The sequence below is a fragment of the Nocardia sp. BSTN01 genome, assembly GCF_015354405.1.
In the GTDB taxonomy this organism is placed as follows: Bacteria; Actinomycetota; Actinomycetes; order Mycobacteriales; family Mycobacteriaceae; genus Nocardia.
This window is the reverse complement of record NZ_JADKYP010000042.1, coordinates 1-57671: the sequence shown is the minus strand read 5'-3', so window position 1 is coordinate 57671 and position 57671 is coordinate 1. Positions and strand designations below refer to the sequence as shown.

Below are 57671 nucleotides of genomic sequence, written 5' to 3'. Positions count from 1 at the left end.
CGTGTGCGCCCCAGAGGTCTTCGGCTTGTTCGAGGACCTGGACGATGGTCAGCAGGATGACGCCGCATCCGGCGGCGTAGGTGTAGTAGCTGGGCAACTCGTCGATGAGTGCGCAGTTGGCGGCTTCATCGAGCACCGCCAGCAGTGGCACGGCGAGGCGCCCGTCGGGGCGTGCGCGGGCGAACGTCAGCGCCGATTCCAGGATTTGGCCGACCAGGGCGGCGGTGAGGGCACTGGCGGAGTCGGGTCCGGTCATCGACAACGCGTAGAGGGCGTCGTTGCTGGTGACGAAGTCGGCGGGATTGAATTCGGGCAGGTTGTGGGTCGCCGGTCCGAGCGCGGTGTCGATGATGATCGAGTCGCTGGTCTCGTAGACGCTGACGTGGGTGCGGGCGGGTGGGGTGATCATGGTGGCGTAGCCCTCGTCGGAGATTACGTTCAAGAACCTGCGTGCCATGTCGTACAACCCGTCCCTCTGGCGCGCGTACAGTCCTTGCGCGTCGAGGATCCGTTGCGCCGCGCGCCGATGGTTGTGGTGGCGCAGGATCAGTATCGGGGTTTGGTCTTGATCGCTGGACAGCCATTCGGCGACGTGGAGCAGGTCACCGTCGACACAGGCGGCCGCGAGAAGATATAAGGACAACAGTTCTTGAGCGCCGCCGTCGAAGTAGGAGTCGACACGGGCGTTGGCCCGCTCCGATGCCGACCCCGAGGCCCCGGAGACGAAGAAGGACGCCAGCTTTCGTGCGGCAGCGAGGGTGTGTACCCGGTCGAGTAGGTCGACCCAGAACCCGCACACCGCCTGCCCGGTCACCGCTTGCAAGTCACACAGCCAGACGCGGCCACGCTGTTCACGACCGAACGCGGTGTGCCGGTAGAGGTCTGGTTTGTTTGAGGTCGCCAGCACCGGCCCCCACGCGCTCAGCACGGCCGGGATCGCCCACGCCATCGTTTTGCCGGTGCGCTGACCGGCTGCGATGAACACTCCCATCTCGGCCGGCACGAACAACTCGACTCCCCCGACGACGGTGAGGCCCAGCGGCGGCCCCGGCCGTGTCCGGACGTCGGCTGGTGCGTCTTTGAGCAGCCGCTCGGCCGCGCTGGCGTTGTCTTGCTGGCGCGCCGTCGAAATCTGGCGTGGGGGCACCATCGTGCGTGCCGCGCGGTCGATGTCGCTGCCCCGCACCGATGCCCACCGTCTACGAAACATGACCGCGAGCGCCCCGACAGCCGCGAGCGCAATTGCCATGACCACGCTCGATTGCCACGGCCACCGATGTCTGCCCGCCATCACCTGCAGCAGTGCCGCGACCGGATGCGCGGTGATGGGCAGTCCGGCGCACCAGCTTCCGACCGACAGCGCCGCCCACGCGAGCAGCGCGAACGCGATGAGACCGAGGGTGATGAGCAGAAGCCAGGTTTCCTCGCCGAACCCGCCGGTCGTCCGGCGCCGCGTCTGCCGCGCCATCACACTGCCCCCGCCCAGGCTGGGGACAACGCTGTGAACACCTGTGCATAACTCTGGCCGCGGACCATCACAAGCCCATCTCCTGATCAAGCTGGGAGACGGCATCTTTCGATACCGCGCTGTCGACAGGTGGCGACCATTCGCCGAGGTCGGTGTCGGGAAGCGCGGTCTCGACCGCAGCGGTAATCGCCGCACCCGCACCGCCGCCGGTCTCGGAAAGCTCCCGAGCGGCGGCGCCCTCGATCGAGCTACTGTGAGCGGCCGTTAGGCCTGGGCCGGCGGCCCTCGCGGTAGCTCCGCTGAATTGGTTGCGGTAGGACTCTGCGGCGGCGCGGGCGAGGTCGCGGTGTTCGAGCAGCTGGGCAATCCGTCCCAAATTCGGATCGGATGGTTGTGTGGCCCAGTAGATTCCGTCGCGGCCGGTGGTGTACGCGGTCTGTATCTGGTCGTCGGTGAGTCCGATGGCGAGGGCGTCGCGTCGCGCGGCGCTCAGCGCGGCCCGCAGCCGGTCCAGGCGGGCGATGCGGGCTTGGTCGTCGGTGCCGTCGAGGTGATCGGCGAGGTTGCTGTGCTCGGCGGCGAGGTCTTGGACTTCACGCAGAGCCTCGACGTGAAGGCGTTCCCAGGTCTCGGTCTGGGTGTAGTCGGCCGAGATTCGTGCCTCACGAACCGTTCGGGGCAGCAGCAGTTTTCGTGCTTCGCGACCGTCGTCGAGATCAGCTGCCGATTCCTCGGCGTCGAGCAACGCATCTGTGTCGGCGATGACCGCGTCGACCTGCGCGAGGCTCGGCAGCGCCGCAGCAGCCTGGTTTCTGGGCGCGCCCAGGGTGCGCTCGACCGCAGTGCGGCGATCGACCTCCTCTACCGGCTGTGCCGGCGCGGTGGTGGCGCCCATGTCGGGTTGCAGGTAGGGGTAGCGGCGGGCGGCGTCTTGGCCTGAGCCGCTGATAGCGGCGGGGCCGTGCCCGGTGATCAGGCGCGCTTGTTGCAGGGTGCGCCAGATGTCGTCGTCGATCGCTACCTCGCCGGTGGCGCGGGCGCGCGCGATCTGGTCGAAGTTGCGGCGCGCGATCTCCGGTTGGGTTCGCCATCCGGCCACCACGCGCTGCAGCCCCGCCCAGGTGCCGCGCCAATGTTCGGACTCGTGGCGTGCCCACCGGATCGCCAGCTCGTCAGCGCGGGAGTTGAATTCGGCTCGCGCCTCGGCGGTGATGGCGGAGGGCGCGATCTCGCGCAGCTGGTAGTAGCGGGCGAAGTCGGCGCGCAGCTGCCGCTCGGTACGGGAGGCGGCGTCGGTGTAGTAGTCGGGGTTGGTGAAACCCAGTGGCTCGTCCAGCGCGGTCACGGCGTCACCTCCGGCCCGTGATCGGACGTGCCGGACGGTGGCCCGGTGTCGGGGTCGGTGGTGTCGGGCCAGTAGTCGGGCCGGCCTGGCAGTGCGGTGTCGATTGCTGTGCTGATCCCGCCGCTGGTGTCGAGCGATGTGGTGCGTTCGAGGGCGTCGATGTCGTTGGCCAAAGCCAACTCGGCGTTGGATTGAGCCAGCGCGCGGGCAGGCTGCGGGCTGGGTTCGGTGTTGTGGTGGCGGTGTCCGGTCAGCCACTCGGCGTCGATGATTTCTTCGGTCTGGCCGGTGATGGTGTTGCGGGCGTGGGCGAGGTCTTCGGACAGGGTTTCGATCCGGGTGTGGGCGTGGTCTCGCTCGTTTTCGAGTTCGCGGATGCGGGCGCGGTCGTTGCCGGCCCGGGCCTCGGCGAGGGTGAGTTCGTGGGCGAGGCGTTCGAGCCGGCCCAGCAGCGGGTGGGCGGGTTGCTGGTCCCATCCGACACCGGCTCGTCCGAGATCGTGGGCGGTGTCGATCTGACTGATCGGGACGCCGGCCTGGACTGCGTCGAGGTAGGCGCGGCGCAAATCGTCTTCAACGCCGTTGACCGCGGTCACTCGCCACTCGCCAGGACCGGCAGCAGCGCCGTCGGGGGGTTGATGGCGTTGCCAGTCGATGTAGCGCTTCATCGAGTCCTGCACCGCGCGGAGCGCGAGGGCATGCACAGCGTCGGGGTCGTCGGGGCCGAACCGGACCGCCAGCGCAGAAGCGACGGTGCGCGATCGAAACGCTGTCGGCGGCACCGCAGGATGCGCCGCTGCGGCGGGGGGAGTTGGGCTCGCTGTCAGGTCTGGGGTGCTGGCTTCGGGCGACCCTGTGGTGGGGAATGTGTTGTCGGACATCGGGTTCCGCCTTGTCGGGAAGCGGGCCGCGGCTGGTGGGCCGGGCGTGAGGGGATGTCCTCGCGGTGGTTCGGATCGGTCTGCGGTGATGGTCGGCGCCAGCGGCATCACCGGGAAGCGGGCGGGGATGGTCTCAGGGTTCGGGCCCGAGGTCCGGGCCTGTGGCGGTCGGCGGTGGTGCTGGGGCGTGGCCGGGTTGCCAGTCGCGGATGGTCGCCGCGGGCAAGGCGATATCGATGGCGGTTGCGTGGTGGATCGGGAGCCGGTCGGTGCGGTTGGGGTCTATACCGAGCGCGGCGGCGGCGCGCGCGATCAGTTCCTCAGGCGCCGGTGGCGGTGCTTGTGCCTGGCTGGTGGGCGCTCCGGTGGCTGGGTCGGTGGGGATGTAGGGCGGCAAAGCCGGGTCGGTGACGGGTTGGGTGTAGCGGCGCCACTCGAATTCCAGGTGCAGGTCGTCCCACCGGTTGATCTGCTGCGCGGCTTGGCGGCGCGCGGTGCGGACTTGGGGGCTGTCCCATAGTGCTGCGACCTCGGGGGCGGACAGTTGCGCGGCGTCGGACAGTCCCGCCGCGCGCTGATGATGCAGTGCCATGTTGCGGTGGAACTGCCTGTCGGCGATCGGATCGGCGCCCAACCCAAGACGCCCGGCATTGAGGCGGGAGTCGCGCGCTGCAGTCAACAACGCCATCCGGTGCACATGCCACACATCGACCACGGCCATATCGATGAACAGCTGCTTCGACGCCGAGGCAGCCCCGGATATATCGGCCTGGCTGGTCTGATCGACGACAGTGTTCGCGATTTCTGGTGCGGGAGGCGGCAGTTCGGCTGCTTCGGTGCCGTTGGTGCGGGCGTGTTCGACCCATTGGGGTGGGATGCCGAGTTCGATGGCCAGTTGTTCGGTGGTTTCGCGTTCGGCTTCCAACGCGTCCAGGTGCGAACGCCACTCCTGCTCGGGCGAGCCGTCGGTGCCGTCGTAGCCGGTGAAGCCGCGCGCCTGCACCATCGCGTACTCGCGCGCCAGCCGGTCGATGCGGGCCAGCAACTTCGCCTGCCACTGCTCGATCGAGCGTGCAGGGCCAGGGCCGGGGTCGGTCATGATCGATACCTCCTCGGTAGGTGAATGTTTGTGCGAGCCAGCCGGTTCGGCTGGGGGAATGCGCTGGTCATGGTTGGGCTCCGGTGTCGAGATCGCGGCCGGGAGGCTGGGGCGGGTCGGCGGGTGGGGCGGGCTCCCATCGGGTGTGGTCTGCTTCGGCGGGCAGGGCGCGGTCGATCGCGTCGGCGATGGCGTCGGCGCCGGACGAGGAGTCAGACAGGAACGCTGCTGCGGCGGTCTTCATCGCGTGCGGCGTGGGAATGCGCACCGGTTGCTCGGACAGGGCGACGTCCACGCGCAGGGTGATGGCTGTGGCATCGCGTATCACACTGGTTTCGATGCCCGGGCGGGCGTAGATGCGCCAGCGTTCCTCGACTGCTTCGTTGTCGTAGCTATGTGTCGTGGCGTCGAGGATTCGCTGCCAGTCACTGCTGGTCCGCGCCCACATTCCGGCGGATTCGTCGACGGTGAGGCCGATCGCGTCGGCGACGTTGCCGGCCCGTATCCACAACGCGCTCAGGTTGCGCTCGAACTGAGCGACCATCCACGGTTCGGGCTCGAACCGGGGTGCGTCGGTGACCGCACGCATCCGGTGGGCGACATCGATCGCGGCCATGTGCTGGATCTGCCATACGTCGCTGGCCACCCAGCCCATCACGTGCTCGCGCACCGCATCGGCGCCGGGCTCGGGGTTGAGGTCGGCTCGGCGTCCGCGGCTTCCTCCCGCTCGGGCGGCGGCGATTTCGGCGGGCGGGATGCCGATCGCGTGCGCGCGGGCTTCGATCTCGCTGCGGTCAGCCGCCAGCTGCAGCAGCTGAGTGCGCCATGCCAGCATGGACAACTCCCCCGCCCCGGGCGGAGTGTCGTAGCCCTCGCGCAGGAGCCGGCCGCGGTCGTCGGACAGGTCCTGGATCCGGTCGAGCAGTCTTTGCTGCCACATCGGTCTTCGCTGCACGCGCGGTGATTGCGGGTCGGTCATCGGTGGGCCTCCTGAATCGAATTTTGTTGCACTGCTGGTGTTTTGGTCTGCCGGGTTGCGGTCACGGTTGGGGTCCGGTGTCGAGCGCCGGGACAACACCACGGTGCGGGTCCGATGTGGGGATCTCGGGTGTGAATTCGCGGGCCATCTCCGGTAGCGCGGCGCCGATATTGGCGTCGATCGTGGCGCCACCACCGACCGTGTGCTGGGCGCGTAGTGCGGCGCTGACTTGGGTGATCAGCGATTGCGGTGGGGGCACGAGTTCGCGGTCGGGGTCCCAGGTGAGGTCGCCGTAGTCGGCCAGCGTCGCGTGTGCGGCCACGTCGGCGTCCGGGGCGGACAGGTGGGTATGCCATCGCTGTGCCAGGTCGCCGGGGTCGGTGTCGCGTACGGGGTCGGCGAAAGCCTCTATCCACACGGGGTCTTCGGCGGCGGGCCATATCTGTTCGCGTTCCGTGCCGACGGGTCGCAGGAGCGCTGCGACGGTAGCGATCCGGTCCCAGTGTTGGCCCAGCTTTTCAGCGAAGGCTTCCTGCGCTCGATCGAATTCGCCGGTGGTGTGGAGTTGGTAGGCAGCGTGCACGGCCGCGATCTGCCCGAACTCCCGCGCCTGCTCGGCCACGGCGCCGATCAGTTCCGCACGCGGCGGCGCACCGGTTTCCGGCCAACGGCCCGGTACCTGCGCGGTGCTGTGGCCGCGGGCGTAGCCGAGCCATTGTGCGGGGATACCGCCGGCACGTCCGAGCGCGGTCAGTGCGTCGGCGCGGTCGTGCATTTCGTCGAGGTAGTCGTGCCACAGTTCGGTGGGAAAGTGTCCGAATTCGCCTCCGAGACGGCCGGTTTCCTGCATCCGGTGCAGCCCGTCGGAGACCTCACGCAGCCGCCGCAGCAATGCCACTTGGGCGGCGTTCGGACCCCGGACACGGTCACTGCCCGACGAGACGGTCGACGTCTGCGCTCCGATGCGGACTGGACCGGGTGTCGGGTGGGGAGTCGTCATCCTTTTGCTCCTGGTCTCAAGCTCTGTGCTCCGCCGCCGGATAGCCAGCGGCTCACAACGGTCTGCCCGTGCTCGGTCACGGGCTGGGGCCGCCGTCGCGATGTATGAGTGCCGGGCCGGCGCCGGCGTGCTGCTCGTCGCCGGCAGTTGGCGCGGGGAATTCGACGCACCGGGGCTCGCCTAACGCGGCATTCACGGCGCTGTCTGTGGCTGCGCCGAGTGGCAGGCCGTGAACAGCCAGACCGGGTGGCAGCCGCAGAGCTGCGGCGATGTGCTCGACCATCACCGCGGGGACGGGCGCGATGGCGGAATCCGGAATGAAGTCGAGGTCGCCGTGGTCGGTCAGCAGCCGGTAGGCCGCCACCGATGTGGGTTCGTATTCGGCGTAGGCGCGCCATTGTTGTGCCAGCAGGTCGGGACCACGGTCTCGCACCGTGGCCGCCAGAGCGCGGGCCCAGATCGGATCCGAGGCGGGCCTGATCCGGTCCCGTTCGGGTCCGATCAGATCCAAGAGCGCCGCGATCGAGGTCAGACGCTCGTGGCGCAACGCTGTTGTGGCTTCGATCCGTGTGCACAGCGATTCGGGTTCATCGCTGCGGGCACGGGTGCGGTAGGCGGCATGGACGGCCATGACATCGCTGAGTTCGCGGGCTTCGGCCGCGAGGTCGTCGATGAGGCGGGCCCGGTGCACGGGATGCGGGACGGGCCATCGTTGCGGGGTCCGCCACCCCGTGCCGCGCTCGCCCTGCTGGCGAGCGAGATCGATCCACCGCTGCGGTATCCCACCGGCGTGGCCCAGCTCCACCAGCGCGGCGCTGCGCGCCATCAGGGCATCCAGGCGCGCGAACCAGGCAGGTTCTGCTAAAACCCCTGTCTCATAGTCGTTTCGGGCGGTATCGAGCAACACCCTCGTCTGGGCCGCCACCGCACACAACCGCCGCAGCAGTGCCTTCTGCGCCGCATTCGGCGCAACCGGACGCCGACCGGCCGCACCGACGGCGCGTTCCGGCCCGGTCATAGTTCGACCTCGACTCCGGTGCCGGGCTGTCGTGGCAGCGGCGGAAGATCCGCCACCAGGCCGTCATGGCCGCCACTGCCGATTCCCGCTGCGGCCAGCGCCCTATCGATGCCTTGCCCGGCCGGTGCGACCAGATCGGCTGCCGAACGCCGGTCTGAGGCCTCGGATAGAGGAACTGTGTTGTGTCCGAGCTCGTTTCGAAGGATCTGGAGGATCTGATCGGGTGGTGGGAGTGCGGCGCTGGTTGGTGCGGTGATTCCGGATTTGGTGAGGGCGCGGGCCTGCAGGACGATGCTGGTCTGGTCGCTGCGGGCGTGGGTGCGCCAGCGGGAGTCGAGTTCGTCGACACTCGCGTCGCGGGCCCCCTCGGCGGCGGCGGCCCAGTGCTGGGGCGAGTTCCACATTCGCTGGGCTTCGTCGTCGGTCACGGCGAGCAGGCGTGCGAGTTGGACCAGGCGGGTGCGGGATCTGCGCAGGTTGCGCATGACCCAGGTCGCGGTGCCGGGTTCGGCGTGCGCGCCGCGGTGCTCGTAGGCGACCGCCACCGCGGCGAGGTCCTGAATCCGGTGCGCCTCACCGGCCAGCCCGACCAGCAACCTGGTCCGGTCCGCCGGTTTCGGGATGCGCCAGTGCAGGTCACGTCGCCACGGCTGAGCCAGATGGGCGCGCGTGCGCGCCTGGTTCAGCCACTCGCGCGGCACCCCGGCGGCCAGTCCCGCTTTCTCGAGCTCTTGGCCGAGCAGGACCTCGGTGCGAAACGCCCGCGACCAGGACGGGGGCGGAAGTTCCCCGGTCGCCTCCCGCCCGGCTCGCGCCGCCGCGGCCATCTCCCGCGCCGCCGACGCATGCGAATACACACCCGCGAGCAGCTTCATCTGCCACCGATCGGGCACAGCCAGACCCGATTCGCGGACAAGAAAGGTGTTGCGCGCCATCATGGTTCGATCTCCGTCGACGGCGCGGGCCCGAGAGCTTTGACGGGTGGGAAAACCGATGGCGCGAAATCGACGCCCACATCGAGGTCACCGGTGACGCCGGTGACCTCGACTGCGACGTCGATGACCTCTCCGTCGAGCACTTCGAGCTCTTCGCCTGAATCGGCATCGGGCCCGCGGGCGGGTTCGGTGGCGCTGTGGGAGTTCATATCCCGCAGCTGGGATTCGCCATAGCTGGCAAGGGTGTACTCGGCGCTGAGCGCGCTCGTCTGGGTGTGGAGTTCATCGACCGCGTCGTCGAGGGATGCAGCCTCGGCACGCGCATCGGCCAATGTGGTACGGGGGTCCTTGCCGGTGTCCTCGCCGTAGCGTTCGGCCCACGCGTCGGCGGCGAAGCGCTGCTGGTCGGACAGATCCGCGGTGGCCTCGGCCGCCGCCCAGCCCGCGCTGGCAGCGTGAGCGCGGGCGGTGCCGGGGTCGGTGTCGGTGAGTGTTTCGGTGAGCCCGAGCGCGCGTTTGCGGGCCTCGATCAGCAGCTGCTGGTATTCGACCTTCAGATCGTGTAGCCGCTGGTCTTGTGCGATCTGTTTGTCGTAGCGGCGCAACTGCTGGGTGTGGATCGCGTCTTTGCGGTTGTACTCACCACGCAGGGCGCGCACCTGCAACCCGTGAGTCTTGTCGCGACGTTCCTCGGTGGCCTTGTCGCTATCGTTGGCGCGGTCGGCTTTGTCTTGATCGTGTTGCAGGCGCGCGTTTTTGACCTGCATTTCGAGCAGGTGCTCGCGGTAGCGGCCGGCCTTGATCGCCATGTCGGCCCAATGCTCGAGGCGGCCGTGCTGCGAGCGATCGATGTAGCCCTGCAGCTGCAAGCCGTGGATGTGGTTCTTGCGTTGCTGTTCGGCGATCCGGTCGTCTTGGCGTTGCGTGAACTCCTGCCGTGAGCGCGATTCGCTGCCGCGGCGCTGGAGCAGGTTCATCGTCATCGCCGCGGTTTGCATCGCTTGCACGAACCCGGCTTTGACCGCTTGCCCGCCCTCGTCGACAGGGTCGCCGTTGCCGCTGGTCATGACGCCACCTGCACGTTCGACAGCAGCCATCGCACGCCTTCATCGGTCTGCGTGTAACGCGCGACCGCGAACACCACCAGCCTCAGCGAGGGTGTGCTGTCGCTGGGTTGCATGCTCACGGTCACCACCCGCGCCGCCCGCGCCGCGGTGTCGGCGGGGTGATCATCGGCCGTGGCGCGAGCGGTCGCGGTGACCGTGACGTGCTGGTCGCGCCAGTGTTCCCACATGTCGGGTGTGACCGGCGCCAGGGCGATTGCCGCCGGTGCGCCGCTGCGTGCCAATTCGGGTTCCAGCAGCGGCGTCGCAGCGTCGAACGCGTGCCGTGGGTCGAGCCCCTCGCCAGGTCGGTAGGTGAACATCGTCTGCAAGGCCACCGACATGACCGATTCGGCCGAGCACGGGTCGATCGCGGTAAACGGTGAGTCGAATCGTGCGTGTGCGCAGGCATTTTCGTCCGGCTGGCGGCCACGTGACGGGTGCTCGGCGCACGCGGTCAGCAGGCACACTCCGGCCATGACAGTGAGCAAGGTCGCGAAGGGGCGTGACTTCATTGCTGGTTCCTCGGATGTTGGATCAGGTAGGTGAGGTCGGCGCGGCGCCAGTCGACCCACACCCCGAGCTGATGGCCGGTAGCGGGATTGGTAGCGGAGTCGACGAGCAGGTCGAGCACCAGGCCGCTGACGAACGCCGCCCGGCGCAGGGCACCCGGGTCCACGACAAAGCTGGATGTGACGATGCGCAGGGTCGCCACATCGGCGCCCCACAGGTCTTTCCCGTGCGCGGCGAGCCAGATCGCTTGCAGCGCTGCGGCTTCGATGGCGGTGTCGTAGCTGTCGATGATCAGGTCGCGGTGGAACCGGTCGTGGGCCACGGTGTACCCGTCGGGCCGGCAGATGGTGAAGGTCTGCCGCGTCGCGGCAACCCACGCCAGAAGGTGCGGCCCCGCCGATGCCCGTCCGGCGAGCCGTTGCTCGGCAGTGACGCGGTCGTTAGCGGCTACACTGGTCATAGCGGTATTGCGACCCTTCGACGACGGAGGTACAGAACGTCCACGGCCGGATCCCGCCTCACGTCGTCGATGCGAATTATTCGGTGTCACAACTGTTTTCCCTCTTCCACTGTCGGGCTTCGAGGTTGCGGGGTGGTGTAGCGGCGGACGTCGAGGTGGTCGGATCCAGCGACGCGGGAAAGAGGTGCGGTGGTGACGGTTTCGCCGGTTTGCGGGGCGTGTATGACCAGGTCCGTACCGTCGGCGTCGCGGCCCGCGTACACGGCGACATGGTGAGAATCGCTCTCGCCGGCAGAGGTGAGGAAGATCAGATCCCCGGGTTGGCGTTGATCGAACGGAACCACCTGCCCAGCTGGTGAGTCTTGCTGGGCTTGTGTGTAGTGCGGCAACCGGATTCGCCCACCCGAAGCCTGGTAGATCGCGTACAACGTCAACCCTGAGCAGTCGAACCCGCCGCCCGTCGGACCGTTCGCGTCTCCACCACCCCACACGTACGGGGTACCGATCCACCGCTGCGCCGCGGCCACGACCGCCTGTCCGTACCCACTGGCCGGCACTGGCGCGCCGGGTGGTCCCGAGCCGGGTCCACATCCAGGAGCCGGTTGTCCTGGCGCGGGGGCGGGCATGGACGCTGGGTCGATGTCGGCGAACATCGCGTAGAGGCGTTGGGCCAGGTCCAGTTGTCCGGCATAGGCGTTCGGTGCGGACACTTCGACTGCTTGGGCGAGTTCGGCTGAGGACATCGAGGCGGCGCCGGTGATGGTGGCGGCTTGGTCGTAGAACCAGTTGACCTGATAGGCCACGTTCATGAGGGCGGCGATACCGACGCGTCCCCAGACGCTGACCCGCATCTGGTGCGGGCCCACCGAATCGTGATCGGCGCCGACTCCGTCGTTGGGGAAGCTCAGCGATTCCGGAACGTTGGAGTTCGCGAGGTTGCGCAACGTCGATTCGGTGATCATCGCCGCCAGCTCGGCGATGATCACCGACTCCGGCGCCCGGCGTTGTTTGCCGATCACGACACCATTGCGCGCCAACTGCAACTGCCGCTCGTTCAACCCCGCCAGCGACTGCCCCGTCGGGCCCGCCACTCCCCCAGCGAGCACCTGGGCCGTACATGAGTCCGCGGGCTGGATGCCGACGAGCACTGCCAGCAACACGATCAACGCGACGGGCAGTGCCACGATGCCTGTGAGGATGGTTCTGGTGGACGACATCACTCATCGCCGTCCTCCCCCACCTCGAAAGCCTCAGCATCGAACGATGGCTGCGGGCCGTCGTGGTGTTCTCCGGTAAGGTGAGAGAAGCGGCGGTTGGTGTTGTGGATGTCGCGGGCACGCTCGGTCGGGGTGAAGGTCATGCGGAACGGCACACCCGGCGCGTCGGCTTCACCGGTTTTGAGCAGGAAACATCCTGTGCCGGGCGGGGTTTCGCGTTCGCCGGTATTGTCGAGGTGATCGTCTGTCGGTGGCCGGGGCGCCGCCCAGGAGGTGACCAGCAACTTTTCGGTGTCGGTGATCGATACCGCGGCGCGGAGGCGTTCGATCTCTTCCGGTCCGACGGGGCCGATGATTTTGGCGCGGGCACGTTCGAAGAAGCCGAGGGCTTTGGCTTGCGCAGCCGGTGAGTCGAAGGCGGCGAGGTCTTTGATGGTGTGGCTGCACATGATCAACCCGGTGCCCAGCGGCCTGTTCAACCGGGTCAAGGCGTCGACGCGGTCGACCATGAACTCCCCCGCACCGAGCACCCGCCAGATCTCGTCCATGACGACCTCGAACGTGCGCGGCGGCGCGAGACCTGCGTCGGCCAGGGCGTGAGCGGCGGCGACCGCGCCGAACCCTTCGCTCCAGCACACCATCAGCACCGCCGCCAGCAGTTTCGTATCGCCTTCGGGAATGCGGGACACATCGATGCACACGGCCGGGCTGTTCAGATCCAGTGGTGTGCTGGTCTGACGGTCGAAGATCTGGCCCCACGGTCCCTCGATCACCGCGCGTAGCGAGCGGCGCAGCACTTTGGTCGCCGCCCGGAATGCGACGTCGTCGTCTTCCTCGGCGAACTGCCGCAACCGGTTCGCGCCGCCGGAGATCGTGGCCAGCAGATCCGACAGCCGCGGCGGCAGCTCCGGACTGAATCCTCCTGCGGGACTGTAGAGTTCGCGCAGCCCGGCGGCGATGAGGGTTTCTTCGTAGTCGGCGACGCGAGAGCCGCGGACCAACTCGATCAGCCCCGCCACGATGTTGACCTGTCCGGCTTCCACCCGCGCGGCGACCTGGCGGCGCTGATCCGGATCCGGGAGTCGATCGATGATCGTGCCGAGCGCGCCGACAGCGAGCGGATTGATGCTGCCGTGCCCATAGCCGAGGTCGACGACCTGCCCACCCAGCGCTTCGACCAAATCGCGGTAGTCGGGTTTCGTATCGCCCATGCACAGCACGGTTTCCCCGGCCGCGACCGCCCCTGTTGCGAGGCGTCGGATCAGCGAGGATTTGCCGAAACCGTTGAGCGCCAACACGAACGCGATCGGTGCGGTGATGAACCCGCGGGCGAACCACGACATCGGATCGAAATGCACCGGCGCGCCCGTCACGAAATGCGAGCCCACCGGGCAACCGACCACCGGGGCGGTCGCGCCGACCGCGAAGGGCCACAATCCGGCCACCTGCACCGTGGTCGCCCGCCATTCCGGTGTCGCCGCCACCACTGTCGCCCGGCCACCGCCGACGCCGCGGTACCCGCGGTCGGTCAAACCCGCTGCGGGCAGCGAGAATCCGTCGCGTACCGAATCCTCCACCCGCCGCGCGGCAGTGGCGCGGCGATGATCGTCACTCGACAGCGCCCAGCGAGCGCGCACGGCGGCCACGCCGCGCCCGGCGGCGGCCCTTTCGGCCTCTGCGCGGGCCTGGGATGTCAATACGCGGATCCCCGCGACGGTCGTCGTTCGCGGAGGGCGGGCCTTCCGGGTCTCGTTATGGATGTTCATGCGCTGAACCGCTTCGAGATCGAGGTGTGTTCGGGCAGGATCAGGCCGATGCCGAGGGAGGCGGCGAAGGCGGCGGCTTGGGAGCCGTAGCAGCGGCGCACCCGCAGCCGCGACGCCGCGGTCATGGTGCGTACGGAGGCTTCGATGCCGGGCAGGTCGGCGTCGAGGACGTCGGTGACGGTGACCAGGACCCCGAATCGGGTGAGACCGGCACCGCGGGCCTGTTCCTGCCGGGCGGCGCGAGTGTTGTCGACGCGGATGGACGCCGCAGCCGAGGCGATACCGCGTTCGGTCTGTTCGGCGGCCAGCGCGTCGCGGAAGTCGGAGTCCACGATGTCGGTGGCCTCGGCCGCCGAATGCAGGCGGTACACGATCGCGACCCGTTTGCGCGGCACATCCGCGCGCGGGCGCAGCAACTCCTCCAGACCGGTTTCCAGCACCGCGCCCCGCGGCGGGGCGTCCATTTCCCAGGTGATGGAGCGGGCCCCGTCGTGCACCAGATGGTCCCAGCGGTCCTCGTGCGCGATCGGGCCCACCGAATCCCACGACTGTGTATCGGTGATCGCCGGGCCGGCGGCTTCGATATCGCGCTGGGCGGCCAGGTCGTAGCGCGACCGCACCAGCCCCAGCACCTCCCACGCCTGCAACGGCGTGGCCGGCAGCCCCGCACGGGCCAGCTGGGACAGCACCCCTTGCAGGCGTTGCCCGATCTCGCGGGCCTGCTCAGGTAGATCCCGCCGCGTTGTGCGGGAGGTGCCAATGGCACGGTAGGTGATGGCGATGCGGCCTTCTGTCCGCACACCGACTCCGCCGATATCGGCGGCGGCCTCACGCATCACCGCAGCCGCGAATTCCGGTGCCTGCGGCCGGACCAGGCGTGCGACTTCGCGGCGTTGCTTGAGATGTGTTTCGGCGATGTTCTCGAGCACCGAGGTGACCGCGACGACCTCACCGCCGCGTGACTGCGAGGCCAGGAAATGCCCGTACTCGCCAACCCAGGCGTCTATTTGTGCTTGGTCGACCAGTTCCTTGCCGCGCGGTAGCACCCGCAGCACCACCGTGCAGTGATCGGTACGGCGAATATGGATGATCGCGAACCGCTTCCCGCCAGGGGTCTCCCACTCAGCGAGGCGTGAATCAGCCAGCAGCCCAGGCAATCTCGCCACGCCCGGGATACGGGAGAACCGGCCAGACCGATACAGCAGCTCACCCCGCGCTTTCGCCGCCGCGAACTGAACCCGCAAGACCGCCGTCTCCCACCCGGTCCGGCCATCGATCGTGATGACGAGGGGCGTGAAAACTATTGCAGCGCAGGCGAGCACGATCAGTGTGGTAGGGATGGATCGGGTGATCATGAATGTGGCCATCACGGTGATCAGCAGGGCCAGCGCGAGCATGCTCACACCCCACGTCATCCCGAAGAACCCGGCCGAGCGCGGTTTCTCCCATCTGCCGTACATGCGAGGACTGGTCATCGCCGCACCTCCAACGGGCCGGGCGCATCGATATCCCAGCTGTCACCGGCTCGGGACTCGACCGCCGAACTCGCCGACTGCACACCCTGACCAGCCAACTGCGCGCCCATGACGGCCGCTCCAGCGATGCCCGCCCCAGCAGCCGCCCCGCCACCCGCACGGGAGCTACCACCGGCTGATCCCGCTGAGCCCGCCGACCGCCCCCCGGCTCCCGCCGGTGCGGCCCCTCCGGATGAGGCCCCGCCGCCGGGCGAAGCTCCACCACCACCGGTGCCACCCGAGAGAGGACGGCCGCCTCCTGCCGCGCCCGATGGGCCACTCGGCGGCGAATTGGGACCACCGCCACCTCCACCGCTGGTGGCGTTTTCGCCTTCGGTCATCTTGCGGGCTGCGGAACGGTCACCTCCGGCTGCGCCCATCGCGACACCGAGAGCGCCACCGGCGAGTGCAGCGCCTGCCCCTCCCCCGCCGCCGAGAGTCGCCACCGCTGGCACGACCAGCCGCATCAACGCCGGCAGCACGATCGTCACCGACAACAACAGAATCATGCCGAGCAACACCAATTGCGGATCTTGCTGCTGACCAGTGGTTTTCGTGCCCGCGGCGGTGAAAGCGATCGCGTAGATGAGGGCGCCGACCGGTTTCCACAACACGAACGCCAGCGACCACGACAGCATCCGCTTGTACGCCTGGGAACCGGGGCCGGTGCCCGCGGCAGCTGCGGCCAGCGGGATCGCCGCGACCACCAGGATGAGGACGGCTTGGCGGATGACCAGCATTGCGAGTTGGACGAGCATGCTGATCAAGCCGAGGATTGCCAGCACGAGCAGGACACCGGAGCCGAGGTTGCTGTGACCGCGCAGGTTGTTGTCGACCAACCGCTCGACCGCTCCGTGCAGATCGCCGCCGGTCGCGTCGTTGATCACCCAGTCACTGAACGCATCTCCAGCTTTCGTGCCGGTAGTGATCAACGCGGAGAACATCATCGAGGCGAACACCGCCCGCGCGAACATCAGGAAGCTCTCCTGCGCCTCCCCCGCAACACCACCACGTTTGGCCATCGCCAGCCGAGCGGCGGCGAACAAAATCCCCGCGATCATCAGCAGAACCTGCAAACCGCCGGTGTACCCGCGGATGGCCGCCAAGGCAGGGCCCGGCTCCCCAGTGGACGCCGCTAGCTGCGGAGAGGGTAGGTTGACCCACCACGTCATCACGAATCGGATTCCGGATGTCATGCCGTTGACCAAAGAGTCGACCATGCTGTCGAATGCGGAGTTCGCTACGGAGTTGGCGGCTTTGCCGCCGAGTTGTTTCAACGCGCACACCGCGCCAGGTCCGGTGGGCAGGTCGCACACGATGTCCGGCAGTTGAGCATGGGTGACGGCGGCGATGGATGTCGTCATGTGGTGGTCCTCCATTGCCCGAAGCCGGCAAGCGCTTCGATGGGAACGCCTGGCTGCCAGAGTGTTTCGATGTCGTCAGGTAGTCGCATTCGCCAGTCGTCGTGGTCGTAGGTCATGGGCCAGGAGGCGTAGGTGTAGCCGTCGCGGGTTCGGGTGGCGATGTCGACGACGGCGAAGTCGGGGCGGTAGCCGGGGCGGATGCGGATGCCGTCGGGGACGGTGACATAGCGGGCGGCATCCGGTGTGCGGGTGCGGCCGCGCGTCATCCTGGCGATGAATGCGTCGGTGTCCCCGACGAATCGGGACCGAACCACGTTCTGCCACACTTCTTCTGGCGCGGCGAGGGCGCGGGCGATCGCGTCGCAGGCAGCAAGCGCCGCGCCTTGCGGGGTGTCGGCGAACCCGGAGGCGATCCCGTGGTCGATGTAAGCCGGACCGTCACTGCCCGAAACTGGTAGCGCGGCGCCACCCCATCCGCGTTGCCAAGACATTTGCGCTGGTGCCGCGGTGAGGTAGTCGCCCGCCGATGAGCTGGTTCGCGTGGCCGGATTTTGGGTCTGCGCGCGCCCTTCGTCGCCGACGACGTCAAGGCGGTTGCCGAACAGGTCGGTGGTCGGAGGCTGGGCCGGTGTCGCGCTGAGCGGGGGCCGCGCCGCAGCCGTGGGGGTCGTTGTGGATAAACCGGCGGACGGGGGTTGAGCCGCGTCAGTGCCGCATCCGCTGAGCGGGACGGCCAGGGCGACGGCGAGTCCGAGCCAGCGGTGGCGGTTCGGTGGTGGGGTCGTTGTGGTGGTCTTCATCGGATCGGGAGCAGGATTGTGTCGGTGGGCAGCGTGTTGGGTGACGTCACGAGTGCGGGGTGGTGTCCGTCGGGCAGCAGCAGTTTCCAGTCGCCGGCCTGCCAGATGACGGTGGCGGTGTTGCAGGTCAGCGATGTGTCGGGTTGCTGGGTGTAGATCGCGGTGTCGGCCCGGTCTGGGGTGTAGCCGGTGATGCGGTAGCCGAGGATCTTCGGTGGCGTGCCGGTGGCCGGGGTGGTGATCGACATTTGGGCTCGTGCGACGGCCCAGTCATCGCGTCCGGCGCCGGGGGCGAGCATCTGTTGGCCGACGAGGTCCCACTGATCGTCGGGCGCCAGGGACATCCGCACGATGGCTTGGATGGCGGCCAGCGCCGCCCCGGCCGGGGTGTGCGTGAACCCTGCCGCGACCGCACCGGTCACCATGTGAGGGCCTTCGTCGGCCACCGGGAGCGAGATGCCCTGGTAGACAGAGGATGTCACGTTGGTGGGTGCGGCGTGGATGTCCGCGGGCAGCGATGGGGTCGCGGGCGGGGCGGTGTGGTCGCCGGGGCCGGTGCAGCCGGTGAGGGTGGCGATGCCGAGTAGGCCGATCAGTGCGGTGAGTCCGACGTGGTGGGGGGTGTGTGAGTTCACTGGTGTCTCCCAAGGGGTTCGGAGTTCAGTGGGTGGGGAACAGGGCGGCGGCGATGCCGCTGGCGGAGCCGACGAGGACGGCGGCGAGCAGGGCGCCGGCGAGTCCTTCGATCGCTTCCTCGCGGTGGAGTCGCCACGCCAGCTGCCAGCCGATCCAGATGGTGCGGGCGATCGCGAGCAGCAGCACCAGCCAGGCCAGCCACCCCAGCAGCTGGGTCAGCGGGCCGAGGACTTTCGGGTCCAGCCGGGTCGTGGCGCTCATGGCGCACCGTCGGGGTCGGCGGCCAGCTCGCCGTCCTGGCCGAGCAGGAGCTCGTCGACGTCGGCGCGGTAGGCGACATCGAGGGCCGCGACGATCACCTCGGCGGCCGTCTCGGGGTCACTTCTCGGTAGAGAGTGCCCGGCACCGGGCACCACCTGCTGGTCAGCCCAGATCTTCTCCGCGAACCGTGTCGATTGGGCGGCGGGCACGACCCGGTCGCGGTCGCCGGTGACCACGAACGACGGCACCGACCGCAACCCGGCCGCGGTCTCGGGGTCGAGGTAGAAGTGGCGGTAGGCGTGCATGAGGTCGGTCAACACGCGCGGATCACCCGGACGGGCCCCGGTGGCCAGCGGAGCCCTAGACCCCAGCCGGCGTGCCGTCCGGCGGAAGCGTCGTTCGGCCATCGACGCAGCCGCGGCCGCGATGTGGTCGAGCGGGCCGTGGCGAAGCATCTTGATCCGCGTCGCCGCAGTCGTGAAATGTTCGGGTAGGGCGGGGAATTCGGGGAATTCTCCGGTGGCGTTGAACAGCACCAGTCCCGACAGGGCGGCGGCGCGCGCCGGGTAGCGCTGCGCGTAGGCGGCAGCGACCAAGGATCCGGCCGAGTGCGTGACCAGCACGACTGCCCCGGTTGCCTGGGTGAGCACGGCGTCGAGATCGTCGGCCAAGTGCTCGAGGGTGGTCTCGACGCTGCGGTGGGGGCGACCGGAGCGGCCGTGTCCGCGTTGGTCCCAGACGATTTGCGCGATCTGGCCATCGAGGCGATCGTGGACTTGCTTGGTCAGCGGTTGCCACCAGCTGCCGTCGCACAGCAACCCATGAACATAGACAACGGTCGCTGCGGCGAACGCTGGCCCGCAACGATCTGCGGCCAGCATGAGCCCGTCGCTGGTGGTCATTTCCAATGGGGAGGTGTCGGTGACTGGCATAGGTGTGAATTCCTTTGTTTCAGAATCGAGTACTTGTTGAGACGGTTGGGTCCGGCGTTTCGAAGTGCCCCGTCACCCCTGTGTGTGGCAAGCCGGATCCGTTGGTGCGCTGCTTATTTGGCGACGATTTGAGTCATGATGGATCCGGCGCTGGTGGCGATGATTCCGCCGACGAGGGCGCCCAACACGATCTTGGGGCTCTCCACGGCGCCGCCGTGCCAGCGTTCCCACCCGAATTTGCCGCCGGCGTAGATGAGTGCGGCGATACCGGCGAGCATCACCGCCCAGGCCAGCCAGTTCACGACCTTGGTCAGCCCCGCCGACCCCGGTGGCGCCTGCGGTGTGATCGGAATCTGTTGTGCCAGAACTGCAATACTGTCAACGACGGTAGAGGTCATAACGATCTCCTGCGTGTGGGGTCGGATTGGACAGGCCGGGTGGTGGCGATGCGTGCGGTAATCGCTGCGCCGACGCGGTGGATGTCGACCGGGACCGCCTCGCTCAGATGGGCTCGCCGTGGCGGCGGCAGGTCGCTGGGCGTGTAGGCGGCGAGGTCGTCGAGTTCATGGGTGAGCAGTTCGTCGTGCCACCGGACCGACCACACAGCGCCCTCGACCAGGGCGGCGACCGTGCTGCGGTAGCGACGCACCGCCATCGGGACCCGGCCGGGCCGCGGCGGGACGAGCACCAGCCCGACCACGGTGACCCCCGGGGGTGTGAGCCCGGCATGCCATTCCCGTAGCCGGTCCGCGGCAGCGGTCAACCCGGGCAGGCAGTCACGAGCCGCGACCACTACCCGCTGGGTGGTCACTGTCGAGGCGGGCCACGCCAGCCCGATATCGGCGGCGTGTGCCCACCACCGGGCCAGCGTCGAGGTGCCCGCGCCGCCGTGCGCGCCCAGCACCGCGAACAGCGGCGGATACGCCCCCGTGACGGGTAGCGGTGAATTCCGTACCTGCGCACGGTTTTCCGGGTCGGGTCCTGTGACGGTGGTCGGGTCGAGACGTCCGCCGGCGGGCTCATCGTAAGTGTGTACGGCGAGAGCGGTCATGGTCCGGCCTGCTTCTGGATATTGGTGATCACCAAGCCGGGCCCGTCGGGGCGGGTGTTGATCACTTGCAGGTAGTCGGTGCGGGTGCGGTCAGGATGCTGCTCGACCACGTGCACGTTCGCGCTACCACCGGCGATCGGGGTGATCGCCACGCAATAGGTGCTGCCGGCCGGGATGGAGGCGATCCCGGCGGCGAGCGCATCGGCCGCCAGGCCTGCCTCCGGCGCCACGACCCGCAGTGCCGCGTCTGCGTTTCTGAGCCGGTAATAGGCGTTTTCGAACGACGCCACGACCCCGGCGACGGTCCGTGTGTCACCGTCTCGATCGGTGACCGTGGTGCCGGTGAGTCCTGCGCACGCCCCGCCAGCGGTTGCGGCGTTGCTCGTGGGCGGGGCCGCGGTCCGGGTCGGAGCCAGGCCGTGTCCGCCGGGATCGGCAACGACCAGGGCACCGATGAGCACCAGGACGGCGGCCACAGTCACTGTCGCACCCACGACTATCCACACCCGCGCGGACGGCATACCGAGCCGCGGATGCTGCTGACCCAGCGCCTGCGGTGCGAGATGGGTGTCGGTGCGCCCGGGATGCAGTTGCGTCGGCTCGTACTGCAGTTCTTGTGAACAGTCGGGCTCGAGCCAACCCCATTCGTCCCCGGGAGCCGGAGTGGTGTCCGCGGATGTGGTGTGTGGCATGGTGGTTCACCTCCTCGGCGTGGATGGATGGATGGGTGGGTGGGCCCTTCGGCGGAGTCGGCCCGCGAGGACGGAACTGATCTCTGGCGCAGAGAAACCGTCTCCGCCGAAGGGGTTCAAGGACTCGGCACGGCAGGGGGAGGGGTTGCCGTGCCGGTCCGTTCAGGGACGGAACTGGGCGTCGTCGATGCGGCCGGCTCCGTGGTGGTTGTCGGGGGTAGTGGCGTTGCCGTGCTGGGGTCGGTGGCGGCGAGGTCGTGGGCCAGGGCGGTGAACCAGTCGGCGACCGCGTCCACGGCCGGTGTTCCCGACGGGGTGGCGGGGGTGCTGGTGTAAGCGGCGTGGTGGCCTGCGGTGTCGCTGTATTGGGTGTAGGTGGCCAGCTGATAGAGCTGGTTGTCGTCGGTGACGGTGGAGGCGATGGCGTCGAATGCCTGGTTCACCCAGCCCAGTGCGGTGTGCGGCGGGATCAGGTCGGCGACCGCGCCGGCGAGTTTCGTGCCGAGGATCCCGAGCGCGGCGGCGGGGTTGGCCATCCCGACAGTCGCCAGCTCAGCGATGGTGGCCGGGGTGAACACCTTCTGCGCGACCGATACGACGGTGTTGAGTCCGATCGTGCCGATCCGGAACAGCGCGGCCAGCGTGTCGTCGGGGCCGGGCATCGGGGTGTTCGGGTCCGACGCCTCCGCCAGGCGTTGCCCCAGGGGTTTGGTTGGTTGGTAGCTCAGTTCGTCCAGGCTGTTGCCGGCGATGTCGTCGGTGACGACGCCGATTGCCGTTTTCCAGGTCGTGGCCGCCAGCGCCTGAGCGATGGTCGAGATGGCGGCAACCGGATCACCGAGGTTGGATTGAGCAGCTACGTTTTTCACTGTCTGCGTCAGTGGCGAACCGGCGGGGGCATCGCACGCCAGATCACCTGGTACGCAGAGGTCGGCGACTCGACCGGCCAATGCCCCGAATCCCACTCCCACGTCCTCGCGATCGTTGGCGCTGATGCCGGTGCCGTTGCGCGATGTGTTGGCGAAGTGGATAGCCGCGACCGCTGCTCCTGTGGTGCCGGGTGCTGGTGCGGGGGTGGTCTGTTCCGGGCGGCCGGGAAGAACGTCGCTGCCCGCTCGCGCTGGATTGGCCAGCAGCGCGATCCCGGCGATGGAATCCGCTTCCACGGTGGCGGTGTTGTCGCCGACGCGGTGGGCGACATCGGCGACGGCAGCCGCGCCCTGCCCGTAGCCGACCGCCGCGATCTTCGTTGTCGGGCAACGATGTACGACTTCGCCTGCCTCGGATTCGAGCCGCTGCGCGGCGCTGGTGGTGGCCTGACCGTAGGGCTCGGGGTCGCCGGTCTCGCTGGTTCCGTAGGGGACGTAGAGACGCTGAATCAGGCCCCCGGCGCGCGCCTCCAGTGGGATGAACAGTTGGCCGAGGGCACCGGTATCCACCGTCGGTGCAGTGTCGGTCGCCGACTCGCCCGGCCCCTGGACACCGAAGACAAACAATGCCGGACACCGCTCCCCGATCGGCACCGCCGGATCAGCCGTCGCTACCTGGACGCCGCTCACAGCGATCAGCGAGACCCCCACCGCTGTCACGCAAACCCGGCGAACCAGGTTCTTGCGGTCGACTATCCGGAAGTGCCGAGTTGTGCTGCATCGCATTGCTTTTCACCCCTCGCTAGGTATGCTGAGGTAGTCGGCCAGGTGTGCGACGGTCTCGGTGATGGCGTCGCGGGCGGTGTCGAGGTGGCCGCGGTCGTAGTTGCGCCAACTCACCTCGACCCCGGCCTCGCGGTAGGCCGACAGCAGCCGGGTGCTCTGTCCGATCGGGACCAGCGCGTCGCGGGCGCCGTGGTAGAGGTGCACCGGCACGCCCGGTAACTGGTCGACGGGGATGGTTTCGCGAGCCAGGACGTAATGCCACATGGGATCGGTCCACGGCTGCCTGCGATCGCACCAGTGCTCGATCGGGCACCGATACTGCGCCAGCAACATCGGGGCACTGCGGGTTTCGGCTTCGGCGATAACCTGTCGGCCGTCGGCCGAGAGCACGTGCCGCAGGGGCAGATGGTGGTAGGCGCGCGACAAGCCGATGAGCCCAGCCAGCACGAGCGCCGAAAACGGACCGGTGTTCAGCGATGCCGCCAGCGCGCCGGGAACGGTGATGGTGGCGCCGGCAGCGATCCCGCGCAGGTCCACCTCCGGTGCGTAGGCGCGGTGCAGCTGCGCCGCGACCGTGACCGCGCGAGCGCCGTCGGCATACCCCCACGCCACCACCGGTGATCTCTGCGTGTTCAGTTCCTGGATCGAGAAGGTGGCGCGCGCGAGGTCGAGGGTGTGGTGTGCCGCGGCGCGGGCGGCGAGAAAGGTGTGCGGGCCCTGGCCGGTGATGCCGAGGTTTTCGCCATCCGGAACAGCGACGATCCAGCCGCGTTCCAGCGCCGCGGTGATCGGTGCGGTGTCGGGTTCTGCACCGATGGCCAGCAACCGCGACGGTGCGCAGGGTCCGCCGAGCCCGTGGAAGCTCGGGTGGTAGACAAGGATCGGGCCTGGCCCGAGTTCGGGATCGGTGTCGGGGGCGATCACGATGCTGGAGGCCGCGGTCAGTTCGCCGTGGGTGTCGGTGGAGGTGTAGAGCAGCTGCCACGCCGCGCCTGCCCCGACCAGCCTGGGTGTGTCGGCCCTGCGGATGCGCAGGATGCGGCCGGGCTCGATGGAGTCGTGGAGGGTGGGCGGGGTGTAGAAGTCGGTGCCGGTGTCGTTCATGACTGGTGTCCTGCGGCGTCGTGGGCGAGGGCGGTCATCCAGGCGACGCCGGAGGCGAGTTGGCCGCTGGTGAGGTAGCCGTTGTGGCGGGCGACGGTGTCGCCGTAGTGCAGCCACACCGTCGGGTTGATCAGGTCGGCGTTGTCGGCCACCAGCTGGCCCCATGCGGCGGCGAGTTGGCCGGTCAGTTTCGGCACGATGCCGAGTGGGTTCGCCGTCGCCGCGGCGGTGATCTGATCCCATCGCTGGGCGGCTTCCTGCGCCTGATCCGGTCCGGGTGCGGGGGTTCGGGGGTCGGCGGCGTCGATGAGTCGCTGCGCCAACGGTTTTCCCGGTAGGTAGTCGGCGTTGCCGGAGTCGGTGTGGAAGTCCTCGGCGAGCACCGTGGTCCACGCTCGCCCCATCGCCGTCGAGAACAACCCGTTGATCGACGACAGAGCAGCGATGGGGTCGCGCAGGTCGGCCTGGGCGGCGATTTCCGCGCCGACGCGTAGCAGGGCAGCGTGGTCGGGTGCCGAGCACGCCAGGTCACCGTCGGTGCAAATATCAGCGACACGACCGGTCAGAGCGCCGTAGCCGCTGCCGTCGGTGGCGATACCGCTACCGGCCGCGGGCGGGTTGAGGATCTGCACTGCTGCGACCGCAGCGCCCGGTGTGCCCGGTGCGGGGTCTGGCACCGTTTGTCCGGGCCGGCCGGGAATGACCGGGGAGTTCGGGAGCCGGTCGGGGTTGGCGTAGAGCGCGATCCCGGCGATCTTGTCCGGCGCGACCGGTCCATTGCCGGCGCCGACCTGCTGGGCGAATTGCGCCATCGCCTGGGCGCCTTGCGAATACGCCACACCCGCCAGCAGCGTGCTGGGGCATGTGTTGGTGATGTCGGTGGCAGCGGCATCGAGGCCGGCCAGCGCCTCGGTGGCCGATTCGGCGTAGGGTGCCGGTCCGCCGCCGGGAACGATCCCGCCGAAGCCCGCCTGGTACGGAATGGTGCTGTGTTGCACTAGATCCGGGGCCGCGGCCTGGACCTGGCCCAGAAGTGCGCCGATCACTCCGGTGTCGGCGGTCGGGTCGGGGTTCGATTGGCCCGTGCCCTGGATTCCGATCACGTACAACGCTGGGCAACCGGGACGGATCGGCACAGCATCGGCTGCGCCGCTACCCAGACCAGTCACCGCCGCAGCACACGCCGCGCTCACAGCGGCCGTTGCCAGCGATTTCAGAGTGAGCGTTGCGGCGGTCATGGCTGGCCCACCCCGACTCCGGCGCCGAATCCGGCACCGACGGTTCCGCCGGCCAACGCACCGGCCACCGCCGCGGGGATACCCGCGATGGCAGCGCCCGCTGCCGCACCGGCCGCGGCACCGACTGCCGTTCCCGCGACGCCGGAGGTAACGGTGCCGACGACCGGGACCGGCACCACGGTTCCTACTGCGGCACCGGCGATTCCGCCGATGGTGCCGCCGATCAGCCCGCCCACGACCGCGCCCGCGGCGGCCACCGGTGCGCCGGCCGCGACCGCTCCGGCCGCGCCGCCGATACCGGCACCGGCCAGCGTTGCGCCACTGACCCGGTCCGAGCGCCCTGCCGGGATTCCGATCGAATCCAGAGCGGTGGCGACCTGCGCTTCCGCACCGGCTGCGGTGTTGTTGATGCAGTCACGTACTTGGGGTGGAAGCCAATCCGGTGCCGGGGCCTGCCATTGACCGATACGAATCGTGTTGTCCGGCGGCTGAATCGGCGCGACCGGCGCCACCGTCTCGGGCAGATGCAGGTCTTGCACCTGCACCGGCGGCGCCAGGTCGTCGGCGGGTTCGGGGCGCGGGGTGGACCCGTTGCGGACCTCGGGTGGCTGCTCGACGTAGGTCGGCTGAGGCTCGGGTGCCGGTTCCGGTTGAGGTTCCGGCGCAGGCGGCGACGCTGCAGGTGGGGGCGGCGGTGTCACGGTGCCGGGTTGGGAAGGGCTGGTAACGCCAGGCTGGTCAGCGATCGAAGCCGTCGATGCACCCGCCGGGCCGGCGCACGCGAGCGCGATCAACAGCGGGACAGCACCGGCAACCACGAGCGACGCAGGTCGGAACTTCCCTGCCTGTAACCGCTCCCCCCTTTTGTTGGGTGTCACGGGTCTTCTGGCGTTTCTGAATCCTGTTTTCGGCATGCCGAATGAACCCTTCGAACGGAGGGAGAGAAAGAGGAAAAGAATGAATGGTGTGGCGTTTCGGGGAGCCAGCGCCCCGGCGTCGTCAACGCCAACTGACCCGGGGCGCTGATCCGATGTTTCAGCAGCTCAGAGGAACGGAAGGACGAGCGAGAGCACTTGGGCGGCGATCGTCAGTCCGTTCGAGACTGCCGCAGAGCCGGTATCGATCAAGGAAAGAACGACCATCGGATCCACAATCAATTTCCCTTCGGAGCAGGAGCAGTTGCCCTACCATCAAAACGCGGAAAACGTTCGTCCACCAGGCGTTGAAGGGATGGAGTTTTTATATATACCCGCGCTAGCCCACAAAGAGATGGGTTTACGTGCGACAGCGGCGAAAATTGATACTCCCAGTATCCCTCGAAATTTTTCCCGCCCGTCGCCGATTGGTGGACACCACGTGGTGAACACCGCCGTGGGGTCGAGGTCGAGCGCGCCTCTTCGCCAGTGAGACCGCTGGTTATTCGTTGCCGCCATCGCGGGATTCTGATAGAAACGAAAGCGCTCGGGGGAGAAAGCTTTTCACTAATTCCTGTATTCATCGGCACGGAAGTGTCTGCGTTCGAGGGGGTTTCATGACCACCACCACACCCGATTCACCTGATGCTCGACAGCCACCGGACGTCCCCCGTTTGACTGGTGAGGTGCCGGTTGGAATTCCAGCACTCGGGCCCTGGCTACGGGTGATGCGCGAACACCGCGACCTGACCCGCGAGCTGGCCGGCCAGTACACACACGTCAGTGCCGCCTATCTCAAGTCGGTCGAGACCGGTGCCGCGACTCCGCGCCGCCACACCCTCGACAAGATCATCACCGGCTACGAACTGACACCGATCCAAAGCCGACACACCATCGACTTGTGGGAACCCGCAGCCGTCCTGGCTCCGGTGGACGAGCTGCGCGCGCGCATAGCGACGCGTGGCCGCCAGGCCGAGTTGGCGACGTGGGACGCCCGGGCGATTGCCTGCGGCTTCTGCGATCCCCTGTGGAACGTCGTGGCGGCCAACCATCAGTTCCAGAGCCTGTTTCCCGGTCTGGACCACGCGGAGGACAACCTCGCCATCTGGCGATTCTCCTCGCCCGGCGGACCGTCCAGCCCAAGTGCCGGCGAGGAGGATGCGCGGTTCTTTGTCGCGACGCTGCGCGCGGCGCTGGGCCGCTTCCGCGATGCGCCGGAAGGAGCCCGGCTTCTTCGACGACTCGCCGGCAGTGACCTATTCGCTGGGCTGTGGCGTAGCGGTGTCGAGGTCGCCTACGACGTTGGTCCGTCTCCGCGCCGCTGGGGCGACCGGGATGAGCTGGTCACCGTGCAGGTCACCGAACTCGTCGAAGAACCGGGAGTTCGGCTGTTCCTGGCGTATCGATCGCCCACCGCTGAGCATAAGGGCGCGAACGGCGCTGGGGCACAGCATGTTTCATAGTGTGAAGGAGGTGCTGGTGTGTCGACCGATGAGCACCCAGAGACCAAGGGGTTCGAGGATGCCGCAGGTGCAGTAGCGGTTCCGCATGAGCCGACCTACCCGGTCTCTGTCGGCGCTCGCGCTCTGCACAAGTCCGAAGCGTGGTACTTGCGGCAGCTGAAAGCGGGCGCGCTGCCGGGATATCGGGCCGGGCGAACATGGTTTCTCACCGCCGCCGACATCGCCGCCGCCATCGAACACACCGCCACCGCAGCCACGCCACCGCAGCGGCCTACCTCGCCGTCGGCGCCGCAGCACCGGCGCCGCCGGCGGCGACCCCCCGGACCCCCGTGACGGTGTGCGTCACGGGCGGGCGTGGCCCGGAGGGAAGACCGCCAGGCATCCGCCTGTTCCCTCCCGGGCCACGTTCAGGCACTCACCCGCGCCAACTCTGGCCCCGCGGGGGTGAGCTGGCCCTGCCACCACCCGACCCGCGGTGGGAACCGCAACTCGGCCGCGGTGAACGAGTAGTCGAGGGTGTCTTCCGTTCCTGGGTCGGTCATGCGCGCGCCGTAGATGAAATCGGCGGTGGCCGGGCGCGTAGTCCACAACACCTCCCATTCCGGCACCCGACTACACACGTCGAGCAGACGCTCCCGCTCACCGTCGGGCATCACACACTCGATCAGCGGCGCGGCACCCCAGATCAGGCCGTGGACAATCGTGCGCCAGTCCTGCCCGAGCAGCTGCCTCGTCCACGGCTCGGCCACCAGCCACTCGTAGATACTCACCCCGGCACGCAGATGCATCAGCGACTCACACGACCGGTTGGCCGCCACGATCCGGCCCATCACGGTGTTGAGGATGAACACCGGCTCCGTGATCGCCTCGATAGCGCGAAGCTCCACATCACAGGGCGCACTGTCATCGGACCGAAGCCGCCCCTCCCTCGCCGAAACCAGAAGCCGGACGTTGTTCTCCTGAATTTCGAGCGCTCCCAGCACTTTTCGGAGATTGTCGTCGACGAGCCGACGCTCATCGCGCTCTATCGCCTTGATCGTTCCCGCTGCCAGCCCGACCCGCCGGCCCAGCTCGCCTCGTTCCAAATCCAGCTGCCTCCTACGCTTTTCGACGAACGCTCCCAGGTTTCCGAACCTCGCCGGTACCGTCACGGCCTAACCTCCCCGTCGATCGTATGGAGCAACCGGCCACAAGTTGTGGCCGCTGCAACCGTTGACCCCCTGCACTGTGCACACAATGCTAGAGCTAGAACGCAAGCGCATAAAGGCCGCAACCACACAATCCGGTGTGACTCCGGTCATGAATACACAGGGCTATATGCGTTTCGGCTGCCGCATCGTCGAGGCATTGCCGGCGTGCAACACATTTGGTTCGAACGCGCCCACGGCGCAATGCGGGAGGGAATTGAATGATGGGTCCAGAGCGCCGGGAGTTGTTGTCATCCCACCTCGACCGCGGCTACCGGGTCGCGTCACAGGTCAGCGACGCCGCGAACCTCATCCAAACCTACGCCGACACCGCCGACGACCTCGAATTGGCGGCATTCGTTCGGCAATTCGCCGTGCAGCTGCGCACCGAATGCATGCTCCGCGACCGCGCCGAATTACTCGCCGCCAAGAAACCGCCCATGTCATGGGCAGAATTCAGCGCTCGCCACCGCACCGACACCAACGAGCGGCGTTGAAACACCAGCGATCGGTCACTGTCGAATGCGCGCGAACTCTATGACTATTCATATTTCAGATCCGGTCGAGACGGCGTCGGGGAGAGACGGAGACAGGCGGGTGAACCGAGTACGCGGCCACACAGACGGTAGGCACCCACCCAGACGTACCCGACGCGCCCGCATCGCTGCGCGGGTGCAGATGCCGGACCTGCGCCTGTGGTTGGATCAGTTACGCCAGGAGCGGGGCTGGTCACGCGAGATCGCCGCCGCTCGTGCCCGGATCAGCACGGCCTATCTGTTCAAGATCGAGCACGGCCGGTCCGTTCCCACCATCGACACCCTGGCCAGGATCGTGCGCGGCTACGACCTCGATCCCGCCCAGCGTCGCCACACCTACGACTTGTGGAACCCGCCCCAGCGGCTTCCGGCCGACGACGACCTCCGGCACGAGATCGCGACACCCGAAGTCAACGCCCACCTCGCATATCTGGATGCCGCGCGCATCATCTGCGCCTACACCACTCCCCTGTCGACCGTGCTCACCGCCAGCGACCGGCTATATGACGCGATTCCCGGACTTCGTCAGGCCGGCAACAACATCGCCCTGTGGTTCTTCCAGCCGGCCGCGCGTGAGCTGGTCGTCGACTGGGATGACGAAGCACCTCACGTCGTCGCCGCGCTTCGCGCAGCCATCGGCCCCTACCGCCGCAGCCACCATGCTCGCGCCCTGCTGCACACCCTGGCCGCCAACGCGCGCTTCGCCGAACTCTGGACGACACACCCCACCACAGTCAGCTATGGCCGCCCGCCCGGCAAACCGGTCCTGTTGCAGCACAGCGGTTCTCCCGGCCCGGCCGCTATCTCATTGCAGATCAGCGAATTCCACAGCCCGCACGCCATCCTCGTCGCCTACGCCATCAGCAACGCCGGCGCGGAATGGCGATAACCATCAGTGTCACAACCCTTCCCAAGGCAGAACACCATGCGCGTTTTCATGACCGGAATAGCTCACACCACCGGCGACCCGCGGCCCATCACAGATATAGGACCCATTTCCGCCGAGCCAGGACTGGTCGATGCCCTACACGAGGTCGGACTCGCCACCTACCGGCACACCCGCGACTCGCCCATCGACATGGCAGCAACCTGCATCGCGGAAACGCTTGACCACTCGCGGGTCCCAGCGTCTGGGATCGACATCCTCATGCTCGCCTCCTCCACCATCGGGTTCGGACAGATCGAAAACACCGAACTCCTGCAGCTGAGTGAGCGTTTCGGCCTCACCCACGCCACACCGATCGGGGTCACGGCCGCCGAATGCGCCAACTTCGGCACCGCCCTGCACCTCGCCCGCACACTGATCACCACGGGAGAAGCCGACACCGTCCTGCTGGTCACCACCGACGCGTGCACCGCGCCCGAGCAACGCCTACTCCGTCAAGTCAACTCCGTCGTCAGCGACGGCGCCGCATCCTGCCTCATCACCACCGAACCAGCCCGCATCGAAATCCTCACCACCGCCACCGCCACCAACCAGCTCATCCGCGCCGCCACCAACCCCGACACCATCGCCGCACTCACCCGCCACACCCTCATCGACCTCGTCGACGACGTGTTATCGCGCGCGAGTGTCGACCGCGCGCAGATCCGGCAGGTCATCACCAACAACATCAACACCGAAGCACTGCGGTTCATGACCCTGTCGGCAGGCCTCGACCACAACCTATGCTATTGCGATAACGTCGCCGACTTCGCGCACGTCCACTCCGCCGACAACCTGATCAACCTGCGAAGTTACCTCGAAGACGGCGCTGCTCCCGACCAGATCGTCCTCACCATCAGCCACGCCTTCGGCACCTGGGCACTGGCTCCACTCCGGATCCGGTGACGCCCCAACGACCGCAGGCACCGTGTGCCATCGCCGACACCGCCGGTGGCATACGTGGTCGGTCGCCTCCGTTCAGGTCTGGTGCCGGGTGACCTACCCCCAAGTCCCAGGGTTCGATCTGGGCGGGATCGATGTCTCGTAATCCACGCCATGACAGATGCCGCAATATGCGCGCGTGAGTCCACTCGGTGAAGGCCACTACGCCGTCCAATCGAGGGTGCACCCACTTCGACTCCGGTGCGACGGTGCTGTTGACGACTGGTGGCGTAACACCTTGCAGCGCAGTCAGTTTGGCATGTAGATCAGCCAGAGCGGTCCGGGTGAAGCCGGTTCCGACGTTGCCCGCCCAGATGAGATTCCCCTCCGGGTCGGGTACGGCCACCAGTAGCGAACCAATCCGGCCGAAGCGGCTTCCGGCCCCGGGCCGCCACCCGACCACGATCACCTCCGATACGCGCAGTTTTTGATCTTGGTTCAGGATGGACTGCGGCGGCCGGGCAGGTGGCGGCCCATCCAGGCGCTTGGCGATCAAGCCCTCCAAACCGAGCTCTTGCGAGCGCGCCGGCAGGTCCGGGCCCCGGCCGCTCAAGCTAGGCGGCATCTGCCGCCGCGGTTCCGGCAAGGCCAACTGTACGAGCAGTTCACGACTCCTCAGGTAAGGCAGCTCGATCAGCGACCGGTCACCGGATGCAGCAAGTCGAACGCCACGAAGGGTCGCTGGAGCCGCCGCGGCGATCGCCCGCATCGCCGCGCCGCTGCCATCGACCGCTGGGCCGGCCGATCCCCCACCACCGTCATCGCCGCCGCTGACACTGACGGCCGCGAACAACTCCACCGCGCCCGCCGCCGGCAATCGAGAGAAGGTGCCCGACGGCTTCACCAAGGAGCAGGCCGACCCGCCGAAGCCATCCGGCTCGCGGGCTAGCGAAGGGGCCGATCGCATTTCGGACATATTCCCGAGTTCTTCAATTCCTGTTCGTCGCCAAGCGTCCCCGGAAATGACAGCTATCAGTGCTTTTCGGCAGGCCGCGCCGTGCTGGCTGACGCGCCGCACCGGAGGGATCTGCCGGGTCCATCCCACGTAGTGCGTGACCGCGAGAACAGTGTCGGCGTCGCGCAGTGTCGTCGGCTCCTCGAAACACGCGATGTAGACGTGCTCTTCGTGGTCGCTGCACTCCGCGGTGCAACGGGACCGCGCCAGCGGCGCACTGGCGGTGACCGCTTCATCGAGCGCGGGAGCTGTACCTCGCGGCGGCAGTTGCGGAAGATCGGACAACGGCGCGCCGGACCCCACCCGGTGTGGGTCCGGGCCCCGGGTGGTGATGTCACGGATCAGGGTTTCGAAACGTTCTCGGTTCGTCGTGCAGATATCCAGCGATTGTGTGCGCTCCAGGTACTGCGCTGTCGCTGCTCTCATTCGCGCGGCGCCATCCGGATCCTGGAAGGAACCGCAGCGGCACGCGGTGAAGAACGCGGTCCCGGACGGGTAGGAGCCCTCAGCGACTGCCACTCGCTGCTTACAGAATCGGCACAGCAGACCGCGGGGCCTACGTCGCGCTGCCCGTGTGGTCAAGTCGAACCCCATCGCGTGGCAACGCAGGCACACCATGCACCGCCCCTCCAACAAGGCGAGTAACTGCTCGAGCCGGCCGGCACCGAGGCGGTACCTCGCGCCCTTTCTCGCCAACTCCGCCGGAGACAACGCAGGAATGCACCCTCCGACACAGTTGCGATGGTCCCCACGATCGGTCACTCCGCCCTCCCGTCCTCACGCCTTGAACAATCCCCACACGAGCCGCAACCTGCACCAGCAACCGACGCCTCCCCCCATCCAAGCCGAGAACCCCACCGCCGCCCAGCACAACCACCGGCCCGCCGCCCAGACGACAAGCGCGGTGCTGACCGACCCGCACGGTCGCGTGCTGCTGCGACGTGCGCGGCCTGTGACTGCGGCCCGACGGCGGCATCAACGACGGCTGGATCGCCACACTGCCTCCGCGGGTGGCTCGCCGCAGCTATGTCACTGTCCTCTTGATAGCTCGCCCGTCCAGCCACACCGGTCCGCGGCCCGACGCCTGCGACGCACTAGACGCGCTAACATTCGAACTTATGTTCGATCATTGGCCGGAGCAGTTCAACCCTCCATTGCGCCGTGTCGTCGACCCGCCACAGCGCATACTCGTCACTCTTCCGCGAGTTATCCCCACCAGCGCGCCCAACGGATTCGGGCGCAATAAGGTGGCCATGGGGGTGAAGGCCGGTGGGCTCGATCTCACCGCGACCGTGCCGGGCCTGCTACGAGGCTGGGCACGAGCCACCGACGGTAGCTGGCTCGGACTCTGCCTTTCGCGTCGCCACATTCGACTGTTTGTATGTGGATACGCGAACGGACGTGGCGAGTGCGCGCTATGACGCCTCCCACCGCTGCCCCGAGGGCAAACGTCGACATACAGTTCCGAATGTCCGTATTCAGAATACAATGGGCTGATCCCCCAGGGCCACTGTGGCTGCGGCCCGGCCGACTATCGACCTCCCGTCACAATGCGCGGCCAGCGCGATCGTCGCACGGGACGCGCCGAGTTCGACGGCCGTGACCGTTCCGGTGAATTCGATCTCTGCGGCTCGGCCGGTGACGACGTGGACGGGGTGGGTGAAAACTGTGGAGTAGTCGAGTATCGCCGCGGGGTGGCCTACCCAGGAGGTCAGGGCGGCGGCGCCCAGGCCCATGGTGAGCATGCCATGGGTCACGACGCCGGGAGAGCCTGTGGCGCGGGCGATGTCGTCGCTCCAGTGGATCGGGTTGAGGTCGCCGCACACGCCCGCGTAGTTGACGAGCTCGCCGCGCGTCAGTCGAAAGGTCCGCGACGGGAAGCGATATCCCGCAGGGGTCTTGCCTGACAATTTACTCGCCGGGCGCGCTGGAAAGGGCCGATTGCCCCTCGAGGTGTGGAATGGTTCCCGCTGCGGTATCGGAAGCTCCTGCAAGGCAATATTTTTCGCGATATCACTGACTCGTTGTCCTTCGGTTCCGCCATGTCCGGTAAGGGTGGTGTGCACGGTCTGCACCGGACCGGCGCCGAGAGCGCCGATCACGGTGGTGAGCGCGATGATGTCGCCGCCGCTGAGGGTTCGCCACGAGTCCACGGTGACCTCGTGGGTGAGCCGGTCGCCGGCGACGACCGGGCGGTGGCAGTGGATCTCCTGCTCCACCTGAACGAGCCGGGCCGGATCATAGCCACCCAATGCCGTGCGCAGCAGATCCCGCTGTCCTGCCGATATGGTCGCGGAGGCGAAGGTGACCGGCGCGATCAGCCCGGGATAGCCGAGCGTGTCCGCTGTCGCATCGTCCCAGTGCGCCGGGTGGAAATCCTGTACCGCGCGGGCGAATTCGCGGATCTTCTCGCGCCCGACCTCATAGTGATCGCGGCTGCGGAAGCTGTGTCCGATCATCGGGGGCGGGGGCATCGTTTCCTCATGCGTCATGACGGTTTCCCGGCCGCGAACACGCGCTGGCCGTGTACGGCCAGCGCCTCGTTCGGCTCGGGGAAGACCGCGTGGGGCGGCAGTCCCGCGGCGGCGAGCTGCTGTCGCCATTCCGATTCGGTGAGGAAGATCCGGTTCGTCCCCGCGCGGAAGTCATTCTCGCCCGCGCGGGTCCGGCCGGGGCGCGCGGACATGAGGAAGTGCATCGAGGTCAGGAGTTGGGCATGTTCGCGACAGGACTCGATGAAGACCAGCTCGCCGCCGGGGTTCAGGAGGTCGTGCAGCTGCCGCAGCGTCCGGGCGCAGTCGTGGGCGTTGTGTAGGACGTTCGCGGCGACGATGACGTCGTACGGCGGGTGGGCGGACAGCTCGCTGTTGAGGTCGACTTCGCCGTAGCGCACCCACGGGAAGGCACCGAAGCGATCGCGGGCCGCGGTGAGAAAGAAGGACGAGACGTCGGTGAAGTGGTAGTCGACGCCCCGGCCGTCCAGAACCGGGAGCAGGTCGGCGGTCGTACCGCCCACGCCTGCACCGAGTTCCAGGATCCGGATCGGCTGCCGGTGGTACGCCAGCCGTTCGACGGCACGCGAAATCAGCTCGGCTGCAATGTTGTTCAAGTGGCGGTTGATCGGATTGTCCCGGTAAGCCGCGTCGGCGGTGAGCAGATCGGCATCGGGGAACAGCAATTCCTGAGCCAGGATTCGGTCCTGCAGCAGTTCGGGCAGCCGCTGGTTCGACTCGTCGAAGAACCGTGCCAGTCGCGCGGGGAAGCCGAAGTCCGCGCATACCTGAGCGAGGGTTGCGCGTTCGGGGGTGTCGGCTTCGCGCAGGGCGGTGTAGCCGCGCTCGGGATCGTGACGGATCCATCGGCGGTCGGTGAGCTCAGCCAGCCAGCGGCGCACCAGCCAGCAGTGGCGCGGGTGGACGCCCAACGCGGTCACGATCTGTTCGTCCGTGCGGGCCGTGCCCTCCGGCAGTGCCGGGCTCAATACCGCGGTCATGGCGCGCAGGCCGAACAGATCGAGATCGTCGCGTGCGGCGAGCAACTGCCGCCCTGGCTGATCGGTCCCCGTCGGGGTCGACGGACTCGCAGTGTTGTCCGGGTCGGCGGGCGGGATGTTGTGATTGCAGCGGAAGGCGTTGTCCGGGTCGTATTCGGCTTTGATCCGGCGCAGCCGCTCGTAGGTGGCGGGCGGATAGGCGCTGCGGACTCGTTGCGGCGAGGCGGCGTCGTCGAGGATTCCGATGTAGGGGCCGCCCGCCGAGCACTGTTGCACGGCCGCGGTGACCTCGGTGATCCACTGCCGTGAGGCGCGCAGGTCGGTGCCTGGCGGTCCGCCGGAGAACAGCACCATGTGGTAGGACGCGTCGTGGAATCCGAATGCCGTGGCGTGCGCGGGCATTCGCCGAATCGCGCCGCCGAGTTGGTGTACCGAGATCAGCGAGTACTGGGTGGGCATGCGTGCGGCCAGATCGACCAGCGCGTCGATGGCGGTGTCGTCGAAGGCGCGCAGCCACTCCGAGCCGGTCGCGGTGCCGTGGCCGTCGTGGAATGCCTGTTCGGTATTGCGTTGCAGCTCGGGATATTTTAGCGGCCGGATGAGATCCAGTTCCGGCTCGCCGATCCGGCGCAGGCGTCCCAGCACGTCGCGTGCCTGCCGTTCGGGGCCGAGGTAGGCGGCGGTGATCGCGGCCATGGGCGGGCCCTCGGGCGCGGTGGGCGGCCAGTGCAGCAAAGTGGCGCGCAGCGCCAGCTCGTCGGGAGCCTCCGCGCACAGTTCCCGGAAGCGCCGAAAGACATCGCGCGCTTGGTCGAGCCGGAACAGCAACGTTCCGGCGTGCAGGGTGGTGATCGGGTGCAGCTGGAGTTCGAGGGCGACCACGATTCCGAAGTTGCCGGTGCCGCCGCGCAGCGCCCACAACAGCTCGGCGTGGTGGTCGGTAGTGGCGTGTACCAGGCGTCCGTCAGCCAGCACCACCTGTGCCGAACACACGTTGTCGCAGGTGAATCCGAACGATCGTTGCAGCCAGCCGGTGCCGCCGCAGACCGCGGTGCCGATCACCCCGACGGTGGATACGTCGGCCCCGGTCACCGCGAGCCCGTGCCGGTGACATACCTCGTCGAACTCCGCCCAGGTCACTCCGGCCGAGACGACAGCCCGGCGGGCGGCTGGGTCGACGGTCACCGTGCGCAACGCCGACAAGTCCAGCAGCAGAGAGCCGTCGGCGTTGGCATGGTTGGCGACTTCGTGACCGCCGCCGCGCACCGAGACCGCCACGCCGTGCCTGTGCGCGAGCGCCACGGCCGCCCGGATATCGGGCACCCCGGTACAGCCGACGACGGCTGCGGGATGCTGGTCCACGGCCGTGTTCCAGCGTTGGCGCGCGCTGTCGTAACCTGGAACGCCCGGTACGTGGACCGGGCCTCGGCAGGCGGCGCGCAACTCGGACAGCATGTCGACATCGGATGTGGTGGTCATCGGGTGACGGACTCCTCGGCGACGACGATGGCGGGCACCGACGCGTTCGGCGACTGCTGCTCCAGATGGTCGGCCAGGACTTCGGGCAGGCGCAGACGTACGAATCGGGCGAGCGGGTCGGTGCACAGTTCGACGGCTCCGCTGTCGTCCACGGCTTCGACACCGGCGTGCTGTTCCGGCCGGCCGGCGGCGAGGACCCGCGCATCCGCGGAGTCGAGGAGCACGGCCGCGTCGGGCGGTATCACCGTGACGAGTTGCGCGGGCGTCACCGCCGCCGGATTCTGTGTGTCCAGCAGGGCATTCGGGATGCCCGTGACCAGGACAGCGGGGTCGCGCAGGGCGGTAGCCAGCGCGGTCGGCCACGTCCCGCTCGCGCTGCCGGGCAGGTGGTCCCACATCACGGTGCGGGTCGTTGCCGGGGCGGGCCCGTCCACGGTCATGACGACGTCATAGCGATATCGGGTGAGCTCGGTGTCGGCGCCGATGGGTTTCGCATGGCAGGCGACGCGAACCGCCCGTCCGTGTTTGTCGGCCAGGCGCGCGAAGAACCGTGGATCGCAGAGCAATTCCTCTTCCGCCGCGAGTCGCGCCGCGGCCTGCCGTGCCAGGTCTGCCGCGGTGGACTCCGGATTCCGGGCGGCTTCGATCCAGTGCGCGAACGCGGCAGCGCTCGCCAGATTGCGGACGTCCCCGACGACGACCGCTCCGCCGGGAGCCACCACATCGAGTGCGTCCTCGAGCACCGCCGTGAGATACGCGGAGTCGGGAAAGCACTGGGTGACACTGTTGAACACGATGCGGTCCGGCGCGGTCGCCCCCACGGAGCGCAGCGCCTCCACGACGGGTGCGGTGGTGAGCTCATGGGCGGCGGCGTGCACCACCCGCACCCCGGGCAGCGCCTGTGCACGCAGCCGCTCCACCGCGGGCTCGGCCGGATCGAGTCCCACATAGCCTCGGGTGCGCGGATGAATGCGATGCGCGAGCAACCCACTGCCACAACCGACTTCGAGCACCGTCGCGGGGTCACCCCGCAGCACGAGCCGCACGGCGTGATCGATCCATTCGAGCATGTGCGCGCGATCGAACGGCGCACCGGTGTCGGAGGCACGCCACCCGGACAGGTCCAGGTCGTCGCCGTAGCGCTGCTCGGCGGCGGCGTACACGTAGGAGTAGACGTGGCGCCAATGCTCGAGATGCTCGCTCAGCAGCGGCCCGGGCGCGGGCCGCACCGCGAGCGCACTGTCGGCCGGATGAACGATGATCGCCTCCCGATTCGGGTCCCAGTGGGCGGACCGCACCCACGGATGCGCAGCGGCAAGAGACGCCAGGCGGGCGGTCACGAGCGCCGCGCCTTCGCCCCGGAGGCCGCATCTGCCGACGAAACAGCTGTCGGAGCCGGTCGCGCGGCGCCCAGTTCCGCGGAGCCGAACATGCGGTACACCCGCTCCGGGTCGTTGGCGGCGTGTGCCCGTCCGGCGTGGGCGTCGCGCCAGCAGCGCTGGATCACGCTGTCCGGGCGCAAGGCGCGGCCGCCGGAGTTCTCGAACAGCCGGTCCATCGCGTAGACGGCGCGTTCGGTGCCGCGCACCTGGTCGCGGCGCAGCCGCAGTCGTTCCGGTGGCGGGATCGGCGCGCCCGTCGTGGCGAGGTGGTAGAGGCGGTCGATGTTATGGGTGAGCAGCACCCATGCGGCATCGAGCTCACCGGCGGCCTCGGCGATGCGGGTAAGGGTGGCCGGGTCCTCACGGAAGGCGCTGCCGGTGAAGCCGCTGTCCTTGGTGGCGTCGCCCGGCAGCGCGACCCGGATCCGATCGCGCTGTTGGTCGAGGTGGGCGTGGTAGCCGCCGCGGGCCATGCCGATGATGGCGGCGGTGATGGCGCTGGTGTGGACGCAGCCGAACGGGATTCGATACAGCGGGCCGTCGTTGACCGCGTTCCCCGGAGTCTCACATGTGCCGACCGAGCCGGAGTCCAGCACCCGGTAGGCGGGGACGAACACGTCGTCGACCACGATGTCGTTGCTGCCGGTGCCGCGCAGACCGACGGCCTGCCACACGTCGACTACGGTGTAGTCCGCGGCCGGGACCAGGAAGGTGCAGGAGTCGGCGGCGGTGTCGCCGTCCATGACGCGTGCGCCCAGCAGGGCCCACTGTGCGTGGTCGCAGCCGGAGGCGAAACCCCAACGGCCGCTGAGCCGGTACCCGCCCTCGACCGGTGTGGCGGTGCCGGTCAGGGCGTAGGACGAGCAGAGGCGAGCGTCCCGATCGCTGCCCCACACCTCGTCCTGGGCTGCGGCGTCGAACAGCGCGAGATTCCACGGTGAGATGCCGAGCACGGCGGCCACCCAGCCGGTGGAACCACACGCCTCGGCCACTTCCGCGACGGCGGTGTAGAACTCGGCCGGGTGCGTCTCGTATCCGCCGTGACGGCGGGGTTGCAGCAGCCGCAGTATGCCGGTGTCGGTCAGTTCGTCGATGGACTCCACCGGAATCCGGCGCGCCTGCTCGGTTCCGGCCGCGCGTTCGCGCAGCGTGGGCAGCACCGCGCGCAGGGCGGTGAGCACAGTGGCGCTGTCGGCGGCCGACGCGGCAGCTACGCCGGGCACGGTTGCCGGATGATCGGTGACACCGGCATGTGTATCGGACATGGCGAAATTCCTTCGTGTCAGGGGTGTTTGGTGAACCGCAGCAGCCCGGTCGCGGAGTCGGCGGACGCCAGGGTCAGGCCCGCGGCGCGGGCTTCGCGGGCGAGCCGGTCGGCGTCGGCGGGCCAGACGCGGTGTCGGGCGGTGACTTCCTGCAGCAGGCGGTCGTCGCGATAGGTGCGGTAGGTCATGTGCCAGACCAGGGATTCGGCGTCCACCGGCTCGGCCCGGCTCCAGCCCTCGTAGCGCAGCAGTCCGGCGCGCGCGGTGGTGTAGCGGCGATCGGGTGAGACCTCGACTCGACCGGGCCGTTGTATTTCCACGACGGCCGTGCCGTCGGGTACCAGCGCGGTGGCCAGGGCATGCCAGACCCGTGGCCGGGTGGCGGCGTCGAAGTGGCCGATCACGCCCAGCCCGACCACCGCAGCGCACTGTGCCGGCAGCTCGGTGTCGAGGAATCCACTGGGCCACACCGTGATTCGCTCGCGCAAATCCTTGCGGGCGGCCAGCCGGGACAGCAGCACCGCGCGCATGGCCGGGGCCGGTTCCACCGCGATGATCCGCGCGTCGGGCACGGCGTCGGCCACCAGCATGGTGGACAGACCGGTGCCCGCACCGATGTCGAGCACGGGCCCGGCGATGGTATCCACCTCGGCCAGCAGCGCGGCGAGCGCGGGCTCCACGCTCGCGACGTACGGGGTGGCCATCAGGTCGTAGAACTCGGCGGCGGCCGCGTACTCCTCGCTCACCTCACCGCCTCATTCAGCCGTGCCAGCAGCTCCGAAATCGCCTGCGCGACAAGCCCGACCGCCGGTGGCCGCAGTAGCGCGTAATGGTGCGCCGCGATCGGCCGCGAGTCGATGGCGGCGCCGGTGTAGGCCGCCCACCCCAGATCCTGCAGGTCGGCGCAGTCGTCGACACCCATTCCGACACCGGAATTTCGCGGTGACGGCAGTTCGGCGCGGATCAGGAGGACCTCGAGCCCGTCTCCGTCGAGCGGGCCGGTGGCGTGTTCGCCCAGCGCGCGCAAATGGCGACGGAAGATGTTCTCCCGCAGGCGCGCATCCTCCGGCGTGCCACGCTCGGCGAGTCCGGCGGCCGCCAAGCGAGACTCGGCTTCGGCGCGCTGCTCCGTGTCGGAGAGGGAGTCGACATCGATGCCGAGCGAATCGGCGTCGAGGTCGATGTCGAGGAAGGCTTCCAGCGACCCGAGATACCGCGACCAGAACGCACCGCCGTCGACATGGTGGATGCGGTCGGCGATATTGGCGTCCACCAGGACGAGCAGCTCGACCGTTTCCCCGGCCGCGCGCAGCCGTCGAGCCAGTTCATGGGCGATGATGCCGCCCATGGACCAGCCGCCGAGGCGATACGGCCCCGAAGGCTGCCGCTCGCGCACGACCCGCTCGTAGACCTCGGCCAGCCCGGCGATGGTCTGCGGCCCGGCGGCCCCGGCCAATTCGGGGTCCTGGATGCCGATCACGGGTCCGCCGGTGGCGAGGGCGCGGGCCAGATCGAGGTAGCACAGCACATCACCGCCGGTCGGGTGCACTAGGAACAACGGCCGCCCCGTACCGTCGCGCAGCGGCACCAGGCAGTCACGCGGGCTCTCGGCGGCGACAACGTGCTCGGCGGCCGCCGCGACGGCGGCGAGAGTGGGATCGGCGAGGAATTCCCGCGGGGTGAGCGTCAGCCCGAATTCCGTGCGCAGCCGGCCGAGCATCCGGATCGCCATCATCGAATCGCCGCCGGCGCTGAAGAAGTCGGTGCCGCGATCGATCTCGCTGACCGGTTCCAGCAGCCGAGCCCACAGCTGGGCGATCGCCTTCTCGGTGGGGGTCACCGGCGGGCCGCCGGCTGTGACGCGCACCGGTGCGTCGATGCGACCGGCCGGTTGTTCTGCGGTCGGCAACATGAGGGTCCGGGTCCATGCCTCGGGGCGGTGGACCAGGTCGGTGACGCGGTCGCAGACCGAGGTGAACAGCTCATCGAGGACGCCCGGCGGGAACAGTTCGGCGACCGCGTCGAGGTTGACCGCCACCGAGTCGTCCCAATCCCACTGGAACACTTGCATATCCAGCGCCACCTGTGGTGTGCGCACGCGCTGGTAGAAGTCGCGCACATCCACCGTCTCCGGGGTGCCGCCCGGTGGGTGCAGGCCCAGCGTGCTATGGAAGACGACCGGCGCCTGGGGTGCGGTGTCGCGACGCCGACGGCTCAGCTCGCGCACCACCTCCACGCCCGTCACCTGACCGTGGTCGAGCATGGTCGCCATGGCCGCCTGCAGGTGTTGAGCCGTGGCGGCGAAGGTGGCCTGCTGGGGCAGCGCCACATCCAGCAGCACGGTGCCCGCGTACGGGCCGATGGCGTAGTCGAGATCGCGGGGCAGATGCAGGCGGTTGAGGTAGAGAACGTTCAGCAGGAACCGCCGATGCCCGGCCAACTCGGCCAGCGCCAGGGCGTAGCAGGTGGCGAACGCGGTCGTGGGCGTAATGTGGTGCGACGCGCAGTGCGTGCGCAGCATCGCCATCTGGTCCCCGGCGATCCGGAACTCCCTGCGCTCGAGCGTGTCCGGGCGCACCTTGTCGAACGAGACCGTCATGGGCAGGGCAGGTGCGGTGGGTAGTTCGTCGAGGCGGTCCCGCCACCAGTCACGCTGCGCCTGCCATTCGGGTTCCAGGCGCTGGCGGTTGATGGTTTCCACATAGTCACCGAAGTGGGCGGTCAGTGGCGGCAGCACGGTGTTGGGATCGTCGAGGTAGGTGAACAACTCGGTGAACATCAGCTGTACCGACCAGCCGTCGGCGACCAGCAGGCTGCACACGATGTGCAGGCCGAGTTCGTCGCCGGGCAGCTGCACCGCCGTGATGCGGAACGGCCAAGGGTCCATCCCCGGTCCTGCGTGTTGCATCTCGGTGCGAATGCCGGCGAGCACCCGCGGGACCTCATCCGGCGCGGAGCGCAGGTCGATGGTGGTGATGGGCAGGGCCGTCAGTCGTGGATCGGTGACGGCGAGTACCTGCTGGGTGCCGTCGGGCAGGAAGATCGCGCGCAGCATGGGCTGACGTTCCACCTGCCGCCGCACCGCCTGCTCGACCGCGCCCGGATCCATCCCGCGCAGCCGGAAGTCGACGTAGTTGTGGGCGGAGTCGTAGCTCAGCGCGTAGCCGTGCTGCTGACCCACCCAGTAGGCCTGCTGCAGCGGGGTCAGTGGGAACGGGGCGTCCGGATCTGCCTGGCGCGCCAATTCGACGGCGGGCAGTGCGGATTCGGAGCGGCGCTCGGTAACGACCGCGATCAGGTCGGCGACGGTGATATCGCCGACCAGGTCGACCACCGGCACGGCCACGCCGAACCGGCCGCGCACCAGCGTCGCCATCCGCACCGCCAGCACCGAGTCTCCTCCCAAACCGATGAAGGTCGAATCAGGCTGTAGCACTCCGGGTTCGAGCGACAGCACCCGTTCCCAAATCTGCGTGACACCCTCCGAGATGTCCTCGGCGGCACCCGATCTCGGACCTTCTTGTGCGGTCCAGGCGTCGGGCTCGCCGGCCAGCCGACGTAGCCGGGCCACATAAGCGGCGAAAGCGGCGTCGGCGGCCTGTGGGTCGAGGACGGTCTCGAGCACATCCCACTGCACCTGCAATCCCCCGGCCTGGACGAACGCCTGATGGTCGAGCCACACTTGCGGAGTCTGGCTGACACCGTGTGTGATTCGGCCCGCCCACTCCAGATCGGGGTCGCCGCCGACCAGCTCGGCCACATCCAGAGCGCTGGTGAACACCACCGGCAGCAGTTGCCGCTGCCCGGTGCGGCTGGACAGGTCGGCGAGCACGTCGAGCGCGGAATAGGCACGGTGGTCGATGTCGTCGAAAAGTTGCCGCTGGGTGCGCGCCACCCGCTCGGCGAACGAACCCCCGCCCGTGCGGTCCACCTCGTGGGCCAGCAGGGTGGTGAAATCACCTACCACGTCTTCGATTCCGGGTAGCGCCGCCGGGCGGTCCACCAGGGTCAGCGACAGCGTGAACCGGTCGTCTCCGGACCAGGCCGCCAGCACATCGGCGTAGGCGGTGAGCAGCACCGCCGACGGGGTGACGCCGTGGGCGGCTGCCGCCTGCCGCAGGGCCTGCCAGTCTCCGGGCTCGAGCCGGTCGGCGCGACGGGCGAACCAGGGCTGCGCCTGGGTTCGAGTCCGGGTCGGCAGGTTCGGCGGCGCGGGTAGTTCGGGCAATCGCTGCTGCCAATAGTTCTGCGCCCGCGAAGATTCCATGCTGTCGGCGCGGCTGCCGGCGTGTGCCACGTAGTCGGCGAACCGGACACGCACCGGTGCCTTCTCGGCGGCTGGGTTCAGGTAGTGGTCGCGCAGATCGTGGTCGAGGATCAAGAAGCTGCCCGCGTCGCAGATCAGTGCGTCGATGCCGACGAACAGCCGCGTCGTGTGCTCGTCGAGCTTCGCGGCCCGTACGTCGAACAGCGGCCATCGGTCCGGGCGGTGGACCCGGTGTGAAAGCCTGCGTCGCAGATCGGCCAGCGTCTCCTCCCGCTGAGCGGCCGGCATCGTCGCGAGATCGTGCCGCCGTATCCGGTAGTCGGGCACCTGCGCGAGCACCTGGTTGTACCCGTCTTCGGTGATCACGGCCCGCAGCATGTCGTGCCGCCCGATCACCGCGTTCCAGGCGCGCTCGTATCGGTCGAGATCCAGGTCGGTGCAGTCATACTCGAGATAGATGTGGCAGGCGACGTCGCTGAGACCGAAGGCTCCCGACCGGCCGACCCAGTACGCGTGCTGCACCCTGGTCAGCGGAAACCGCGCAGCCTCTGCCTGCGACGCCACACCTGCCGAGGTGGCAGGTGCCAGGGATTCCGATTCAGGCGACGCCGGTGTCGACTCCGCCGGCGTCGTACCCGCCGGGGACACCGCCTCCGGCACCTCCGTGGCCGCGCCGAAGCCGGACGCGCCGCGACGATTGTCCAGCAAGGCCGCGAACGCCGAAACCGTGGAATGCGAGAGCAATTCACGCATCCGCAGATCGGTGCCTGCCTTGTCGTTGACCAGCTCGAGCATCCGCGTCGCGGTCATCGAAGTGCCACCGAGCGCGAAGAAGTCGACCTCCGACCCGATCACGGTCTCGCCCAGCAACTCTTCCCACAGCGTCACGACGATCCGCTCCGAGTCCGTGGCCGGAAAGAGCTGCTCCGCCGTCGCCGTGTGTCCGGCCACGAGCTGTGCCGATTCCGGCGCCCCGCTCGGATCCGATTCCGGTGGCGCCGCGGTCGGACCGGCCACCGATTCGACGGCCGCTGCAGCCGAGGTCGTGACGACTGCCCGCTCCGGTACCGCCGTTTCCCGCCGGTTCTCGGCCACCTTCCGCGCCTGCACGCCTGCCGTCGCGGCAGCGTTCGGCTCCGGAATCGAGTCGACCGGTGGGGTAAGGGGTCCGCTGCCAGGTGCGCAAGGCGGGTCGATCCATGTCCGGCGGCGGTCGAACGGATAGCCGGGCAGGCGGACGCGGCGACGCCGCCGAAACAGGGCCTCGACGTCGACATCTATACCGCCGCACCAGAGTTCGCCGAGCGCGTTGAGCAGAGTGGAGCGGTCTTCGCCAGCTTCGCGGTCCCCGACCACGGCGGATTCGGCGGCGTCCGGCAGGGTGGTAAGGGCTGTGATCGGCGGCGCGGACCGAACACGGCGCGCGAGCGTGGCCAGGGTGCTGCCGGGCCCGACCTGGACGATGGTGGTGGGTTCGGCGGTGGCCGCCGATAGTGCTGCACCGAAGCGGACGGGCTCGACCAGATGCCGCGCCCAGTGGTCGGTGTCCAGAGTTCGCATGGCCCGGCCGGTGAGCGTGCTGAAGAGCGGCAGAGTGCCTGCAATGGTGGGGATTTCGGCCGCGGCCGCGCGTAGGGGTGGCACCGCGGCGGCGACGCTCGGTGAATGCAGGGCGGCTGCCACGCGTAGTCGGCTGGTCCGGATTCCCGTGGTGGTCAGGCGTGCGGCCAGGGCGTCGAGCGCGGGTTCCGGGCCGGAGACCACGCAGGAGTCGGCAGCGTTCACCGCGGCGAGGGCGAAGTCCGGGTGGGTGGTGAGCTCCCGCAGGGTATCGGCTTCGCTGAGCTCGACGGCGAGCATGCCGCCGGGCGCCGTGGCGGCCAAGGCCCGCGAGCGTACCGCGACCAGTCGGGCGGCGTCGGGCAGGGTCAGCATGCCCGCGACGACGGCGGCGGCGTATTCGCCGAGGCTGTGGCCGAGGACGGCGTCGGGTTCGAGGCCGTGTGCGCGCAGGGTGCTCGCCGTCGCGAGGGAGACGGCGAACAGTGCGGGTTGGCCGAGTCGGATGTCGTCGACCTCACCGGGGGCTGCGTGGCCGGACACGATGTCGCGAATGTCGTAGCCGAGCAGGGGGTCCAGTATTTTCGCGCATTCGTCGACGACACCGGCGAACACCGGTTCGTCGCGGTAGAGCCCGGCCCCCATTCCTGCGTATTGCGCCCCCGCGCCCGGGAAGGCGAAGACGATTCGTGAGCGTTCTCGAGGCACTTCCCGCAGGGTGATCACACGCGCAGCGGCGTCGCCGGCGCGTAGCAGAGCCGCAGCGCGCCATCCGCTTTCGGCGTGCGGGCCGCTGCTGGCGGTGAAGGCGTAGTCGGCGTGGCTACCGTCGGGGACGCAAATATCCAGCTGGGCACGACAACTGGATTCCGAGGCGGCCGACACCAGCAGCAGCTGCGCGGCGCCGTCGGTCGCCTCGCCGAGGATGGCTGCGGGCGCTTGCGCCAGCACCGCATGGCAATTGGTGCCGCCGATGCCGAACGAGCTCACCCCGGCGATGCGAGTCCCATTGCGCTCCCGCCAGTCTCGGGTAGTTCCGGGCAACGCGAACACTCCCTGATGTCTGCCCAGTTCCGGATGCACGGTGTCGGCGTGCAGAGTGGCGGGGACACATCGATGGTGCAATGCCAGGGCGGTCTTGATGAGCGAGGCGATGCCGGCGGCGCTGTTGGTGTGGCCGATATTGCTCTTGACCGACCCCACCCGAATCGGATCGGGCACCGTGCGCTCGCCGAAAACGGCTGCCAGCGCGGCCAATTCGATCTGATCACCGAGTACCGTCGCGGTGCCGTGAGCCTCGATGAGGTCGACGGCGTCCGCGTCGATATCGGCGACGGCAAGGGCTTCGGCGATCACCCGCGCCTGCCCGGCCGCCGAGGGCGCGGTGAATCCGGCCTTCCCGGCACCGTCGTGGTTGACCGCCGTCCCGCGGATCACCGCGTAGATCGGATCGTCGTCGGCCAGAGCGTCGGCGAGCCGCCGCAGCACCACGATGCCCGCGCCCTGACTGTGCACCATCCCGGTGCCGTCGGCGGCGAAGGAGCGGGTGTGCCCGTCAGCGGAGAAGATGGCTTCGGGCACATGCAGATAGCCGCGCCCCTGCGGCACGATCAGAGATGCGCCGCCGGCGAGGGCGGCGTCACATTCCTCGTGCAGCAGCGACTGTACCGCCATGTGCACCGCCACCAAAGAGGTCGCGCAGGTGGCCTGTACCGCCACCGCGGGACCGGTCAGGTTCAGTCGGTAGGAGATCTGTTGCGGGAAATAGTCGGTGAGTGTTCCCATGTCGGCCTGCAGCAGGCCCAGCGGATCTTGTTGGGCGCCTCGGCGGTAGGCGGCGAGGTTGGCTTCCCGATAGTCGCTGTGCGAGGCACCGGTGAACACGCCGATCTCACCGAGGCCACCACCGGCGCGGTGGCCGGCGTCGCCCAGGGCGTCCCAGGCGCATTCCAGCAGGAGCCGCAACTGCGGATCCAGCAGGGCGGCATCGTGGCCCGTCAGACCGAAGTGGGCCGGGTCGAACTGCTCCTGTCCGGCGATGATCGCGCCGACGGGCACATAATGGCGATGGCGGCGAACGTCTTCCGGGACGCCGCGGGTCGCCAGGTCGGCGTCGTCGAAGCGGGTCAGGCCCTCGCGGCCGGATGAGAGTAGTTCCCAGAACGACGCCAGGTCGGGTGCGCCCGGGAAGCGGCAGGCCATGCCGATGATGGCGATGGCGTTGTCGTCGGTCACGCGGCGATCTCCATTTCCGACTCGATGGCCACCTGTCCGCGCAGCATGGCCAGTACGGGACATGACTGCTCGACCAGGCGCCGCAGTTCCTCGTAGCGGGCGGGCGTGGCAGGGCCGTTCAGGTTCGCGCGCACCAGGATCCGGCCGGGCTGGATGGGGTCGCTGACGCCGAAGATCGGCCCCAGGTCCAGATCCGCGGTCACGTCCACGGTGAGCGTGTCGATATCGATCCCCAGGCGGGCGGCGTGGAATCGGTAGGTGACCGCCTGGCAGGTGCCCAGCGCGGCGAGTGCGAGCCCGATCGGATCGGGACCGGCGTCCCCGCCTCCGGCGGCGACCGGTTCGTCGACGGTGAACCGGTGGCCGCCGACGCGCACGCTCATTTCGGTGGCCGTTCCGGGCCGATGCCGGGTGTGAGCGGCGAACCGCCGGCGGCGTTCGGTGCCGCGCAGCAGGGCGGCGCGCAGCCGGTGCACGGTGTCAGTGAGCGCCATGCGCTGTGAGCCTCGCTTTCGATCGGTGGCCGCGCCGGCGTTGTCCGCGGGCGACGGCCGCTGTGAGGTCGATGCGCACGCCGGGCGTTCGGTGCGCGGGCGCGGCATCGGCGGAGTCGGTGTGCGCGGCGATCCAGGCCGCCAGGCGGCGGACGGTGCCGTGCCGAAAGAGGTCGGGAACCGTCAGCGCCGGGGTCAGGTGCCGCAGCCTGCGGTGGGCGCGCACCAGAGTGAGAGAGGTCGCGCCGAGGTCGTAGAAGGGGGTGATCGGGGTGACGGACGGACCGAGCAGTTCGGTGAATACCTGCGCCACAAGGGATTCGATGTGCTGCTGCCCCGCAGCCGGGGCCGGTGGGGCAATGGTCAGTTCCGGCGCGCCCTCGGACGCGGCCACCGTCAACCCGTGTGCTCGCGCGTTGTCGCGCAGCAGGGCCAGCCACTCCGCTCCGGTGGCGGGATCCGCCGCCTGCGAGTCGGCCGGTTCGAGTCGCACCGTGAGTGCGAGCCCGCGCTCGGCGGCATGGCGTGCCGCCTCGACCAGCCAGCCCGCGGACACATCCTCGGGGTTCACCGCTTCCCCGTCATCCGCTTCCGGCACGGCAGCGTCGATGCCGCTGCGGTGAAACGGATTCGGCAGGCGAGCGTGGTCGACCTTGCCGTTCGGCGTCAGCGGGATCGAATCGACGGTCAGCCATCTCGTCGGCACCATGTAGGGCGGCAGATGCCGCGCCGCATGGGCGGCGAGTTCGGTGGTGTCGAGGGCGGCCTCACCGGTGACGAGATAGGCCACCAGACGTGGTCGCTCATCCGCGCCCGGCACCGCTGCGGCGACACCGCGCCGCACGCCCGGGAAACGCGCGATCACGGACTCGATCTCACCCAATTCGATACGGTGACCGCGAATCTTGACCTGTCGGTCGGCGCGACCCAGGAACTCGATCTCACCGTCGGGACGCCAACGCCCCAGATCCCCCGTGCGGTAGAGCCTGCGGCCCAGGCGGGCGTTCCAGGCGAAGCGTTGCGCGGTCTGCTCCTCGTCGCCGACGTAGCCACGCGCCAGCCCGGCCCCGCCGATGTACAGCTCCCCGGGCTCGCCGACCGGACAGGGCCGGCCGTCGTCGTCGAGCACGAGGAACTGCTGCTCCCGCAGCGCCCGACCGTAGGGAATGCTGGTCCACCGCGGGTCGACGCCGTCGATGGGATGGGCAATGGACCAGATCGCGGCCTCGGTCGCGCCGCCGAGACCGATCACACGGACATCGCCGATCACCGCGCGCAGCCGGTCGGGCAGCGACAGCGGAATCCAGTCGCCCGACAGAAGCATCAGCCGCAGCGAGCGCAGTTTCGCGGCCGCCACCGGGTCGGATTCGGCGTATTCGACGAGCATCTCCGCCAGCGCCGGTGCGGTGTTCCACACCGTGACCCCATGCGCCGCAACCAGATCGCACCAGTGCCCGGGATCGCGCAGCCGGTCGGCGTCGGGCACAACCACACCGCCGCCGACACCGAGCACACCGAACAGGTCGTAGATCGACAGGTCGAAACTCAACGCCGACAATGCCAGAACGCGATCCCGCGGCCCGATGGCGAAACGGTCGTTGATGTCGTCGAGGGTGGTCCGCGCGGCTCGATGCTCGATGGCCACGCCCTTCGGCTCACCGGTCGACCCCGAGGTGAAGATCACGTAGGCGAGATCGTCGACGGCATTGTCGGGCACCTCGCCCGCGTCGGGGGCGCGGTCGGCTTCCGATCCGGAGCCGAGGTGATGCGTGGTGACGGTGCCGGGCAGGCGCGCGGCCGCGGCCGTGGAGGTCACCGCGTGGGCGATCTCGGCGCGTCGGCACACCGATGCGATCCGCGGTTCCGGCCAGTCCGGCTCGATCGGCACGAAAGCCGCTCCGGCCCAAAGGATTCCGTACGCCGCGATGACCTGATCAGCCGATTTGGGCAGCACGACGGCCACGCGATCCTTCGGGCCGATGCCCGCCGCGGTGAGCCTGGCCGCCAGCGCCCGCGCGCGCCGCCGCAGCTCGTCGTGGGTCAGCATGCCCGAGGAGGCAAAGACGGCAGGCGCGTCGGGATGTGATCGCGCCGCCCGGCGCTGTGGGCCGATGAGCAGTTCGCCGTGGCCTCGACGACCGGCGGGCAGTTCGGCTATCGCCTCGAAATGCGGGTTCCAGCCCAATTCCGGGCTGTCCCATGCGGTGTCGTCGTCGGCGAGGGTGCGCAGCAGCCGCATGTGCGCGCCGAGCATGTGCGCCACGAAGCCGGCCGGGAACGCCTGCTCGACGGCATCCCAGGCCAGGCGCAAGCCGCCGTCTTCGTCCCAGACGATATGGTCCAGCGCCACCTGCGGTGTCTGCGAGACGCCGAAGGCCTCCACGCCCAGCCATGCCGCCGCGCCTGTCTCGGCCTGACCGAGGCCGATACCGCTGGTGAAGACGACCGGATAGCGTGGAGTCAGGTCGCCGACTCGGTCGCGCTGGACTTCCACCCCGCTGTAGGAGCGGTGTTCGAGGTCAGCCCAGAAGCGGGTGTTGACCCGGGTCGCGAAATCGGTGAATCCGCGCCATGTCAGCGGGTCCAGGGCGGGCACTTCGACCAGTGCCGTGGTGCTGAAATCACCGATAACACCGTCGGCTTCGGCATCGGGGCGGTCGAACAGCGTCGTGTTGAGGCAGAACGGGTCGGTCGCACCCCAGCGCGACAGCGTCACCGCGAAGCCCGCCAGCAGGACGGCCGTCGGGCTGAGGCCGCGCGCCGCAGCCCGGCGGGCCAGCGCCGACCACTCGGCCGGGGTGAGCCGGTCTTGATGGCGGTGAAATCGGGACGCCGGAATCTTTTCCAGGACAACGGCATACGGCAACCGGGGGCCCGGTGGCAAGGTCGTCGCGCGGGTTTGCCAGTAGGCCCGGTCGGTCTCGCGGCGTTCGCTCTCGGCAGCGCGCCGATCGCGGAGGATGCGCAGGAACGACGACCTCGGCGCCGGCAGGTCGGCGGCGGGATCAGCGACGAACCGGCCCCATTCCCGCATGAGCTGGATCCAGCCGGCCATATCCAGCACGATGATGTCGAAGCCCGCGAACAGCCGCAGCCCGCCCTCGGGCAGCAGTGCGGCGTGGATATCGAACAATGGCCAGGTCGCGGCGTCGAGGACCTGATGCGATTTCCGTTCCCGCAACTCTGCCAGCACGGCCTCGGCGTCGGGGCGCTCACGCAGGTCGGTGATGCCGATCGAATACCGCTGTCCGGGCGGATGCACCCGCTGGCGGCCCTCGTCGGTGATCGTCGCGCGCAACATGTCGTGCCGATCGACCACCCGGTTCCACGCCGCCTCCAGCGCCCGCACTTCGGCCAACGGATCGGAGTGGGTGAACAGCGCTGCGGCACGGTCGAATTCGAAGTAGTAGAAGGTCGACACGCCGCCCAGCGGCATGCCGGGCTCCCGCCCGACCCAATACGACGCCTGGATCGGCGTCAACTCCTCCTCCAGCACCGGCGGCTCGGACGGCGCTGCGGCGTGCGTGCGCGCTTCTGATTCGGATTCCGTTGTACCGCTGCGCTTCTCGACCTCGGCGAGCAGCGTCGCGAGGGTCGCGCCGACGAAGGACTCCATGGGCACGCGAATGCCGGTGCGCTCGGCCAGTCGCAGATGCAGGCGCACGGCGAGGAACGAATCCAGGCCCAGTTCCTGCAATCGGCGGTCTGCTACCAGTTCGCCCGGCGTGATGCCGAGAACCGTTCCGACACAACGCCGGACCTCTTCTGCTGTTGTCGCCATCTCCAGCCCTTGCTCGGCAGTATCAACGCGCCTAGAGTAAACGATATTGACAACGATTTTCAATAAGCGCTCGGTGGCGGCCTCCGCGATCGAGCGCGAGAGGAGCATTGCCCGATGAGCGACCAGGCGCGGACCACCTCGCGATCCGCGGTCCCGCACCACCGCCCGCTCGACCTCGACGACTACCGGCTGCTGGGGCGGTCGGGGCTGCGCGTGTCCCCCATGGCATTGGGCACCATGACCTTCGGCAACGACTGGGGCTGGGGCACCGACAAGCCGGAAGCCCGGCGCGTCTTCGACGCCTACGTATCGCGCGGCGGGAACTTCATCGACACCGCCAACCAGTACGCAGGCGGCACCGCCGAGGAATGGCTCGGCGAGTTCGCCGCCACGGACCGCGAATCACTTGTGCTGGCAACGAAATACACCATGCTGCGACGCCCCGGCGACCCGAACTCCGGTGGCAATCACCGCAAAAGCATGGTGGCCTCCGTCGAGTCGAGCCTGCGGCGGTTGCGCACCGACTACCTGGACCTGCTGTATCTGCACATGTGGGACGGCCTGACGCCGGTGGACGAAATCCTGCGTGCCATGGACGATCTCGTGCGTGCCGGCAAGGTGCTCTACCTGGGAATCTCCAACACCCCGGTCTGGCAGATCGCCCGCCTGCAGACCATCGCCGACCTGCGCGGCTGGTCCCCGCTCATCGCCCTGCAGCTGGAATACCATCTGGCCGAACGCAGCGCCGAACCCGACCTGCTTCCCATGGCCGACACACTGGGACTCGGCGTCGTCGGCTGGTCGCCGCTCGCGGGCGGCGTGCTCACCGGCAAGTACACTCGCGCCGACCTGCCCGGCACCGGTCGCACACCGGCTACCGGCAGTTCCCGTGCGCATCTGATCCACGCGAACGGCTCACTGACCGATCGATCCTTGACGATCGCCGACACCGTGCGAGACATCGCAGCGCAACTCGGCGGCACCCCTGCCCAGGTCGCCCTGGCATGGATCCTCCATCAGCCCGGCGTCATCACTCCCACTCTCGGCGCCCGCACCCACGCGCAGCTCATCGACAACCTCGCGGCCCTGAACCTCACCCTCGACGAGGACCACCTGCACCGCCTCGACACGGTCTCCGCCGCCGCACCGGGCTACCCCCACAACGTCCTGACCCGGCCCATGGCCCGCCAGAGCATGTTCGGTGACATGCGGATACAGCACCACACCAGCGCCTGACCGCACCCGCTCCACCCCCACCTCCGACAGAAAGCGCATTCCGATGTCCCTCGCCGACACTTTCACCGACCGCATGCTGCGCCGCCCCCGCGGCCGCCTCGCACGCCTCATGTGGAAGGACATGAAGGCCCATCACAGCATCTTCGCCGATACCCTCGCCACCCTGAACCTCTCCCCCCACGACCGGCTGCTCGAAATCGGCTGCGGCGGAGGGAGATTCGCCACCCGAGCCCTCGCCACCGGATGCCGCGTCACCGCCGTGGACCACAGTGCCGACATGGTGGCGCTCACCGCCGCTGCCAATCCTGACGCCCTGCGTGAGGGCCGGCTGCAGGTCCTCGAAGCCGATGCCGAGACACTGCCGCTGCCCGACGCGCATTTCAGCTGCGCCACAACGATGAACACTTTCTTTTTCACCGACGCCGCGACTGTTCTCGCCGAGCTGCGGCGAGTCCTGGAACCAGGCGGACGGCTCGTCATCCACACCGTCGCACCGCAACCTCCGCGCACGACCATGCCCGCCCCCGTCGCGCGCCGTGTGCGATTCCACACCGACGACGAGCTACGCGCGCTGCTCGACTCCGCGGGATTCCAGGACGTCCGAGTCAGCCGCATCGACGGCGTCTTCCAACTCGCCACCGCAGTCCACGCCGCGAAGTCCCCCACCGTCACCGACAAGGAAGCGAAACAACGTCCAGACCAGGACTCCCACTGACGCCCGGGGCACCACCGACGACCAGGCCATCGGACTTCATACGCGACACGATCAGCAGCTCTCAGTAGGGATGTTCGTATCCATGGTCGGGTGCCGGGATGCGCTGGACATCGGTGACGCGGAGGGTGGGGATCTTGTCGGGGTCGCGGCCGGCACTGCCGGGTTCGACGGTGCCCTGAACCTGAAGCCAGGTGTCGGCGGCGATCGGTTCGGCGATTCCGGACAGGTGAACCGAAATGTATCGCGCGTCGGCCACACAGCAGGTGATCAGCACACGCGCGAGGTCGATCGTCGAAGCGTCCTGGCGCGGTGAGCCCTCGCCTTCCGGGGCGAGGACGAAACCGCTGATGGTGATCTCGCGTCCATCGAGCGAATGGGTGGAGTCGTACACCGCTCTGTTGGCGAGATCGTAAATCGTGAGGGTCGGAGCGGGTTCGTCCGGTAGCGGCGGAAACGGTCGTAACTCGGGTTCATCGGCGACCGGGGCGGACACCTGCACGCGCGAGGAGGTCGCCACCGCATCCGCCCCCAGCGCGGGCGGAGTGATCAACAACAGCGCCGCGGCGGGTGCGAGCAACAGCCACTGCTCGCGTCCGTGTTCGTGATCAGGGGAGAGTCCGGAGCGCCGGATGTCACGCACGATCGAGATCACGGCGAACACAACGAATCCGGTTCCACTGACAAGCAGAAACGGATGCAGACCGGGTTTGACGTAACGGAGGTAGCTGCCATCCATCGCGGTGCGCAGGATCGCGGCACCGACCAGCGCCAACAACAGATTCTGGGTTTCCCGCTTCATCGCGCACCCCCGAGAAACAGATATCCCGCGACGGTGCCGCAGCCGATCGCCACCACAAAAGTCAACGGCGAGAAGCGAACCGCGAACCGCCGCCCGAAACTGCCCGCCTGCATGGCGAAGAGCTTGACGTCGACCGCAGGACCCACGACCAGGAACACCAACCGCGGCAGCAGCGGCAGAGCCGACATACTCGACGCGACGAATGCGTCGGCCTCCGAGCAGAGCGCAAGGACGATGGCCAGCAGAGCCATCACCACGATCGCCACCACCATGCGCCCGGCCAACTGCTCGTACCAGCCAGGGGGAACGAGCACGTGCAGCGCCGCCGCGGCCGCCGCACCGAGGACCAGAAACGAACTGGCCTGCAACAGATCATGTCGTGCGGCTTCGGTGAACACCTCCCACTTGGTTCGCCCGCCGGCGCAGTGATCGTGGCGATCGACCGTAGGCAGCATCCACGCCGGGCGTCCGATCCGCGACCACAGCAAGCCCATCACGACAGCGGTGGCAAGAGAACCGCTGAACCGTGCGCCGACCATGCCGGGCTCACCGGGGAACGCTACCGCCGTCGCCACCAGCACCACCGGATTCGTGGCCGGCGCCGACAGCAAGAACGCCAACGCCACCGAACTGGGCGCCCCCTGATCGATCAAACGCCGGGCCACGGGAACGACCCCGCACTCGCATCCCGGCAGGGCCATACCCGCCACCCCGGCCACGCCGATCGCGGCGGATTCGTTGCGCGGCAGAATCTTTCGCAACAACGCCGGGGAAACGAAAGCGGCGATACCGCCGCTGACCAGCACACCGAACACCAGAAACGGCACAGCCTGAACAAAGACGCCGACGAACACCGTGGTCGCGGTCTGCCATCGCACGTGGCGATCGACAAACCCGGCAAGCCACCCCTGAACGATCAATCCGGCACACACCACCGCGACGAGAACATACGTCGAAGACACCCTGGACCGCACCGACCGCCGAACGCGATGGTCGACCATCACCACCCCTCCCCTGCTGATTCGCTGCCGCACAAACCTTAAGCGATAACGATTGCCATTTCCTGCCAGGTGCTGCGCGGACGCCGGTAGGTCGGCCGAGGTCAGCAATCTCTAGGCAACGCCCCGATCATAAGCGAGGATACGAATTATTGGATGGAACAGAGGTCTTCAGGAAGGAACGAATCCGATGACGGACAGCGTCCATAATCCCCATCCGAGCCACGAGCACATCCACGGCGAAGCATGCGGCCACGTCGCCGTCCCGCACGGTGACCACGTCGACTACGTCCACGACGGACATCTTCACCGCGTCCACGACGACCATGTCGACGAATGCGAACCCTCAGGACACGCCGAACACGCCGGTGAACACGACCATGTCCACGGCGAGGGGTGCGGTCACGTCGCCGTTCCGCACGGCGACCATGTCGACTACGTCCACGACGGACATCGGCACGCCGCACACAACGGTCACTACGACGAACACTGACAGACCACACCACCAGCGCCGACGCGGCTAATCTCAGGCAAGCGTTGGCGTACAACGCCCCCGCCGGCAGCCGACGGCCGGGGCGTTGACATGTTCTGTAATCACAATTCCCAGCAGCAGCCGCCGAGGGCATCACTCCCCCATGCGACGCCGAGAAACCGTGCGACCGAGGCGGTTACATCGGATGCCGCTATTGACAACTCTCCCCATCGTTGGAAAGTCGCCCGAGCGTGGCCTGTCACAATTGACAGTGATTTTCGTTATCAATAATGGATACGCCCGCAGGACCGGGATCCGGGCCGAGCAGGAGTGCGGAAACTTGATAACAGACCGACCCCACCTAGGATGTAGCGATCCTCGGCGCAGGCATCAGAGGGAGCACGTTGGCCGCCAGTCCGCCAGGTCGACACCGACGGGCATGACGTCGATTCGGGAGAGGAAGGTGAACTACTCGCCCGTGACCCCTAGACGCTCCGCGGAATTACCGTGCCACACAATACAACTCAGGAGCCTTCACGCCCGACCGGCTCTTGCCGTTGCCGCAATCTCGTACGTCGGCTACCCAGTGGCCCTTCGTGGTCTGCGGCATGCGCCATGCCGCGACAGTCGGTGTTCCTCCGGGGCAGAGCGAAAAGGTCAGTGCCGTCGGCGAAATCGCCCGACGATCCACCCGTTCCTCGCCGACCTCACGGAGCTCGGGCCACCCTCGTGTATCTCATCATCGCCACTTCGCCCGACACCCCGACGACGCGAGAGCGAACTGAAGTGACGACCACAGCAGGAGAGTCCGAACTTGAGTCGTCCCGCCGGGAGAGTAGGCGAACTCGAACGGTGTTGGCACTCCTGAGCCGCGAGGACCGCTTCTGGACGCCCCAACAAATTTACGCTGAACTACGCACCTACACCGTGCCGATAGCACCTTCTACCGTATACCGCATTCTGCATAGGCTCGATGAGCTGCAGCAGGTTGAAACCATGCGCTCCGAAGACGGTGAATTGCTCTATCGCATAGGCGGTCGCGAAGAACGCCACCACAATCTCGTCTGCCGGCGATGCGGTCATGCCGAGAGGTTCACGCTCGAAGCTCTCGACCAACAGGCCGTCCGACTCGGCCGACAATTCGGTTACACCGACATCGAATGCCGCTTCGACATCTACGGAATCTGCGGGAACTGCCGGAACTGCCCCAGCGAGGCCGACTTCCACGCCGGCCCGGCAGCCCTCGGTCGACAAGGCGGGAAGTCAACGTCCGCTCCCCTGGGCCTCCCGCTACAACACCGCTCTATCTGGAACCTTCCGGTCCCCGAGCGCAGGCGTAAGCGGGGCCTTCTGGAAGCAAGCGCTGACGAACCAGTTTGCGCCAGCGGCGCTGAGGGTAAGGGAAGATACCCTGACGCCAACAGTGCCGATCAGGTCTGAGTTACGGCGCTGGCTTCGATCGGGCCACGTGCAGCTAGGTAGTCCGACCACCCGCTCTGGGCGAACCGTGCCCAACGCTCTGCCGTGCCTGGATGGATTCCG

At 68.3% G+C, this 57671-nt stretch carries 46 protein-coding genes (1 of these 46 running past the window's edge); 8 read left to right on the top strand and 38 right to left on the bottom strand.

The genetic code is table 11. The features are described from left to right. The 26 genes from IRT45_RS26540 to IRT45_RS26415 form a co-directional block, all read right to left on the bottom strand. Positions 1-1468, bottom strand: partial view of a type IV secretory system conjugative DNA transfer family protein gene (locus IRT45_RS26540; RefSeq protein WP_194808593.1) — the 5' portion only. 383 nt of this gene lie to the left of the window's left edge; the window shows 1468 of its 1851 coding nt (coding positions 1-1468); the start codon lies at positions 1466-1468; its stop codon lies off the left edge, out of view. A 67-nt stretch (positions 1469-1535) separates the two neighbouring features. Continuing rightward, complete coding sequence (locus tag IRT45_RS26535) at positions 1536-2813, bottom strand: hypothetical protein (RefSeq protein ID WP_194808592.1); 1278 nt, start codon at positions 2811-2813, stop codon at positions 1536-1538. Then, entirely contained in the window at positions 2810-3694 is an 885-nt protein-coding gene (locus IRT45_RS26530) for a hypothetical protein (protein ID WP_194808591.1), read from the bottom strand. Before IRT45_RS26530 ends, IRT45_RS26535 begins: the two co-directional genes overlap by 4 nt. Positions 3695-3827: 133 nt before the next feature. Then, the gene (locus tag IRT45_RS26525; RefSeq protein ID WP_194808590.1) at positions 3828-4793 is read right to left on the bottom strand and encodes a hypothetical protein; all 966 of its coding nucleotides are present in this window, start codon (positions 4791-4793) and stop codon (positions 3828-3830) included. A 67-nt stretch (positions 4794-4860) separates the two neighbouring features. Continuing rightward, complete coding sequence (locus tag IRT45_RS26520) at positions 4861-5733, bottom strand: hypothetical protein (protein WP_194808589.1); 873 nt, start codon at positions 5731-5733, stop codon at positions 4861-4863. 100 nt (positions 5734-5833) lie between these two features. Next, positions 5834-6772 carry a hypothetical protein gene (locus IRT45_RS26515; RefSeq protein ID WP_194808588.1) on the bottom strand — a complete coding sequence of 313 codons (939 nt, stop codon included), beginning with the start codon at positions 6770-6772 and terminating at the stop codon, positions 5834-5836. A 76-nt stretch (positions 6773-6848) separates the two neighbouring features. Then, complete coding sequence (locus IRT45_RS26510; protein WP_194808587.1) at positions 6849-7790, bottom strand: hypothetical protein; 942 nt, start codon at positions 7788-7790, stop codon at positions 6849-6851. After that, positions 7787-8728, bottom strand: coding sequence for a hypothetical protein (locus IRT45_RS26505; protein ID WP_194808586.1), 942 nt, complete (start codon positions 8726-8728; stop codon positions 7787-7789). The genes IRT45_RS26510 and IRT45_RS26505 overlap by 4 nt, the downstream gene beginning before the upstream one ends. Further along, positions 8725-9792, bottom strand: coding sequence for a hypothetical protein (locus IRT45_RS26500; RefSeq protein ID WP_194808585.1), 1068 nt, complete (start codon positions 9790-9792; stop codon positions 8725-8727). Before IRT45_RS26500 ends, IRT45_RS26505 begins: the two co-directional genes overlap by 4 nt. Beyond that, positions 9789-10343 (bottom strand): hypothetical protein, encoded by a 555-nt coding sequence (locus tag IRT45_RS26495; RefSeq protein WP_194808584.1) that lies wholly within the window; start codon positions 10341-10343, stop codon positions 9789-9791. Before IRT45_RS26495 ends, IRT45_RS26500 begins: the two co-directional genes overlap by 4 nt. Further along, the gene (locus IRT45_RS26490) at positions 10340-10801 is read right to left on the bottom strand and encodes a hypothetical protein (RefSeq protein WP_194808583.1); all 462 of its coding nucleotides are present in this window, start codon (positions 10799-10801) and stop codon (positions 10340-10342) included. Before IRT45_RS26490 ends, IRT45_RS26495 begins: the two co-directional genes overlap by 4 nt. Before the next feature lie 86 nt (positions 10802-10887). Then, a complete protein-coding gene (locus IRT45_RS26485; RefSeq protein ID WP_228535156.1) occupies positions 10888-12018 on the bottom strand; it encodes a C40 family peptidase in 1131 nt (376 codons plus the stop codon). Continuing rightward, the gene (locus IRT45_RS26480) at positions 12018-13784 is read right to left on the bottom strand and encodes a hypothetical protein (RefSeq protein ID WP_194808582.1); all 1767 of its coding nucleotides are present in this window, start codon (positions 13782-13784) and stop codon (positions 12018-12020) included. Before IRT45_RS26480 ends, IRT45_RS26485 begins: the two co-directional genes overlap by 1 nt. Further along, complete coding sequence (locus tag IRT45_RS26475) at positions 13781-15259, bottom strand: SCO6880 family protein (protein ID WP_194808581.1); 1479 nt, start codon at positions 15257-15259, stop codon at positions 13781-13783. Before IRT45_RS26475 ends, IRT45_RS26480 begins: the two co-directional genes overlap by 4 nt. Beyond that, positions 15256-16662: a hypothetical protein gene (locus tag IRT45_RS26470; RefSeq protein WP_194808580.1), complete on the bottom strand. Its 1407-nt coding sequence runs from the start codon at positions 16660-16662 to the stop codon at positions 15256-15258. Before IRT45_RS26470 ends, IRT45_RS26475 begins: the two co-directional genes overlap by 4 nt. Further along, complete coding sequence (locus IRT45_RS26465) at positions 16659-17462, bottom strand: hypothetical protein (protein ID WP_194808579.1); 804 nt, start codon at positions 17460-17462, stop codon at positions 16659-16661. The genes IRT45_RS26470 and IRT45_RS26465 overlap by 4 nt, the downstream gene beginning before the upstream one ends. After that, positions 17459-18097 carry a hypothetical protein gene (locus IRT45_RS26460; protein WP_194808578.1) on the bottom strand — a complete coding sequence of 213 codons (639 nt, stop codon included), beginning with the start codon at positions 18095-18097 and terminating at the stop codon, positions 17459-17461. The genes IRT45_RS26465 and IRT45_RS26460 overlap by 4 nt, the downstream gene beginning before the upstream one ends. Before the next feature lie 25 nt (positions 18098-18122). Then, positions 18123-18359, bottom strand: a complete 237-nt coding sequence (locus IRT45_RS26455) for a hypothetical protein (protein ID WP_194808577.1) — start codon at positions 18357-18359, stop codon at positions 18123-18125. Next, positions 18356-19291 carry an alpha/beta fold hydrolase gene (locus IRT45_RS26450; RefSeq protein ID WP_194808576.1) on the bottom strand — a complete coding sequence of 312 codons (936 nt, stop codon included), beginning with the start codon at positions 19289-19291 and terminating at the stop codon, positions 18356-18358. Before IRT45_RS26450 ends, IRT45_RS26455 begins: the two co-directional genes overlap by 4 nt. Before the next feature lie 113 nt (positions 19292-19404). Continuing rightward, positions 19405-19689, bottom strand: a complete 285-nt coding sequence (locus IRT45_RS26445; protein ID WP_194808575.1) for a hypothetical protein — start codon at positions 19687-19689, stop codon at positions 19405-19407. Further along, positions 19686-20342 carry a hypothetical protein gene (locus IRT45_RS26440; RefSeq protein ID WP_194808574.1) on the bottom strand — a complete coding sequence of 219 codons (657 nt, stop codon included), beginning with the start codon at positions 20340-20342 and terminating at the stop codon, positions 19686-19688. The genes IRT45_RS26445 and IRT45_RS26440 overlap by 4 nt, the downstream gene beginning before the upstream one ends. Further along, complete coding sequence (locus IRT45_RS26435; RefSeq protein WP_194808573.1) at positions 20339-21034, bottom strand: hypothetical protein; 696 nt, start codon at positions 21032-21034, stop codon at positions 20339-20341. Before IRT45_RS26435 ends, IRT45_RS26440 begins: the two co-directional genes overlap by 4 nt. 116 nt (positions 21035-21150) lie before the next feature. After that, positions 21151-22473 (bottom strand): cutinase family protein, encoded by a 1323-nt coding sequence (locus IRT45_RS37545; protein WP_194808572.1) that lies wholly within the window; start codon positions 22471-22473, stop codon positions 21151-21153. A 222-nt stretch (positions 22474-22695) separates the two neighbouring features. Then, the gene (locus IRT45_RS26425; protein WP_194808571.1) at positions 22696-23793 is read right to left on the bottom strand and encodes a lipase family protein; all 1098 of its coding nucleotides are present in this window, start codon (positions 23791-23793) and stop codon (positions 22696-22698) included. Next, on the bottom strand, positions 23790-25031 hold the full coding sequence (locus IRT45_RS26420) for a cutinase family protein (RefSeq protein ID WP_194808570.1): 1242 nt from the start codon (positions 25029-25031) through the stop codon (positions 23790-23792). Before IRT45_RS26420 ends, IRT45_RS26425 begins: the two co-directional genes overlap by 4 nt. Then, positions 25028-25732, bottom strand: coding sequence for a hypothetical protein (locus tag IRT45_RS26415; RefSeq protein ID WP_194808569.1), 705 nt, complete (start codon positions 25730-25732; stop codon positions 25028-25030). Before IRT45_RS26415 ends, IRT45_RS26420 begins: the two co-directional genes overlap by 4 nt. 830 nt (positions 25733-26562) lie before the next feature. Between IRT45_RS26415 and IRT45_RS26410 the strand changes: the two genes are divergently transcribed. Beyond that, on the top strand, positions 26563-27408 hold the full coding sequence (locus IRT45_RS26410; protein ID WP_194808568.1) for a helix-turn-helix domain-containing protein: 846 nt from the start codon (positions 26563-26565) through the stop codon (positions 27406-27408). Positions 27409-27815: 407 nt separating this feature from the next. On the opposite strand, the gene IRT45_RS26405 is transcribed toward IRT45_RS26410, so the two are convergent. After that, positions 27816-28493, bottom strand: coding sequence for a hypothetical protein (locus IRT45_RS26405; RefSeq protein ID WP_194808567.1), 678 nt, complete (start codon positions 28491-28493; stop codon positions 27816-27818). Between the two features lie 323 nt (positions 28494-28816). On the opposite strand from IRT45_RS26405, the gene IRT45_RS26400 reads away from it, so the two are divergent. The 3 genes from IRT45_RS26400 to IRT45_RS26390 all read left to right on the top strand — a co-directional run bounded on the left by IRT45_RS26400 (position 28817) and on the right by IRT45_RS26390 (position 30962). Further along, the gene (locus IRT45_RS26400) at positions 28817-29092 is read left to right on the top strand and encodes a hypothetical protein (protein WP_194808566.1); all 276 of its coding nucleotides are present in this window, start codon (positions 28817-28819) and stop codon (positions 29090-29092) included. A gap of 181 nt (positions 29093-29273) precedes the next feature. After that, positions 29274-30020 carry a helix-turn-helix domain-containing protein gene (locus IRT45_RS26395; RefSeq protein ID WP_228535164.1) on the top strand — a complete coding sequence of 249 codons (747 nt, stop codon included), beginning with the start codon at positions 29274-29276 and terminating at the stop codon, positions 30018-30020. Between the two features lie 48 nt (positions 30021-30068). Next, on the top strand, positions 30069-30962 hold the full coding sequence (locus IRT45_RS26390) for a hypothetical protein (RefSeq protein ID WP_194808564.1): 894 nt from the start codon (positions 30069-30071) through the stop codon (positions 30960-30962). Here IRT45_RS26390 and IRT45_RS37850 read toward each other — a convergent pair. From IRT45_RS37850 to IRT45_RS26345, 9 genes are all read right to left on the bottom strand, one after another. Continuing rightward, positions 30913-32472: a hypothetical protein gene (locus tag IRT45_RS37850; protein WP_194808563.1), complete on the bottom strand. Its 1560-nt coding sequence runs from the start codon at positions 32470-32472 to the stop codon at positions 30913-30915. The genes IRT45_RS26390 and IRT45_RS37850 overlap by 50 nt on opposite strands. A gap of 959 nt (positions 32473-33431) precedes the next feature. After that, entirely contained in the window at positions 33432-34445 is a 1014-nt protein-coding gene (locus IRT45_RS26380) for a fused (3R)-hydroxyacyl-ACP dehydratase subunits HadA/HadB (RefSeq protein ID WP_194808562.1), read from the bottom strand. Continuing rightward, a complete protein-coding gene (locus IRT45_RS26375; RefSeq protein ID WP_194808561.1) occupies positions 34442-36925 on the bottom strand; it encodes an FAD-binding protein in 2484 nt (827 codons plus the stop codon). The genes IRT45_RS26380 and IRT45_RS26375 overlap by 4 nt, the downstream gene beginning before the upstream one ends. Continuing rightward, on the bottom strand, positions 36922-38265 hold the full coding sequence (locus tag IRT45_RS26370) for a trans-aconitate 2-methyltransferase (RefSeq protein WP_194808560.1): 1344 nt from the start codon (positions 38263-38265) through the stop codon (positions 36922-36924). Before IRT45_RS26370 ends, IRT45_RS26375 begins: the two co-directional genes overlap by 4 nt. Further along, positions 38262-39572 carry a 3-hydroxy-9,10-secoandrosta-1,3,5(10)-triene-9,17-dione monooxygenase oxygenase subunit gene (hsaA, locus tag IRT45_RS26365; RefSeq protein WP_194808559.1) on the bottom strand — a complete coding sequence of 437 codons (1311 nt, stop codon included), beginning with the start codon at positions 39570-39572 and terminating at the stop codon, positions 38262-38264. The genes IRT45_RS26370 and hsaA overlap by 4 nt, the downstream gene beginning before the upstream one ends. A 17-nt stretch (positions 39573-39589) precedes the next feature. Then, positions 39590-40318, bottom strand: coding sequence for a trans-aconitate 2-methyltransferase (locus IRT45_RS26360; RefSeq protein WP_194808558.1), 729 nt, complete (start codon positions 40316-40318; stop codon positions 39590-39592). Beyond that, the gene (locus tag IRT45_RS26355) at positions 40315-47634 is read right to left on the bottom strand and encodes a type I polyketide synthase (RefSeq protein ID WP_194808557.1); all 7320 of its coding nucleotides are present in this window, start codon (positions 47632-47634) and stop codon (positions 40315-40317) included. Before IRT45_RS26355 ends, IRT45_RS26360 begins: the two co-directional genes overlap by 4 nt. Then, the gene (locus IRT45_RS26350; protein ID WP_194808556.1) at positions 47631-48128 is read right to left on the bottom strand and encodes an OsmC family protein; all 498 of its coding nucleotides are present in this window, start codon (positions 48126-48128) and stop codon (positions 47631-47633) included. Before IRT45_RS26350 ends, IRT45_RS26355 begins: the two co-directional genes overlap by 4 nt. Then, entirely contained in the window at positions 48115-51909 is a 3795-nt protein-coding gene (locus IRT45_RS26345) for a non-ribosomal peptide synthetase (protein WP_194808555.1), read from the bottom strand. The genes IRT45_RS26350 and IRT45_RS26345 overlap by 14 nt, the downstream gene beginning before the upstream one ends. A 114-nt stretch (positions 51910-52023) precedes the next feature. On the opposite strand from IRT45_RS26345, the gene IRT45_RS26340 reads away from it, so the two are divergent. Together IRT45_RS26340 and IRT45_RS26335 are read left to right on the top strand one after the other, a co-directional pair. Next, positions 52024-53145, top strand: coding sequence for an aldo/keto reductase (locus IRT45_RS26340; RefSeq protein ID WP_194808554.1), 1122 nt, complete (start codon positions 52024-52026; stop codon positions 53143-53145). A gap of 43 nt (positions 53146-53188) precedes the next feature. Beyond that, on the top strand, positions 53189-53860 hold the full coding sequence (locus tag IRT45_RS26335) for a class I SAM-dependent methyltransferase (protein ID WP_194808553.1): 672 nt from the start codon (positions 53189-53191) through the stop codon (positions 53858-53860). 61 nt (positions 53861-53921) lie between these two features. Here IRT45_RS26335 and IRT45_RS26330 read toward each other — a convergent pair whose 3' ends face one another. Together IRT45_RS26330 and IRT45_RS26325 are read right to left on the bottom strand one after the other, a co-directional pair. Beyond that, positions 53922-54659 (bottom strand): TIGR03943 family putative permease subunit, encoded by a 738-nt coding sequence (locus IRT45_RS26330; RefSeq protein WP_194808552.1) that lies wholly within the window; start codon positions 54657-54659, stop codon positions 53922-53924. Next, on the bottom strand, positions 54656-55660 hold the full coding sequence (locus tag IRT45_RS26325) for a permease (protein ID WP_194808600.1): 1005 nt from the start codon (positions 55658-55660) through the stop codon (positions 54656-54658). The genes IRT45_RS26330 and IRT45_RS26325 overlap by 4 nt, the downstream gene beginning before the upstream one ends. Before the next feature lie 187 nt (positions 55661-55847). Here IRT45_RS26325 and IRT45_RS26320 point away from each other — a divergent pair, with 187 nt between their 5' ends. Both IRT45_RS26320 and IRT45_RS38095 read left to right on the top strand, forming a co-directional pair. Continuing rightward, entirely contained in the window at positions 55848-56150 is a 303-nt protein-coding gene (locus IRT45_RS26320) for a hypothetical protein (RefSeq protein ID WP_194808551.1), read from the top strand. Between the two features lie 594 nt (positions 56151-56744). Beyond that, positions 56745-57569: a Fur family transcriptional regulator gene (locus tag IRT45_RS38095; RefSeq protein WP_375540157.1), complete on the top strand. Its 825-nt coding sequence runs from the start codon at positions 56745-56747 to the stop codon at positions 57567-57569. The last annotated feature ends 102 nt before the right edge of the window (positions 57570-57671 follow it).

Coding starts and splice junctions, on each gene's coding strand:
- IRT45_RS26465 (WP_194808579.1), bottom strand. CDS start 17,462: ATGAAGACCACCACAACGACCCCACCACCGAACCGCCACCGCTGGCTC.
- IRT45_RS26380 (WP_194808562.1), bottom strand. CDS start 34,445: ATGACGCATGAGGAAACGATGCCCCCGCCCCCGATGATCGGACACAGC.
- IRT45_RS26410 (WP_194808568.1), top strand. CDS start 26,563: ATGACCACCACCACACCCGATTCACCTGATGCTCGACAGCCACCGGAC.
- IRT45_RS26350 (WP_194808556.1), bottom strand. CDS start 48,128: ATGGCGCTCACTGACACCGTGCACCGGCTGCGCGCCGCCCTGCTGCGC.
- IRT45_RS38095 (WP_375540157.1), top strand. CDS start 56,745: ATGCCGCGACAGTCGGTGTTCCTCCGGGGCAGAGCGAAAAGGTCAGTG.
- IRT45_RS26480 (WP_194808582.1), bottom strand. CDS start 13,784: ATGAACATCCATAACGAGACCCGGAAGGCCCGCCCTCCGCGAACGACG.
- IRT45_RS26520 (WP_194808589.1), bottom strand. CDS start 5,733: ATGTGGCAGCAAAGACTGCTCGACCGGATCCAGGACCTGTCCGACGAC.
- IRT45_RS26400 (WP_194808566.1), top strand. CDS start 28,817: ATGATGGGTCCAGAGCGCCGGGAGTTGTTGTCATCCCACCTCGACCGC.
- IRT45_RS26335 (WP_194808553.1), top strand. CDS start 53,189: ATGTCCCTCGCCGACACTTTCACCGACCGCATGCTGCGCCGCCCCCGC.
- IRT45_RS26440 (WP_194808574.1), bottom strand. CDS start 20,342: ATGACCGCTCTCGCCGTACACACTTACGATGAGCCCGCCGGCGGACGT.
- IRT45_RS26340 (WP_194808554.1), top strand. CDS start 52,024: ATGAGCGACCAGGCGCGGACCACCTCGCGATCCGCGGTCCCGCACCAC.
- IRT45_RS26495 (WP_194808584.1), bottom strand. CDS start 10,343: ATGAAGTCACGCCCCTTCGCGACCTTGCTCACTGTCATGGCCGGAGTG.
- IRT45_RS26455 (WP_194808577.1), bottom strand. CDS start 18,359: ATGAGCGCCACGACCCGGCTGGACCCGAAAGTCCTCGGCCCGCTGACC.
- IRT45_RS26420 (WP_194808570.1), bottom strand. CDS start 25,031: ATGACCGCCGCAACGCTCACTCTGAAATCGCTGGCAACGGCCGCTGTG.
- IRT45_RS26470 (WP_194808580.1), bottom strand. CDS start 16,662: ATGACGACATCCATCGCCGCCGTCACCCATGCTCAACTGCCGGACATC.
- IRT45_RS26515 (WP_194808588.1), bottom strand. CDS start 6,772: ATGACGACTCCCCACCCGACACCCGGTCCAGTCCGCATCGGAGCGCAG.
- IRT45_RS26425 (WP_194808571.1), bottom strand. CDS start 23,793: ATGAACGACACCGGCACCGACTTCTACACCCCGCCCACCCTCCACGAC.
- IRT45_RS26435 (WP_194808573.1), bottom strand. CDS start 21,034: ATGCCACACACCACATCCGCGGACACCACTCCGGCTCCCGGGGACGAA.
- IRT45_RS26375 (WP_194808561.1), bottom strand. CDS start 36,925: ATGACCACCACATCCGATGTCGACATGCTGTCCGAGTTGCGCGCCGCC.
- IRT45_RS26525 (WP_194808590.1), bottom strand. CDS start 4,793: ATGACCGACCCCGGCCCTGGCCCTGCACGCTCGATCGAGCAGTGGCAG.
- IRT45_RS26390 (WP_194808564.1), top strand. CDS start 30,069: ATGACCGGAATAGCTCACACCACCGGCGACCCGCGGCCCATCACAGAT.
- IRT45_RS26475 (WP_194808581.1), bottom strand. CDS start 15,259: ATGACCAGTCCTCGCATGTACGGCAGATGGGAGAAACCGCGCTCGGCC.
- IRT45_RS26320 (WP_194808551.1), top strand. CDS start 55,848: ATGACGGACAGCGTCCATAATCCCCATCCGAGCCACGAGCACATCCAC.
- IRT45_RS26500 (WP_194808585.1), bottom strand. CDS start 9,792: ATGACCAGCGGCAACGGCGACCCTGTCGACGAGGGCGGGCAAGCGGTC.
- IRT45_RS26345 (WP_194808555.1), bottom strand. CDS start 51,909: ATGGCGACAACAGCAGAAGAGGTCCGGCGTTGTGTCGGAACGGTTCTC.
- IRT45_RS26510 (WP_194808587.1), bottom strand. CDS start 7,790: ATGACCGGGCCGGAACGCGCCGTCGGTGCGGCCGGTCGGCGTCCGGTT.
- IRT45_RS26395 (WP_228535164.1), top strand. CDS start 29,274: ATGCCGGACCTGCGCCTGTGGTTGGATCAGTTACGCCAGGAGCGGGGC.
- IRT45_RS26330 (WP_194808552.1), bottom strand. CDS start 54,659: ATGAAGCGGGAAACCCAGAATCTGTTGTTGGCGCTGGTCGGTGCCGCG.
- hsaA (WP_194808559.1), bottom strand. CDS start 39,572: ATGTCCGATACACATGCCGGTGTCACCGATCATCCGGCAACCGTGCCC.
- IRT45_RS26530 (WP_194808591.1), bottom strand. CDS start 3,694: ATGTCCGACAACACATTCCCCACCACAGGGTCGCCCGAAGCCAGCACC.
- IRT45_RS26325 (WP_194808600.1), bottom strand. CDS start 55,660: ATGGTCGACCATCGCGTTCGGCGGTCGGTGCGGTCCAGGGTGTCTTCG.
- IRT45_RS26445 (WP_194808575.1), bottom strand. CDS start 19,689: ATGACCTCTACCGTCGTTGACAGTATTGCAGTTCTGGCACAACAGATT.
- IRT45_RS26505 (WP_194808586.1), bottom strand. CDS start 8,728: ATGATGGCGCGCAACACCTTTCTTGTCCGCGAATCGGGTCTGGCTGTG.
- IRT45_RS26450 (WP_194808576.1), bottom strand. CDS start 19,291: ATGCCAGTCACCGACACCTCCCCATTGGAAATGACCACCAGCGACGGG.
- IRT45_RS26485 (WP_228535156.1), bottom strand. CDS start 12,018: ATGTCGTCCACCAGAACCATCCTCACAGGCATCGTGGCACTGCCCGTC.
- IRT45_RS26490 (WP_194808583.1), bottom strand. CDS start 10,801: ATGACCAGTGTAGCCGCTAACGACCGCGTCACTGCCGAGCAACGGCTC.